Origin of the sequence: Streptomyces sp. NPDC127119, assembly GCF_042677425.1 — a bacterium.
Lineage (GTDB): Bacteria > Actinomycetota > Actinomycetes > Streptomycetales > Streptomycetaceae > Streptomyces.
Genome location: NZ_JBHXTO010000022.1, coordinates 6,095 through 61,921, shown reverse-complemented (window position 1 = coordinate 61,921; position 55,827 = coordinate 6,095). Strand labels below are relative to the sequence as shown.

The following is a 55,827-nucleotide window of genomic DNA, read 5'->3' as shown; positions in this document are numbered from 1 at the left end:
CACCGGGTCGCCCAGCACGAGCCGGCCCGCCGCGTGCAGCGCGTCGCACTCCTCCGTCGGCAGGGCCACGTAACAGCCTCCGAACCCGGAGCCCGCCGTGGCCGCCTGCCAGTATCCGTACCGGCGACGGCCGTTGGCGTGCACGGTCAGGCAGACGGGGACACGCTGCACCGTGATCAGCCGCAGCACCTCGGAACCGCCGGCGCCGAGCGGCGCGGGTGCGGGCGTGCGCGGGACGGGCCGCAGCAGGGTCAGCGGCGCTCCGTCCGAGGCTCGCGGCACGGCACGGAGGCGGGGGGTGGGCGTCATGTGCGGGCGGCCTTTCGACGGACTGGTTCGATCGCGTATCGCCTGGAGCGATGACGTTCTCGCTGCTCGGCATTCTTCCTCAGGGCACTGACATCGCGGGTCGGAGACGCTCGGGGCCACTCCCCCGGGCCGTTCCTCACCGGCGGACGGGCGGCGGGGGCGCATGGTGTGCGCGGCCTTCCAACTCGCCCTGGACGAAGGGATCGTCGGCGCTGTCGTACGCCCCGGCGTGATCGAAGAGCGCTTCGGTGATGCGCTCCCACTCGTCGGCCTCCGCCTGCGCGGTCAATGCGTCCCTGTCGGTGCGCGAACCGTCCTCGGCCGCCTTGCGGGCGGCCTCCCACGCGGTCTTCGCTTCGTGGTGCCGCATTCCCTGTGCGGATCGCCGTACCCGCTCCCAGGCGGCGCGCTCGTCCTGGGACGGCTCCACCACCTCGTCGCTCGTGTCGTCGACGAGACCGGATACTCGGTCCTGCTGCGGGCCCACTGCTTCACCTCGCTGGGTACGGCGCGGAAAACTGCCTTCCGCATTCCCATCTGCCCCCGTCACGGGAGGCAACACCTGTCAGTAATGACGATTGGTTACCTCCATGGGTTCCCGCGGTCGGTCCCGGGTCGATGAGACCCCCGTGCACCACGCGCCACGGACATCACCCTGTACCCGACGCACACCACGGGCGTCACCCTGTGCGTCACCCTCGCTACGCGCTGTTGTCCCGCGAGGTTCGGCTTCGGATGCGGCGCCGTAGCGTGCGTCGTTCGGCCTCGCTCTTGCCGCCCCAGACACCGATGCTCTGGCCCGTGTCGAGTGCCCAGTCCAGACACTCCTGGCGCACGGGGCAGCGTCGGCAGACGGACTTCGCGTCCTCGATCTGCACAAGCGCGGGGCCTGTGCTGCCGATGGGAAAGAAGAGGTCGGGATCGACGGTGCGGCATTCCGCGGACTCGCGCCAGCCCTCCATGGGGCCTCCTTCGGTCGCAGTGATGTTGTTCACGGGGTGGGTCCCCCTTCGGGTCACCACTGACCGCCCCGGTGAAACAAGGAGTCTTGTGGGACAGTGCTGCCCCGACCCCCGAACGACGCCGGCGCTCAGGTGCCGGACCTCGGGAAAGGCCTGGCCCGGCGCGACGCGGACGCCCGGATGGCAGGATGGGCCTTCACGAGGCATACCGGGATGCTTCACGAAAAGAGCAGGTGACACATGTCTGAGGTGCCGGGGGAAGTCTGGGAACAGTTCGCGATCGCCGTGGCGGAGATGGCGCGGGATCTGCTGGCGCAGGACTCCGCCCAGGGCACCCTCGACCGCGTCGTCGAGCATGCGAAGGTCCTGATCGACGGGTGCGACGAGGCCGGCATTCTCACGGTCCGGCAGGGCGAGGTGCATGCGCTGGCGGCCACGAGCGACGTGGTCCGCCGGTCGGACCGGTTCCAGCAGGACCTGCAGGAGGGCCCCTGCTTCGACGCGGTGACCGACCGTCAGCAGATCTACGCCATCGAGGACCTGCGGGAACCGAACAAGAAGTGGCCCCGCTTCGCCCCCGAGCTGAGGAAGCTCGGCATGGGAAGCATGATGGGCTTCCTCCTCTTCACCGAGGAGGACAACCTCGGCGCCCTGAACGTGTACTCGCGCAAGCCGGGCGTCTTCGACGAGACCGCCCGGCGCGCGGGCTGGATCCTCGCCTCCCACGCGGCCGTGGCGTTCTCCGCGGCGCGTACGCATCAGCAGCTGAGCCATGCCATGGAGACGCGGCACGAGATCGGCGAGGCCATGGGCATCCTGATGGAGCGCTACGGGCTGTCCGAGGACTCGGCGTTCAAGGTGCTCAAGAAGACGTCGCAGGACCGCAACGTCAAGCTGCGCGAGATCGCCCGCCAGATCTGCCGGACAGGCGAGAAGCCCGCCTGACGCCGGGCCGAACCGGCGATCCGCCCGCCGCGGCTGCCCACTCCGGTCCGGCTGACCCGTCCGGTCCGGTCACACCGCCCGGTCCGGCTGATCCGGCAGAGCCGTCCGATCGCCCTCCCCGTCCGCCCCGTCCGCCCCGTCCGTCACAGGAAGCGGCGGATGGGGATGACGGCCGCCTCCCGGGCCCGCTGCACGACGGAGCGCCGCGTCCAGCGGCCCTTCTCGATCAGGGTGCTGGCGGTCAGGTCCTCGTCGAAGTGGGCGTCGAGCGTCGACGTGAACTCCTCGTCCAGCACGGCGAGCATGATCTCCTCGTCGTGGTCGAGCGAGCGGCGGTTGAAGTTGGTCGAGCCGACCAGCGAGGCGACCCTGTCCACGGTGATGACCTTGGCGTGCATCATCGTCGGCTGGTACTGGTAGATCTTCACACCGCAGGCGGTGAGGTCCTCGTAGTAGTGCTGGCCGGCCAGCTGGCAGACCCGCTTGTCCGTGTGCGGGCCGGGCAGCAGGATCTCCACCTCCACGCCCCGGCGGGCCGCGGCGCACAGCAACTCGACGAAGAACGCGTCCGGCGAGAAGTAGGCGGTGGCCAGCCGGAAGCGCTCCTCGGCCGACTCCAGCATCACCCGGAGCAGGGTCTGCATGTCCTGCCAGCCGAAGCTGGCCGAGCCGCGCACCACCTGCACCACGGCCCCGCCCTCGCGGGTGTGCGCGACGAACCGGTCGTGGTCGTCGAACAGCTCCTCGTGGCACTCGGCCCAGTTCTGCGCGAACGCGGCGGCGATACCGTCCACGGCCGGCCCGCGGACCTCGGCATGGGTGTCGCGCCACTCGCGCTCGTTGCGCGCGTCGCCGCACCACTCCTCCGCGATGCCCACCCCGCCGGTGAACGCGGTCCGTTCGTCGACGACGAGAACCTTGCGGTGGCAGCGGTGGTTCTGCTTGAGCGGGGAGAGGGCGAGCGGCTTGCGGAACCACGCCACCTGTACCCCGGCCTGTTCCATGGCCGCCAGCAGGTCCTTCTCGATCAGTCTGCTGCCGAACCCGTCCAGCAGCAGGCGGACCCGCACACCGTCCCGGGCCCGTTCCGCGAGTGCCTGCGCGAACTCGCGGGCGATGTCGCCCTTCCAGTACACGAAGGTCATCATGTCGACGGTGTGCTCGGCGGACCGGATGCCCGCCAGCATCGCGGCGAAGATCGCGTCGCCGTTGCGCAGCGCGGTGAGGGAGTTGCCCTCGGTCGCCGCGATGCCGATGAGTCTCTCCAGCCGGCGCCGTATCCGTTCCGCGCGCTGCGCGTACTCCGGCGACGACCAGCTCCCGGACGTGCGGGTCCCGTTCCCGGACTCGCCCTGCGTGTCCGGCTGGTCCCGCGTGTCGGGCTGATTCCGCGTATCCGGCTGGTCCTGCGTACTGGTCATGGCATCACCCGGCCGGCACGGGGAGGAGACAGGAGGGTGCGCGCTGCCCGGTCCGGCACGGGCGCGGCGAGCAGACTGTACTCCGGCCGCCCGGGTGCTCATGGACGGACGTCTTCGTAATTGACCGGGGTTGAGCAGACATGCTCTTGAGAAAGCCGGGCAGGAGACGACCAACTTGCTTTCTAGTTAAGGCGGCACCGTGACTACCTCCGTGAACACCCGCGAGGCATCTGACTGCAGCACGGGCGTGCAGGAGGCCGCGGGCGACCTGCCGTGGATCGAGGACGGGGGCAAGGTCGCTCCCAAGGACGCGCGGGTGCTGTCCCGGCTGTTCCTCGACCGGCTGCAGGAGCTGGAAGAGGGCACCCACGAATACCAGTACGCGCGCAACACCCTGATCGAGATGAACCTGTCCCTGGTCAGCTTCGCGGCCCGCCGGTTCCGCAACCGGGGCAGCGGCGACATGGAGGACGTCATCCAGGTCGGCACGATCGGCCTGATCAAGGCGATCGACCGCTTCGACCTGTCGCGCGAGGTCGAGTTCACCTCCTTCGCGATCCCCTACATCGTCGGTGAGATCAAGCGCTTCTTCCGGGACACCACCTGGGCCGTGCACGTCCCGCGGCGCCTTCAGGAGCTGCGTGTCTCGCTCGCCAAGAGCAAGGAAGCCCTCGCCGCCACGCTGAACCGCCCGCCGACGGTCAAGGAACTCGCCGACCACCTGGACCTCAGCGAGGAGGAGGTCATAGAGGGCCTGGTCGCCGCCAACGGCTACGTGGCCGGGTCCATCGACACCCCCGGTGGCGACGACGACTCCAGCGACGGCGGCCCGAAGTACGCGGACACCCTGGGCGAGGAAGACCCGGCGATGGACCTCTTCGAGGACCTGCACACGCTCGCGCCCCTGCTGCAGCAGCTCGACGACCGGGAGCGGACCATCATCGAGATGCGCTTCGGCCGGGAGATGACCCAGGCGGAGATCGGCCGCGAGCTGAACCTCTCCCAGATGCACATCTCCCGTCTGCTGACGCGCACGCTGAGCCGGCTCCGCGCCGGGCTGCTCGCCGCCTGACGGGAACGGCACATGTGACAGGCTCGGCACATGTGACAAGAACGACATCTGTGATGGATCGAAAGGACACGCGAGGCCGTGAGTGACGAGCAGGACCCGCTCCGGGAATCGGCCGCGCCGATCGTGACCGAGCCCGTGCCGGACCTCCAGCTGCAGATGTTGGTACGGCTGGTCGGTCAGGACCCGCAGGCGGCGCTGCCGGTCACCTTGCTCATCGGGGGTGGTCTCCTCTACGGCGACCTCATCTCGCACAAGGCGTGGAAGACCGACTGGGCGCGCAGCCTGCGCGGGGTCGACGGACCCGGCGCACAGCTGCTCGAGCGGTTCCCCGAGCAGGTGGACGAGGCGGTCTCCGACAAGCAGGGGCGTCCGGTCCCGCAGCGGCTGCCGCAGTGGATCCATCTGCGCGACGCCACCAGTGTCGTCGCGGCGGGCGGCCCGGTCGTGATGCCCCTGTGGCGAGGGCGGCTCACGGACGTCTCCGGCTGGTCCCTGGGCAAGCCCGACAGCTCCCTCGGCGAAGCAGAGGACAGCCGCCTCTGACGTGCGCGGACGTACGAGACGTACGACGGGACGCGCAGGGAACGTACAGGGGACGAACAGGCAGGTCCCCGGTCCTCAGCCGCCGTTTCTTCGCAGGTGCCCCGAGCCCGAGGTGCGCAGCGCGCCGACCGTCTTCAGCAGCCGGTCCGCGGGCTCCCTCAGCCTCTGATGGGCCAGCACCGTGTTCCGCAGGCCGCGCACCGGTCTGCGCCAGAGCCGGTGCGCCGTCGCCACCGGGTGGGGACGCGTCGCGAACCCCTCCCCCACCCGCAGCTCCCGGGTCTTGAGCCAGTCCTTGTACTCCTTGTCGCCACGCCCCAGGTCCAGGACCCGTATGCCCTCCCGGCCCGCGGCCTCCGCCATCCTGAGGTGCATGATCAGGCCGGGTGAGTAGTAGCGCAGTTCGGGGTCGTACGCGGTGAACCAGGCCGCGAACACCGTGCGCGACCTGGGACCGAAGTGCGCCGCCACCGGCCGGTCGCCGGCGTACACCACGGAGAGGACGCCGGTGAAGTGCTCCTCACGGACCTGGAAGAGGTGCTCCACCGCGTTCACGATCCAGGGGCGCGCGAAGCGGTCCATCCGTGAGGTCCTGCGGTACTGGGCGGACTTCCACCCCATGAGCGTGCGCAGCAGCGCGGGGTCGCGCTCGTCGAAGACGAACCGCAGCTCGCCCAGGTCGCGGCCCAGGCGGCGTTCCTTCTTCAGGGTCGTCTTGGCCAGTCCCGGGTACGCGCCGCGCAGCCACTCCGCATAACTGCCGTCACCGACCTTCAGGTCGACCACCGGTGACGCGAACGTCCCCGTGACGTAGCGGGTGAATGGTTTCTGCTCCTCGACGAGGTGGTCGAACTCGAAGACGGACAGCCCACAGGCGCGCAGCAGTTCATGGGTGTCCCAGGTGACTCCGGGCCGGTGCACGAGGGCCTGGCAGTCGGACAGGCCGAGCCCGATGGCCCGCCCCACCCCGAAGGAGTTGCGCTCGTACGGGAAGAAGCCCACGGCCTCTCCGCCCTCGTGCAGGACCGCCACCCGCGCCCCGCCCCGGTAGGTGCCGATGCCGGCCGCGAACTCGGGGGACAGAAAGGGGTTGGCGTAGTCGGGTGACGCGTCCGCCGCCCGGTGCCAGTCCTGGCGCAGCGACTCGCTCAGGGACTCGGGTCTGTGAATTCTGATGTCCACCTCGGTTGACCGCATGGACGACCGCCCCCCATTCCCCCTGGACGCGACCCCCGCGCCCCGACACCTCCTCGGCCGACGGCCGACGCCCGGCCCCGAAGTGTCCGCAAGGCTCAAACGTCGCGAAACAGTACGCAGACTGTCAAGGGTGTCGGTCGTAACGAAAGGTGTGCGAGTCGGGTGCACCGGTCGGTCAGTTCGTAAAGTCACCTTGAAGGTTGAATTCGAGACATGCCTTCGCGTGCGGGGTCAGGTGTCTCCCGCACACCTCGCCGCCTGCGCCTTTGCGGCTCGCGGCAGTGTGTCAGAGGCCGTCGAACGGCGGGGACGGTCCTGACAACTTCGGGATCATGGCCTGATGATGCGAGTAGCATCCGGCCCCAGCACCACACGATGACGAGGAAAGGTAACTGCCATGTCCGAAGTCGAATCGGCCGCCACGGAGCTCAAGACCCAGTACGCCGCCCAGGTGTCTGCGGACCTCGAACGCAACACCAAGGAGCAGGAACGTATCGGCGCCGAAGTGGAGGCGCTGCAGGAGCAGTTGAGCGCTCTGCAGCACGACCAGACCCTGCTCGCCGAGCTGCAGCAGGCGTTGGGTGGTGACAAGGCCGCCGCGAACGCCAAGCGCGCCTCCGTGTCCGCGCCTTCGGTGCCGCGTCAGGCCACGGCCACGGCGGGCGGACGCAAGAAGGCCACCACCGCGAAGTCGGCCGCCACGAAGGCCACTTCGAAGGCCACCACCAAGTCGGCCGCGAAGTCCGCTGTTTCGAAGACGACTGCTTCGAAGACAGCTGGTGCGAAGTCGGCCGCCGCAAAGCCCGCGACCGCGAAGTCGACCGCCTCGAAGACCGCCACTTCGAAGTCGGCCGCTCCGAAGACCGAAGCCAAGTCCGTCGCGGCCGGGCCCGGTGCCGCGAAGGCGGTCGCCGCGAAGCCCACGCTCGTCGAGCTCATCCGTGAACACCTGGGCAGTCAGTCCGAGCCGCGCTCGTCCGCCGAGGTCGCCACGGCGCTGGCGGAGGCCCATCCCGAGCGTGAGATCAAGCCCAAGGTCGTCCGCACCACGGTGGAAGGGCTCGTCGCCAAGGGCCAGGTCCAGCGCAGCAAGCAGGGGTCGTCCGTCTTCTACACGACGTCCAAGGCGGCGTCCGCCGACACCAACACGGAGCAGGCGGCCGCCCCGGAAGTCTCTGCCTGACCACCGCTCGGCGCCCGCCCGGCCGACGGGGCGCGGTGGCCCCGCCGGCCAGTGGCTGCCGCTCGACGGCCGCCGGTCGTCGTCCGACGGTCGTCGACGGACGGTCAGGCGGTGGTGCAGGTGCTGCCGTTGAGGGTGAACGCGGTCGGGGCGGTGTTCGTGGCTCCCTTGTTGGCGGTGAAGCCGACGGCGACCGAACCGCTCGCGGGGATGGTGGCGGTGTACGAGGCATTGGCGACACTCACCGTCGCGCCGCTCTGGGTCGGGGTGCCACCCCACATGTTGGAGACCGTCTGACCGTTGGCGAAGGCGAAGACCAACTTCCAGCCACTGATCGCGGCGGTGCCCGTGTTGCGGATGGTGATCTCGCCCTGGAAGCCGCCCGGCCACTCGTTGCTGACGCGGTAGCCGACGGAGCAGCTCGCGCCGGGCGTGCTGCCACCGTCGGCGGTGGTGACACTCACCGTGGCCGAACGGACCGAGCGGTTCCCGGCCGCGTCACGTGCGTAGACGGCGAAGGTGTACGCCGTGTTGGCGGTGAGCCCGCTCACCGTGGCGGTGTTGGTGGTGGCCGCGGCGACCGTGGTCTCGCTGCTTCCACCGACCCGCACGACGTCGTAGGCGGTGACACCCACATTGTCGGTGGCGGCGGTCCAGGTGAGGGTCACCGAGGTGGCCGCCACGGCGGAGGCGCGCGGGGTGCCGGGAGCGGTCGGGGCCTGGGTGTCACCCGGGGTGCCGCCGCCGTAGATCGTGGCCTCCTTCGAGGTCTGGGCGATGCCGTTGGCGCCGTTGAAGATGCGCTGCCCCCAGGAGCTGAGCTGTGTGGGGTCGAAGCCGATGGTGAGGTCCAGGATCGGATCGGTGTTGCCGCTCCAGGACCAGGCGAGGTAACCGAGGCGCAACTGCTGCGCCGTGGCCATCATGGTGTCCTCGTCCGGGTCGCCGTACTGGTCGGCCGGACCGCCGAACTCGCCGATGAGGATGGGGAGTTCGGCGGCCACGAACGCGTTCAGGTAGTCGGTGATCTCCGCCGCGGTGTCGAAGACGCTGTACATGTGGATCGAGAAGATCAGGTTGCCGGTGGTGTCGGCGTCGTAGACGGCCTGGGCGTTGGCCCGCATGACTCCTTGCCAGTCCTGACCCCAGTTGGGCGCGTCCACCATGATGGTGTGCTCGAACCCGGCGGCCCGCAGCTTCTTGACGGCCGCGACCGTGGGATCGGTCCAGCCCGCGGGGTTGGTGTTGCCCCAGGGCTCGTTGCCGATGTTGACGATGACGTAGTTCTCCTGGCCGGTGAGCACGCTCTTGAGGCCGATCCAGTAGTCGGCCGCGTGGTCGAGCGTGCCGGCCGCGGCGTCCTCGCCGTAACCGGTGGTGTCGTGCACCTCCAGTACGCAGATCAGCCGGTTGGCCTTGCACTGGGCGATGACGGCGGCCACGTCCTCGGGGCTGTTCTTGCTCCAGCGGTGGCCGTCGGAGAGGACGACGCGGACGGAGTTGGCTCCGAGGGCCTTGATGTCGGCCAGTGACTGCGTCTCGCCCGGGTACCAGGTGTGGGCGTGGTTGACGCCGCGCATGACGAAATCGTTGCCGTTGCCTTCGAGCAGGCGGCCGTCGTCGATATGGAGGCCGGTCGCGAGGGCGCCCGGAGACGCGCCGGGCGGGTCACCGGGCAACTGGGCGTGTGCGGCGGTCGGTACGAGCGCGCCGAGAACGACGAGCCCGAGCAGGGCGGCCAGCCCGGCGAGGAACGCGCTGACGAGGTTCTTCCGTGTCGTGCTTCTTGTTCTTCTCACTGCGACTCCAGGGAGTGAGCGCCAAGAAACTTGGGTTGCGGGAAAGTGGGAGCGCTCCCATAGAGTCACCTTGCCAGGGGCACGTCAAGACTTGGCGCATGCTCGGCCGCGTAACGGCTGTGCCGGAGGGGGCCTGCGGGGAGGCCCCCTCCAGGACGTGTCAGGACCCGGCGGCTGCGGGGACCCCGGCGTCGAAGGGCACGGACGTGTGCTGATGGACGATCAGCCAGCGGTCGCCCGTCAGCCGGTAGCCGGTGGTCACCCGTGCCGTGGTGTCCAGCGCGTGGCCGCCGGCCAGCGTGGCGCGCATCCGTACGAGCGCGTGGCTGAAGGCGATGCTCTCGTCGACCCGCACGCGGAATTCGAGCACCTCGCGCTCGACCGGCCCGGACAGCGTCGAGAACCACACCTCCTCGGCCTTGCGGAGCGCCTCGACCCCGCGCTGCTCCAGACCGCTCACCGGGTGGAACACCTCCACGTCCGGTGCGTAACAGGCCATCGCCCGGTCGAAGTCCCGCTCCCGCCCGGCGGCCGTCAGTTCCGCGTCGAGCCGGCGGATCTCCCCCTCGGCGTCCTCGTCGTCCCAGAACGCGCGCACCTCCATGGCCCCGAGGGCCGCCACCGGGTGCTTCGAAGCGGCCTCCACTGCCTCCTCCAGGCTGTCGCACTCAAGGATGTCGTACCCGGCGACGTACTCCTTCGTCTCCGCGAACGGACCGTCGGTGCGCAGCACTTCGCCCTCGCGGACGCGCACGGTCACCGCGTCGGCCGGGGGCCGCAGCCGGTGGCCGTGCAGCCGTACACCGCGGCGCACGCTCAGCTCCTCCACCCATGGTTCGACGGGGGCCATCCCCGAGGCGTCGGCGGTGTCGTCCCCACAGACCAGCAGCATGTACTTCATGGTTCCTCCCGGTGTTCCTGAGACCCTGTACCTCCCCGACGAACCGGGGTGAGCCGAATCGACACCCCCGCAGCATCTCTTGTGGACCGGCGCCGCAGAAGGCGGCACCCGGCAGCGGTGTGGCCTGTTCCGGGAGCCCGCGGGACACCTGCCGTACGTACGCTGGGAACAGGTGGCGGAAGAGGGGTCGTCAGGATGGCGGGACAGTCGTGCACGGGGTGCGCCGGGACCATGCGGTCGCTGCGCGAGGAACTGCGACAGGCCTCGGAGGAACGGTCCTTCGCCGGACTCCCGATGCCCCGGCCGGACAGCGGACGGTCCGCGGACACCCCTGACCTGGCCGGGGACGACCTGGTGGCCTTCGTCGAGCGTCAGGTGGCCGAGCACGAACAGGACCTCGGGCCCGACCATCCGGACACCCTGCGCTCCCGCAACAACCTCGCGGGCGCCTGTCTGCAGGCAGGACACCTCAAGCAGGCAGTCTCACTGTCCGAGCGGAACCTGGCCGACAGCGAGCGCGTCCTGGGCGCCGCCGATCCCCATACGCTGACCTGCCGGAACAACCTCGCGGGCGCGTACGAGGCGGAGGGCGCCCCGGACCGTGCCGTCCCGCTCTACGAGAGCGCGCTGGCGGCCCGCGAGCGCGTCCTGGGACCCACCGACCTGCTCACCCTGCAGTGCCGGGACAATCTCGCCCGCGCCCACGTGCTGACGGGGAACCCCGTGCTCGCCGTCCCGCTCCACGAGCGCACGCTCGCCGACCGTGAACGCGTCCTGGGCGCCGACCACCCCGACACCCTGCTCTCCCGCTGCGAACTCGCCCATGTCCACCACGTGGTGGGAAACCCCGCGCGCAGTGCCGAGCTGTTCACGCGAGCCCTGGCCGACAGCGAGCGCGGCCTCGGCCCCGGCCACCCCGCGACCCGGCGGCTGCGGGAACTCCTGGCCCATGTGCAGGGCGGCTGAACAGGCGCTCCGTTCCCACCGGGAGGACCGGCGCGCGCCGCGTGACCACTCTCACGCCCCCCGAGGGCCGCTTGTCACCACCCCTGTACGCGCACTACTGTCACGACGCCTTGGTGCTCGGGAAATCGGTGTGATGCCGGTGCGGCCCTCGCCACTGTGATCGGGAAGTCCGGCTCCGGCCCTCACGGGCAGCCACTGGGTCCTCGGACCCGGGAAGGCGGAGCACGGGTGGTGTTACCCGTAAGCCAGGAGACCGGCCAAGGCACGTCAACCATCCACGAGGTGCTGGAGAGGGTCTGCTGAGCCATGCACATAGCCGAGGGTTTCCTTCCTCCGGCGCACGCGGTCGCCTGGGGCGTCGCGTCGGCGCCGTTCGTCGTCCACGGAGTCCGGTCGCTCACCCGTGAGGTCAGAGAACATCCCGAGAGCACGCTCCTCATCGGCGCGTCGGGGGCCTTCACCTTCGTTCTCTCCGCACTGAAACTGCCGTCGGTGACCGGCAGCTGTTCGCATCCCACCGGCACCGGCCTCGGCGCCATCCTGTTCCGGCCACCGATCATGGCGGTCCTGGGCACCATCACCCTGCTCTTCCAGGCGCTGCTGCTCGCGCACGGCGGACTGACCACGCTGGGCGCCAACGTCTTCTCGATGGCGATCGTCGGCCCGTGGGCCGGCTACGCGGTGTACCGGCTGTTCCGGCGGTTCGACGCGCCGCTGATGGTCGCGGTGTTCTTCGCCGCGTTCGTCGCCGACCTGTCCACCTACTGCGTCACCAGCGTGCAGCTGGCGCTCGCGTTCCCCGACCCGAGCAGTGGATTCCTGGGCGCGCTCGGCAAGTTCGGCTCGATCTTCGCCGTCACCCAGATCCCGCTCGCGGTCAGCGAGGGCCTGCTCACCGTGCTCGTGATGCGGCTGCTGGTGCAGTCGAGCAAGGGCGAACTGACCCGGCTCGGTGTGTTCCTGACCGGCAGGCGGACCCGGACCGGGAAGTCCGGCCCGAACGAGACTCACGAGACCGACGAGACGCCCGAGACGACCGGGACGGTGGCCCGATGAGCCGTAACGCGAAGATCAACGCCCTGCTGCTGCTCGTGGTGGCCGCGCTCGCCGTCCTGCCGCTGGTCTTCGGCATGGGCGACCACAAGAAGGAGCCGTTCACGGGCGCCGACGCGGAGGCGGAGACCGCGATCACCGAGATCGAGCCGGACTACGAGCCGTGGTTCTCACCCCTGTACGAGCCGCCCTCCGGTGAGATCGAGTCGGCGCTGTTCGCCCTCCAGGCCGCCCTCGGCGCGGGCGTCCTCGCCTACTACTTCGGCCTGCGCCGGGGCAGGCGCCAGGGCGAACTGCGGGTCCTGGCACAGCGGGAGGACGACCAGGGACCGACGGACAAGGCGTCCGACGCTGCCGGTGCGTCCGCGGCCGGGCCGAGCCGACCGACCGAACGGGCCTGAACCTTCGTGCTGCCGATCGACGCGGCGGCGCACAGCAGTCGCTGGCGCCGCCGCCATCCCGTGGACAAGGCCGTGCTCGGTCTCGGCCTGACCGTCCTCGCGATCTCCCTCCCGCCCTGGCCGGGCGCCGCCCTGGTCCTGGTGACCGCCCTCACTGTGCTGCTGGGCCCGGCCGCGGTACCCGCCCGGCGGCTCTGGCGCGCCTACCGGGTGCCGCTGGGCTTCTGCGTGACCGGTGCGCTGCCCCTGCTGCTCCAGGTCGGCGGCCCGGACGGGTTCGTGACCCTGGCGGAGGGTGGTCCGGTACGCGCCGGGGAACTCCTGCTGCGTACCTCGGCCGCCTCCCTCGGCGTGCTCCTGTTCGCGTTCACCACTCCCCTGTCCGACCTGCTGCCACGGCTGGTCAACGCCGGGGTGCCCGCGCCGGTCGTCGACGTGGCCCTGGTGACGTACCGGATGAGCTTCCTGCTCCTCGACTCGGTGCGCCGGATCAGGGAGGCGCAGGCCGCCCGGCTCGGGCACACCACGCGGGCCGCCACCTGGCGTTCGCTGGCCGGGCTCGGTGCCACGGCTTTCGTGCGGGCCTTCGACCGGGCGACCCGGCTGCAGGCCGGACTCGCGGGCCGCGGCTACGACGGCACCCTGCGCGTCCTGGTCCCGGAGGCCCGGATCTCCGCGCGCTTCACCCTCGCCAGTGTCGCGCTGCTCACGGTGGTGGCCGCACTCACCTTCGTACTGGAAAGGCCGCTGCGATGAGCGAGCCCGTGCTGGTCGCCCTGCGGGGCGCGTCCTACGCGTACGAGGACGGTCCCACCGTGCTCAGCGGCCTCGACTTCGAGGTGCGCGCCGGGCGGGCGCTCGCCCTGCTCGGCCGCAACGGCAGTGGCAAGACCACCCTGATGCGGCTGCTCAGCGGCGGACTGCGCCCGCACAGCGGTCAGTTGACCGTGGAGGACCGGCCGGTCCGGTACGACCGCAAGGGCCTGACCCTGCTGCGCACGACCGTCCAGCTGGTGGTCCAGGACCCGGACGACCAGTTGTTCGCCGCGTCCGTCTTCCAGGACGTGTCGTTCGGACCGCTGAACCTCGGCCTGCCCGACACCGAGGTACGGGCCCGGGTGGACGAGGCGCTCGCCGCGCTGGACATCTCGGCCCTGGCAGAGCGGCCGACCCATCTGCTCTCCTACGGTCAGCGCAAGCGGACGGCGATCGCGGGTGCCGTGGCGATGCGGCCGCGTGTCCTGATCCTCGACGAACCGACGGCGGGGCTGGACCCGGACGGCCAGGAGCGGCTGATCGCGACCCTCGACGGGCTGCGGGCGAGCGGCACCACCGTGGTGATGGCGACGCACGACGTGGACCTCGCCCTGCGCTGGGCCGACGACGCAGCACTCCTCACCCCGTCCGGAGCGGTCACCGGCCCCGCGGACGCGACCCTGGCCCGTACGGATCTCCTGGAGCAGGCGGGGCTACGGCTGCCCTGGGGGATCGCGGTGGCCGAACTGCTGCGTACGCAGGGCCTGTTGACCTCGCCGTCCACCGGCCCGCGCACCGCGGAGGAGCTGGCCGCGCTGACCTCGCGGCAGTCCGCTCCCCCGGTGCCGGCCGACACCTGAGCGGCGTCAGTCGGCGGGTGTCACCCTGGTCACCCTGCCGCGGGCGTCGGCCTGCAGATAGCCGCTCCTGTTGTGCTCGTCGGCGAGGTAGACCAACATCTCGGCGGCCCGGTCGAACAGGCTGTTCGGTGACTTGACCACCAGGTAGCGGGTCGTCGCGTCGTCGACGTCCAGCTTCTTCTCCGCCTCGGCGAGCAGGGCGGGGAGCCTGTCCCAGTCGAGGCCGTCCAGGGTCATCGGCTGGGCCCCACCGGCCAGTTGCGCCTTGATCGGGCTCTCCTGGACGCCCCGGCCCACGTAGTAGGTGTACTGCTCGTAACTGGTCCGGCTGCCCTCGACCATCACCTGCGCGGAGACGTAGTCGGGATAGACCGTCAGGGTGCCGTACCGGTCGCGGCCCGTCTCCTTCTCCAGGGCCTCGAACGCGGTACGGATGCCGTCCGGCGTCAGCAGGTCGGTGGGCGTCTTCTGTTCCGTGCGCCGGGGCGTGGGGCTCTTGTCGGCCGTACCGGTCCTGTCCTTCGACGAGGTGCCGGCCGACGGATTCGCCGTCGCTCCGCTCGTGGAATCGCCCGAGGCCGACGATCCCGAGCCCTCTCCGTCGGACAGCAGTGTCCACGCCAGCACGCCCACCAGCACCGTTCCGACGGCGGACAGGGCGACCGCGGCCCGGCGTCCCCGCCGAGCGGGTCGTGCCGGCGCCGGGCCGGTCGGCCGGGGCACGGCGTCCCGCGGAGGGGTGAGCCGGTAGGAAGTGGGTTCCGCACGGTCCTCGGGTACGGCGTCGGCCACGTCCTCGCTCATGGCGGCGGCCACGCCCACGCTCGTACCCGCGCTCACAGCTGTCAGCAGGCGCTCGAACGTCCCGGCGTCCGGGCGTGCCTCCGGGTCCCGCACCAGCACACGCATCAGCGCGTCCGTCAGCGGGCCCGCCCTGCGGGGCGGCGGAACGTCCTCGTACAGGACGGCCGCGAGGGTGGCCATCGTCGTGCCCCTGCGCAGCGGATGGTGGCCCTCGACGGCGGCGTACAGCATCATCGCCAGCGACCACAGGTCCGACGCCGGCCCGCCGTCGTCGCCCGCGATGCGCTCGGGTGCCATGTAGTCGGGCGTGCCGATGATCGAGCCGGTGGCGGTCAGGGCCGTCGACTCACGGATCGCCGCGATCCCGAAGTCCGTGAGGACGGGGCGGCCGTCCGGGCGCAGCAGGACGTTGGCGGGCTTGACGTCCCGGTGCTGGATGCCGGCGTCGTGCGCGGCCCGCAGCGCGGCCAGTACCTCCCGCCCGATCCGCGCCGTCTCCACGGGGTCCGTCGGGCCCCGCTCAAGCCGGTCCGCGAGCGAGCCGCCGCCGACCAGTTCCATCACGATCCACGGATACGTTCCCTCGCCGCCGTCGACGATGTGATGGATCGTCACGACGTTCGGGTGGTCGATCCTCGCGAGTGCCCTGGCCTCGCGCAGCACCCGTTCCCGCAGCAGCCGCGCGCCCTCCGGGTCGTACTCGGCGAGGTCGATGTCCGGGGGCCTGACCTCCTTGACGGCCACGTTCCGGTGCAGGGCCAGGTCCGTGGCCCGCCAGACCGTGCCCATCCCACCACCGCCGAGCCGTGCCTCCAGCCGGAACCGCCCGTCGATGACCCGTCTGCCGGAGTCCCCGTTGCTCATGCGCGGGAGCTTAGAGGACGGGTACGACAGGCCTTCCCCCGGGCGGCCGTGCCCTCACGGAGTGCCCGCGGCCGTCGGCCTGCCGAGGTAGGTGAGGGGGCCGGGGTCGGGTACGGGGATCTCGTGGAAGCCGAGACGGTCGTAGAAGGCGCGCGCGGCGGCATTGGCGGTGACCATGCCCAGATGGACCGCCGGGACGCCACGGTCGTGCAGGGCGGCGAGGAACGTCCTCATCAGTCCCCGCCCGAAGCCCTGCCGCTGCCAGTCCGGCAGGAGGTCTATGTGCAGATGTGCGGGATACGCGGCCAGGTCGGGCAGGATCATCCGCTCGGGAGTGTGCAGGAGAACGATCATCTCCTCGCCGGGTGTCCGAGGTTCCGCGGTGGGCTCGGGATAGCGTCCGGCGACGCGCGGGATCCAGGTCGCGCGGAAGTTCTCGACGAACCGTTCCGTGTCGGCGGTGCCCACGATGTAGCCGGCCGCGCGACCCGATCCGTCGTCCAGGACGAAGGCGAGTTCCGGCTCCAGGTGGCAGTAGGGCGCGGCGAAGAGGGACGGCATCAACTCCTCGTCGGGATAACGCTCCCGCGAATCCCCTCCGTCGAGGGCGGTTCGCACACAGATGTCGGCGACGGCGGCACGGTCGGCGGGTCGGTAGGGGCGGATGCTCGGCTGTGGGCGCATGGCGAGCATCCTGACGCGCGCGGGAGCGCTCCCACAACCGAGTTCCGCCGGTCGGCCTCCCGTCGGCGAGCACCGGCCTCCCGCCCGGTTTCAGGCTCCGGCGGTCGCCGCGATGTCCCGGGCGGCGATGTAGCCGAACGTCATCGCCGGTCCGATCGTCGAGCCCGCGCCCGCGTAACTGTGTCCCATGACCGCCGCGCTGGCGTTCCCGGCGGCGTACAGGCCGGGGACGACGGATCCGTCCGGGCGCAGCACGCGCGCGCGGGCGTCCGTGCGCAGGCCCCCCTTGGTGCCCAGGTCGCCCGGGACGATCTTGAAGGCGTAGTAGGGGGCCAGCCACAGCGGCGCCAGGCAGGAGTTCGGGAGGATCGCGGGGTCGGTGTAGTAGTGGTCGTAGACACTGTCGCCGCGGTGGAAGTCGGGGTCGGTGCCGCTCTGCGCAAGGCTGTTGAAGCGGTTGACGGTGGCCCGCAGCGCGGCGGCCGGCACGCCGATCCCCTGAGCCAGGGCATCCAGCGTCCAGGCCTTGTGGGCGGCGCCGGACTCGTACCACGCGTCGGGGAGGACGAAGGTCGGGGCGATGTCCCTGAAGAGGTAGCGGTTGCGGTAGTTCTGGTCGACGATCAGCCAGGCCGGGATGTGCGGGGCGCTCGCGTTCTTGTCGTACATGGTGTGCACGACATCGCTGTAGGGGGCCGCCTCGTTCACGAAGCGCGCTCCGGCGGCGTTGACGAGGAGTCCGCCGGGCAGGGTGCGTTCGGCGAGGCAGAAGTACGGCTGGCCGGGCAGCGGGATGGCCGGGCCCCACCAGGCGTCGTCCATCAGGTCGAGGGCGCCGCCGGCCTGTTGGCCGGCCCGGATGCCGTCACCCGTGTTCTCCTTCGCGCCGACCGTCCACTCGGTGCCGATGGGCCGGCGCTGGTACTGGGCGCGCATGGCCGCGTTGTGCTCGAAGCCGCCCGAGCCGACGACGACTCCACGGCGTGCCCTGACGAGACCGGGCGCGCCGTTCCTGGTCACCACGGCTCCCGCGGTGGTGCCGTTCTCCGTGTACAGCTCGGTGAGCGGGGTGTTCAGCCACACCGGCACCTGGGCCGCGAGCAGTCCGGCGCGCAGCCCGGCCGCCAGTGACTGGCCCATGGTGAGGGGCTTCTGGCCGAGGAGCGCGGCCCTGGTCCCGCGGGCCAGGCACTCGGTGGCGACGGCGGCGCCCTTCGTGCTGACCGCGGAGAGGGCGAGCCATTTGTAGTCGGCGCTGAAGACGACCATGCCGCTGGGCACCGGGAGGTACGGGGGATTCAGCCGGGCGAGTTCCGCCCCGAGGATGTTCCCGTCGAGCTGGGCGGGTTCGATGGAACGGCCGCCCGGCAGACCGCCGGGCAGTTCCGGGTAGTAGTCGCTGTAGCCCTCCATGAAGCGGAACCGCAACGGACTGTTGGCCATGACGAAGGAGATCATGGCGGGCCCCTGCCCGAGGAAGGCCTGTCTGCGGTCCGCGGAGACGTCGGGGCCGACCACGGCCGCCAGATAGCTCGCCGCCTTCGCCGGGGTGTCGGGGACGCCCGCAGCCAGGATCACCGGGTTGTTCGGAATCCAGATCCCGGCGCCCGAGCGGGCCGCGGAACCGCCGAAGGTGGCTGCCTTCTCCACGACGACGCAGCTCAGGCCCTGTTTCGCGGCCGTCAGCGCGGCGGTCATCCCCGCCGCGCCCGACCCGATCACGACGACGTCGTACGTGCCGAGCAGGGGGAGGTCGGCCGCCCGGGCCGTACCGGGGAGTCCGGCGGCGAGCGCGAGGCCCGTGCCGGTCGCCGCACCGAGCACCCGGCGCCTCGACGGGCCGGAGGGACCGGAGGGAGAGGAGGGGCAAGGGTCGTTCGTGCGTCTTGCGGGGTCCGCGCTTGTGGCCATGACAGGGCGCTCCAACCGGACGACGAAGGAAGGGGATGTGAGGGGATGGGGTGGTGTGAGGCGGGAGAGAGCGTGCTGTGCCCCGGGGGGCCACGGGCGTCCGGCGTCCCCGGTTCTGATGCGGAGTCAGGAATGTGGCGCGGGGGTCTTGGGAAGTCAAGGGTCACGCCTGGCCCCGTGGGACGACACGCCCGGACCGCACGGCCGGCTCCTCCGGACCGCACGGCCGGCTCCTGCGACCGGACCTGCGGGCGCACCCCGCGAGCGGACCTTGCACACCTAATCGTCACCTGTCAGGATGGTGACGTGAATGTGGATCATGTCTTCGTGTGCGGAAACCCGGCCCTGGACTTCGCCGCGACCCTCCGCGCCCGCCGCACCCTGCGCTTCGAGATGTTCACGTCACCGGAGCGGCTGGACGCCTGGTACCTGGAGGCGGGGGTCGTCGACACCGTCTCCCCCGGCGGGGACACCGACCTCGCGCGGGCGGTCGCCGTACGGGAGGCCGTCTACGGGCTGGTCACCGCCCGGCGCCTCGGAGAGCCCTACGACGGCGAGGCGCTCGCCACGGTGAACGGCGCGGCGCGCAGGCCCCCGGCGACACCGCAGCTCACCGCGGCGGGGCGGCGGACGGACGCCACAGCGGAGGAAGCACTGTCCACGGTGGCGCGGCACGCCGTCGAGGTGCTCAGCGGTCCGGACGTACCGCTACTCAAGGAGTGCGGCAATCCCGAGTGCACCCGCGTCTACATCGACCGGTCCCGCGGGATGCGCCGGCAGTGGTGCGGCATGGAGTCCTGCGGGAACAAGCTCAAGGCGGCAGCGTACCGCGCACGCAAGAAGGAGGCGCGGGCGCCTGCCGCGCAGACCGGCACCCACGCCCGCTGAGGCTCACACCCACCGCCGTCCGCGCCCGCGCCCACGGACACCCCGGCGCTCATGGACGCGCGGATCTCAGATGCATGTCCGTACGAGCCACTCGTCGTCGTTGTACGCGTTCCGCGCGGGATCCACGACCGTGGCCGGCTTCTCCTCGACGGTGTCCGCGAGACGGACCCGCTCCGGCAGCGAACCGAAGCGCGCACGGCGTGCCGCCTCGGCGGCATCCGGAACCCGAACCTTCTCGTCCTGCGCCATCCCGGCCTCCCACGTCCCAGAACCGCTCGACGCCACCCATGCGGCGTCACCTGTCTGACTGGTGATGATCCTCCCAGAGGGGTCGTCACCAGTCAAGGGAGTGACGACGGACGGGCGTGGGGTCCAGGAGGCGGGATTCAGGAGGCGGGGCTCAGGGGACGGGGCTCAGGAGGCGGTGGCGGCCCCGCGCTCGTGGTCCGTCAGCGGCGGGCCCGCGAGGTGCGGTTTCTTACGGCCGAGGCAGACCAGGGCGAGCATGTCGGGCATGAGGAGCCGGGAGGGCGGCTTCTCCATGCTCATCACGTCCAGCAGGATGCGCAGGGCTCGAGGGTTTCGCGATCCGGCGTCGACCGCCCTGTCCACGAAGGCGGCCAGGGCCCTTTCGAGCCGGGTGGGTGGCTCGTCGCCGGCCCCCGGGTAGAACACGTCCTGGCCCACGGCCAGACTCCAGGCGTTGTCGACGGGACGCGCCGCGCTCCTCTGGATGCGCCGGGCCGTGCCGGGCGCGCGGAGGTCCTGGCGTTCCAGGATGCGGCGCAGTGCGACGACGCTCTGCGCGGCGGCGCTGAGCCCGTGGCCGTAGACGGGGTTGTAGCCGGCGACCGCCTCACCGAGCACGGCGAAGCCGTCGGGCCAGCGCGCGGCCTTCTCGTAGTAGCGCCGCCGGTTGGCCGTGCTGCGGGTGGTGACGACGTCCGTCTCGGGCTCGGCGTCGGCGAGGAGTTCACCGATGACGGGGTGCGGCAGACCGAGCGCGAAGGGCACGAACTGCTCGTTGTCGGCGCTCGGCCGGCCTCCCCTGGTTCCGGCGAGCGTGACCAGCCAACGGCCGCCCTCGATGGGGGTGATGATGCCGCCCCTGCCGGGGTGTTGGCGGGGGTCGGCCTGGACGTTGACGATCGGGAAGCCGTCGGCGGTCGTGCCGGGGGCACGGTAGATCCGGCTGGCGTACCCGAAACCGGCGTCGACCGTGCGTTCCGGCACCGGCGGGAGCCCCAGGTCCCGCAGCCACTGGGGGGCCCGGCTGCCCCGGCCACTGGCGTCGATCACCAGATCGGCCCGGAGCGTGCTCTCGGTGTCCGCCGAACGTATTCGTACACCGGACACCCGGCGGGTGCCCCCTTCCAGGGAGAGCAGTTCGGTCTCCTGGCGCAGGGTGACGCGGTCGTCCGCCAGCACGCGCTCGCGGATCACCGCGTCCAGCAGATCGCGGCTGCACAGAAGGCTGACGTGGCTGCCGTGGGTGAAGCGGCGGAACCACTGCCCCGAGGGGGCCTTGGACACCAGGTCGGCCATGACGGGTGTCCTGCGGGCGCCACGGTCGACGAGCCGGCCGACGACTCCCGGCAGCAGGTCCTCAAGTGCCTTGACCCCACCGGACCACAGGACGTGTGCGTGCCGGGCCTGTGGCAGGCCCTTGCGTGGCCGTGGGCCGTCCGGCAGGAGGTCCCGTTCGATGATCGTGACGTCCGCGTGGCCGGCGAGCACCGACGCGGCGAGCATGCCCGTCATGCCCCCTCCGACGACGATCGCGCGGCGCCGGGGGGTGGACTTCGTGTCGGACATGGGTGTGGGCCCTCTCTGTTGACCGGCGTCGGCGCATGACTGCGGCACGCGGGGCGCGCGGTGATGGGTGATCGCTGTGCGGAGCGCGGGAACCGGGATCTCCCCCGGTCCGGCCGCCCGTTGATCGAACCATGAGCGGGCCGGCCCACCGCCTCGGACCCGTCAGGCCCTGTCGCGGTCGTGGTCGTGATCGCGGTCACGGTCACGGTCACGGTCACGGTCACCGGCAGGGTCGTGCGCGTGACCGTCGTGGCCGTGGCGTGCCTTGTGCCAAGCCGTCCACTGCCGCGCCGCCCGCAGCCGGGCCTCGGCGACGACGGGCGAGGACGACAGGGCACGGGCCAGCTGCACCATCAGCTGGGGCTGCGCCACGGACCGCAACCGGCCCACGTCCGAGGGAAGTTCGGCGTCGGGGCCCACGGAGACATGCACCCTGGCCGCCGCGAGCATGGCCGCCTCGGCCACGATCTCCGCGTGATCCAGCGCCACCGCCCTGTGGACCTCGTTGTCGAGGTAGGGCGAGCAGACCAGGACTCCGTCCAGGATCGTGATCTCCTGCTGGACCAGGCGTACCACGGGAAGATCCCACCAGTGGGTGTCGGCCACCGGTGCCCGCAGGTCGCGCAGTTCGAGCCAGAGCGGCCTCAGGAGCCGGCACCGCCGCCAGGCACGGAAGTTGTCCGCGGTGGAGGGGCCGACGCGCGGCAGCGCGAAACCGGCGGCGACGGTGACGCCCGCGACCGCCACGAGGGGCGGTGAGAGGCTCGTGGAGAGGAAGTCCCAGTCGAGGCCGCCCCAACGGGCGCCGATGGCAAGGTACTTGGCGATCTGGTACGACAGGTCGAAGAGCACGCCGACGGCGATCAGTGTCAGGCCCTTGCGGGTGAGGTCCCGCACCTTCCGCAGCCAGGCCAGGCACATGCCCGCGAGGGCGGCGGTCGCCGCCGTGTGGGCCACCAGGTACAGCAGGATCATCTCGCGCATGTACGGCGTCCTGGCGTAGTACGTGTCCAGGTCCCGGGTCCGTTCCACGGGTACGTCAGCGAGGGCGAAGAGCGTGACGATCCCGATGATCACCAGCCCGTAGACGCCGACCACGAGGCGGGACGCGCGGGCGACGCGCCCGGGCTCTCCGCCCCTCCAGGCGATCATCAGGACGAGGTAGCAGGCGCTGAGCGCGGACATCCCCGAGTAGACCAGCGGCGCGGAGAAGTTGGCGATGCCGGTGAGGCCGTTGACGACGACGATGGTGGGCGGCGCGGACAGCATGCACACGAGCGCGCCGATGAGCAGGACCGAGATGCTCGCGGCCATCAGGGGGTCGCGCCAGGCCCCCCGCATGGCCGGCAGGTTGAGAACGGCCGTGACGAGAAGGATCACGCCGGGGATGTAGAAGACGACGTCCACGACTTCACCACCCTTCCGCGGCCACTGGGGGCGGTGCGGCGGTGGTTGTCGATCACGGGGTTCGAGTGGTTCGAGAGGTTCATGTGGGGGACTTCTCGCCGTCCGCGGCCGGGACGGCGGTACCGCTCTCCCGGGCCGCCGCGACGATCGGGGACGACCGCAGCGCGACCGACACGCCCACGGGTGCGGTACGCACCTCGCTGATCTCGGAGTGGTCGGGCAGGACACGGGAGCCGGCGGGCAGGCCCCGGACGGCCGCGCGGACCGCGGCGGCGACCATCGCCGCATGACCGATCCGGGCGGCCTCGTCGTCGGTGTGGCCCGCGGCGACCGCCGCGGCCCGCGCGCGCGTACGGACCCCGGTGTCGAACCACGGCGCCACGAGGCTCAGCCCGTCCTGGATGCCCGCCTCGCGCTGGGTGAGGCGGACCTGGGGCGAGGAGTACCACGGGATGGGGCCGGCGAGCGGTGTACGGGGCGAGGCGCGTCCGAGTTCGCGCCACAGGGAGCGGAGCTTGCGGTGGGTCTTCGCCGCCCGCCAGTTGGAGACCGCCCAGGGACCCACGAGGGGCATCAGGAATCCGACGGTGGCGCACGGCGCGGACAGCGCGGAGAGCAGTGGCGCCAGGGTCGTACTGAGGGCTCCCCAGTCCTGACCGGCCCAGCGTGCGGCCACCGCGGCCAGTTTGAGGCCGCTGAAGGCCAGGTTCAGCAGCCAGCCGAGGACGAGGATCCACAGACCGGCCCGCAGCCAGCCGCTCACCTGGAGCGCCCAGCGCCAGCACAGCACCGTCGTGACGAGCGCGGCGGTCATGTGGGCGGCCAGGTAGAGCACGATCATCTCGCGGATGAACGGGGTCGTCGCGTAGTAGGTGTCGAAGTCCGTGTGCCGGTCCACCGGGGCGTCACCGAGGGCGAAGAGGACGACCAGCGTGACGACGACCAGCGCGTACCCGGCCTGCCAGCGCCGCGCGACACTGCGTACGTGCTCGGGCGGGCCCCCGCGCCAGTGGACGATGAGCAGCAGACAGGCGGCGCTGAAGGCGCTGATGATGCAGTACACCAGCGGGCTGGAGAAGTTGGCCGTGCCGGTGGCGTCGTTGACGGCGGTGATCGTGGGAGGCGCGGCGAAGAAGAAGCCCGCGCCGCCGAGAGCGATCACGAGGCAGACGGACCGGACGAGCGGGTCGCGCCAGTCCTTGATCAGGCCCGGCAGTTTGACGGCCAGGCCGAGCAGCGTGGCGACGGCCGGTATGTAGTAGTCCGAGGAGTCCACCGCTCAGACCTGTGGCCGTCGCTGTCCCAGTGACGCACCGATCCGGCCGGCGATCCTGCCCCGGTCCATGGCCGCGCTGTCGGGTCCGCCCTCCAGCCAGACACGGAAGCGGGTGACCGCCAGCAGTCCGAACCGCTCGGCGTCCGCCTCCTCGCGCCGGTCGAACTCGGTGCGGGCGGCCACCTTGCGTACCGGCTCCTGCAGTTCGGGGAGTTCGGCGCCGGTCGAGACCATGTGGGCCGCCACCGCCTTGCCCACGACGTGATTGCCGCAGTCCCCCTTGAGCATGTGCCACACCTCGTGGAAGAAGATCGCCAGCTGGTGCAGCGGCGTCGCCCGCTTGTCCACCACGATGAGGTCGTAGGCGGGGAGGTCGAGCCACAGGCCGCTGGCGGTCTGGTGCGGGAACTCCTCCTTCACGAGCCGGACCTCACGGCCTCTCAGCTCGCTCACGGTCGTGACCAGCGCGGCGAACAGGACGTCGGGATCCGTGGGCACGGGCAGTGTCAGCCCGTCGACCAGCTGACCGATCAGATTCCGCATCTCTCTGGCTTTGCCTGTGCGCACTGCTCTCCCCGCGAACCTCAGCACGGGCTCCAGCGCGCCCAGCTAGGTAGGCAAATATGTCAAACCAAAGCCGAGTCGGCCACACCGAGCGGGAAGAAGTACGCGGAAGGCAGCGATCAGAAATACCGAACAAACCCGACTTGCACTGGTCTGGTCCTGGCGCATCCCTTGCGCTCGCAGCCCCCTCCGGTCCGGCAGCGGAACGCCGGCCGGCCGCCGCGCCCGCCGGGCCGCCCGGCACGGTCGCCGTCCTCGGCCGGCATCGCCCCTGCTCGCAGGGGGTGTTCTTCGGCCGGACGCGATACGTGGCGAGCGCCGTCCCTTCCCCGAACCCGTGAAGTCCACGCTTCTGCGCCCTTCGGGAAGGTCTTGATCCAGTCACTCGTCACCGCGTTGTGCCGCAGCTCACGGAGCGCACGGCTCCGGGCACGGAACAAGCGGGAGCGGTCCGCCGTTCTTCTCTACGTGGCCGCGGAGGGGACAGTGTCCCCGGGCCTCACCCAAAGCCCATGGGGAAGATCGTTCGGCTGAAGCCCCATGGAGCCGTTCGCCGAGAGGCGACCGCCCTCCGCGGACACCGCACACGGCCCCGGTTGGTCTCCCCCGTCCAGCCGGGGCCTCCTGCTGTTCACGGCCCGCACGCGGGAAGGGCGGCCGGGCCTGCCTGCGCAGGTCCGACCGCCCTCCGTGAGGTGTGTACGGCGGTGCCGCTACCTCGACCTGCTGCTGATCCGGCGCAGGAGGACGAAGCCGGCGATCACCAGCAGTCCTCCGGCCGCCGCCGGCCACAGGCTCGTACCGGTTTCCGCGAGTCCGCCCGTCACCGTCTGCGGGGCGGCCACGCCGCCCGCGTCCTCGGGTTCGGGGCCGGGTACGGCACTGCCCGCGTCCGCGCCGCCCGTGGAGCCGGCTGCCTCGCTCTGGGTCGCCGACGGTGACGTGTCCGCCTTGGGCTCGGCGTTCCCCTTGCCCTGATCGCCCTTGACCTGGTCGTCCTTGCCCTTGTCGGCGCCGCCCGCGGCCTCGGTGTTGCCGGCCGAGGGCTTGGCGGTGTTCTTGCCGCCGTTGTCCGCGGGGGTCTCGCTCTGACCGTTGTCCCCGGGCTCGTCGTCGCCGGGCTGCTCGGTACCGGGCTGCTCGTTGCCGGGCTCGTCGTCGCCCGGCTGCTCGTTGCCCTCGGTCGGGTCGGGGGCGGGAGTGGTCGCCGGCGGGTCGGTCGGCTCCTCGCCGCCACCGCCGCCGCCATTACCGCCACCGTTACCGCCGCCGCCGTTACCGCCGCCGCCGTCGTCGGCGCCGTCGCACTTACGGCCCTCGTTGATGCAGTCCACCATGTCCTTCATCAGCGCCTCGTCGAAGACGTTGATGAAGTCGCCGTGGTCGGTGACCGGCTTGTGCAGCTGCTCGGGGAAGGAGTCCACCGCGAAGAACGGCTTCGACTTGCCGCCGTCGGCCACGCTGGGCGCGTCGACGTCGTAGACGATGCGCTGCACCAGCTGCGGAATGGCCTTGAAGTCGTTCGCGCAGCTGCCGTCGGCGGCCGCGAAAGCCACGTGCGTGCGGTGGTTGGCGCTGTCGATGTTCCGGCCGTCCCAGCAGCTCTGGAACCTGAAGGTGCGGACCACGTCACTGCCCTGAGGGCAGAGGGGGTACTTGTCCTTCAGCTGCCGGTCCTCGAAGCCTGTGCAGCTCCACGACGCGTTGGCGTTGGTGGGGCCGTTGACGAACGCCTTGGCGTCGCCGGTGATGATGCGGAGCAGCTTCGGCATGGCCGTGACCTCGCCGCGCGGGCTGCCCTCGAACGACATCGTGGCCGCCTTGGGCCTGACGATCTCGCCTGCGTTGCCCTCGATGCCACCGCCCGGAGAGGCGGCGTCCTTCTCGTCGGCACCGTTCTGCAGACGCAGCACGGGCCAGAAGTACGAGGACTTGTCGCCCTGGTCCTCGCAGGACGTCTCGGCGTTCGCCAGGTCCTCGTCGCTCGCGAAGGCGTCGTTGGACTGGTTGCCGACGTAGTCGTGGAAGTGGTGGGCGCCGTTGCTGACACCGGGAGCCACGATCACGTTGTCGGAGTTGAACAGCCCGTTCTCGTTCGTACCGCACTTGGTGACGAACGAGCCCTTGGAGGCGTTGCCCTGGGCGGCCGGCTTCGACACGTTCGGCTGGACGGTGGAGATGTCCACGAAGTCGGCTGCCACGGGGCCGTTTCCGGCCTGGCCGCCGTTGCCGGGAGGCTGTTCGCCCTGCCCCTGCTCGCCACCCTGTTCCTGGCCCTGGTCCTGACCGTCGCCCTGATTCTGGTCCTGGCCGTCCTGGCCCGCGCCGTCCTCGGCGTTGTCGCCCTGGCCGTCGCCGTTCTCCTGGCCGTCCTGCCCGTTCTCCGGCTTGTCCTGGTTGCCGGAGGCGCGAAGTATGCAGGGCGCGAAGGCGTCCAGCCCCTCGGGGCGGTCGCCCACGGCGTCGATGGCCGCCACGATGCGCTCGATGGTCGCCGCTCGCTTGTCCTTGAGCGGATTCATGATCGAGTTCTGCGCGAAGGCCGCGTCCTGCTTGATCGCGTCGGCGGAGCTCTGCAGCCGCTGATAGGCCTCGGCGATCTGCTTGTCCAGGAGGGCGAGTTGCTTGTCGACCTCCGTCTTGGACCCGTCCGGCACCGCGGCCAGCTCACTGCCCACATCCGGGCAGTCGATCGTGGCGGCACCCGAGGCAAGGACCTGGTCGGTCTGGCCCGAGGTGCTCTCGGAGGCAGTGGCGTAGACGTTCGCCGCTACCAGTCCGCCTCCTCCCAGCATCAGCGCGACCGCCCCGATGGTCGCGCGTCGTGCGCCTGTTGGGCGTCTGCGCGTGTTGCGTCCCAAGGATCTACTCCTACGCTTCGTTGCCGGCGGGCATGGCAATCCCCCGCTTCATACGGAGATGAAGCTCCGAGTGTTCAGACACATCTCGGATTCATAGAAACCTCTCATGAACCAGACGTTTGCGAGACCCGTGTCCGGGCAATCACGTTTTCCTGCGGTCTGGTTGGGGAAGGGCACTCTGATGCGCTCCGCGAGGGCGCGACTGAGGGCGTTTCCACCGGTTTGCTCCGGTCAAGTCGCCGCTCCTGGCCCGCTTTTCCGTCGGCCACGGAAGAAATATGCCATCACCTTGCGCGGCGTACGCCCCTGTTGGCACGGCCGCGCCCGCACCGACCGCCGCGCCCGTCGAACGGGTGTGATCGGGCAGGCGCACGGGCCGCTGCGGGGTGGGCGGTGCCGGCAGGTGCGTAGCAGCGCGGCCGTCGTCCGACGCGGCGATGCCGGGCAGCACGATCGCCGTCCGACACGGCGATGTCGAGCAGCACGATCGCCGTCCCCGACGCGGAACGGCTCGGCGAAGCCTTTCGCCTGCGGCCCGGCGGGGCTGATCGCGCGGTTCCCCGCGCCCCTCAAAGCGAAAGGGGGCGAGCACCCGGGTCGCGGGCGCTCTGCCTGCGGCGGCATCCGGACGCATGATGGAAGTGGACGCATTTACCCGGATCTGCGGCTAGCGCGTGCACGGAGGCCGTCATGCAAACCCCGGACCGCTACCGGCTGACCTTCACCCATGGGCGATCGGGCGGCGAGGCCGTCACGGACGAGGTGGTCGTGGAACGGACCACCTCCCTCGGGCCGGGCGGCAACCCGGTCTACTGCGACCCCACCGGCATCCTGCGCGCCGAGATCAGCCGGACGGGAGAGGTGCGGATGCTCGCCAGCGGCGGCCATCAGTCACCGCTCGCGCCGTCCGCCGAGCCGCTGCCCTGAGTGCCCCGTTTGTGCCAGAGGTCTGGGCCACCTGGGCCGGACCTTCACGCGCCGCACCAGGGGCGCCCCTCGCCTCCTGGCCCCCGGCAGTGTAGACATGAGCATATGGTCCGATTCTTGGGTCGATCCCGGGCCCGGTCGACCTCCCGCCCCAGCGGCCTGCGCGCGCGACGCAGGCGTGACCGCCCCGTCCGAACACACGGGCGGCGGACACCACAGGTGCCCCACCGGCCGGCCGGTCGGCAGGGAGCGCAGGACGGCGGGCACCCGCCCGGGTCCGCGGGCGCGCGGTCGGGGCTGGGCGGACGCAGCGTCGCGAGCCAGGTCTTCCTGCTGCAGGTGGCCATCGTGCTGCTGCTGGTCGTGGCCGCGGCCGGTGCCCTGGTCCTGCAGGTGCGCCACGACAGCACGACTGAGGCGCGGAACCGTTCCCTGGCCGTCGCCGAGACGTTCGCCAACGCTCCGGGCACCCGCGAGGCGCTGAGCGCCCCCGATCCCACGGCCGTGCTCCAGCCGCGCGCCGAGGCGGCCCGCGTGGGGTCCAAGGTCGACTTCGTCGTGGTGATGAACACCGACGGCATCCGCTACACCCACCCCAAGCCGGACCGGATCGGCAAGAAGTTCGTCGGAACCCTCGCTCCCGCGCTGGCGGGCACATCCTTCACCGAGGAGATCACCGGCACCCTCGGGCCGCTGGTGCAGGCCGTGGTGCCGATCAAGGCCGACGACGGCACGGTCGTGGGCCTGGTCTCGGCGGGCATCACGACCGAGAACGTGGGAGGGGTCGGGGACCGCCAGATGCCCCTGCTGCTGACCGCCGCGGCGGCGGCCCTGGCACTGGCGCTGGGCGGCACGGCCCTGGTGAGCAGACGGCTGCTGCGCCAGACCCACGGCCTCGGACCGTTCGAGATGACCCGGATGTACGAGCACCACGACGCGGTGCTGCACGCCGTCCGGGAGGGAGTGCTCATCGTCGGCGGCGAGGGCACGCTGCTGCTCGCCAACGACGAGGCACACCGCCTGCTGGACCTCCCGGAGGACGCCGAGGGCCGTCATGTCCTCGAACTCGGCCTGGACGCCGGCACCGGCGCCCTGCTGGCCTCGGGACACGTCGTCAGCGACGAGGTGCGCCTGGTCGGAGACCGGCTGCTGGCCATCAACCAGCGGCCCACGGACCTCAAGGGCGGCCCCGCGGGCAGTGTCGCCACGCTCCGCGACTCGACCGAGCTGCGCGCCCTGTCCGGCAGGGCCGAGGTGGCCCGGGAACACCTCAAGCTCCTGTACGACGCCGGGGTGGGCATCGGTACGACCCTGGACGTGACCCGGACCGCCGAGGAACTGGCGGAGGTCGCCGTCCCGCGGTTCGCGGACTTCGTCACGGTGGATCTGGCCGCGGCGGTGCTGAGCGGCGAGGAACCGGACGCGGGCACCTCACTGCGCCGTACGGCGCTGAGCGGGATCCGCAAGGACGTTCCCCTGTACGCGGTGGGTGAGCGGATCGGGTTCATCGCCTCCACCCCGCAGGCGCAGAGCCTCGGCACCGGCGAGGCCGTGGTCGCGCCCGCGCTGAAGGAGGCGCACGGCTGGCTCGCCCAGGACCAGGAGCGCACCGCGCAGGTCGTGGAGTACGGGATCCACTCGCTGATCACGGTCCCCCTGCGGGCGGGGAACCTGGTGATGGGGGTGGCGAACTTCTGGCGCTCCGAGAAGCCCGAGCCGTTCGACGAGGAGGAGCTGGCCCTCGCCGAGGAGCTGGTCGCGCGGGCCGCGGTCTCCATCGACAACGCGCGCCGCTACACCCGCGAGCACACCATGGCCGAGACCCTCCAGCGCAGCCTGCTGCCCCGCAATCTGCCCGAGCAGAGTGCCCTGGACATCTCCTACCGCTACCTTCCCGCACAGGCGGGGGTGGGCGGCGACTGGTTCGACGTGCTGCCGCTGTCGGGCGCCCGGGTCGCGCTGGTCGTCGGCGACGTGGTGGGCCACGGCCTGCACGCGGCGGCCACCATGGGGCGGCTGCGCACGGCGGTGCACAACTTCTCCGCGCTCGATCTGCCGCCCGACGAACTGCTGGGGCTTCTCGACGAACTGGTCGGCCGGATCGACCAGGACGAGGCGACGGAGGACGGCAGCGCCGCGATCACCGGTGCCACCTGCCTGTACGCCGTCTACGACCCGACCACCCGGCAGTGCATCGTGGCCCGGGCCGGCCACCCGCCGCCCGCGGTGGTCCGCCCGGACGGCAGTGTCGACTTCCCCGAGGTGCCCGCCGGGCCGCCGCTCGGTCTCGGCGGTCTCCCCTTCGAGACGGCCGAACTGAAGCTGGAGGAGGGCAGCAGGCTCGTCCTCTACACGGACGGGCTCGTCGAGGACCGGGAACGGGACATCGACGTCGGTCTCGAACTCCTGCGGACCGCCCTGACCGGGGCCGACCGCTCCCCGGAGGACACCTGCCAGGCCGCCCTGGACGCCCTGCTGCCGCCCCGCCCCAGCGACGACATCGCTCTGATCGTCGCGGGCACCCGCGCGCTCGGCGCCGACCGCATCGCCGAGTGGCGGGTGCCGTCCGACCCGGCGGCCGTCGGCGAGATACGCGCCTCGGTCACCCGGCAGCTGACGGAGTGGGACCTGGACGACCTGGCGTTCACGACGGAGCTGATCCTCAGCGAGCTGGTCACCAACGCGATCCGGTACGGCAACGGCCCCATCGAGGTCCGTATGCTCCTCGACCGCAGCCTGATCTGCGAGGTCTTCGACGGCAGCAACACCTCACCGCATCTGCGGTACGCGGCCTCGACGGACGAGGGCGGCCGGGGCCTGTTCCTCGTCGCCCAGCTCACCGAGCGCTGGGGCACCCGCTACACCCCCGCGGGCAAGGTCATCTGGACGGAACAGCCGCTCTCCTGAGCCGAGCCGTCTCCCGTGCGGAACGGTCCGCCGAGCGGTGTGCCGAATGGTGTGCCGAACGACCGCTCACGGCTTGCCGTTTCCCTGGAGGCGCTCCAGGTCGTCGGGGCGTACCTGGATGACGAACAGCGCGACCAGGGCCGCGAAGAGGGCGAAGATCGCGGCGATGACGAAGGCGTGCGAGATGCCGGACGTCAGCACCTGGTCGCCCCACGGCGACGGGAGTTCGCCGGTCCTGCGGAACCGCAGGCGCTGGGCGGGGGTCGCCTGGGCCATGAACGCGCGGATCTGGTCGGCGGCCTCGTTGCGACTGGCCGTGCCGAAGACGGTGACCAGTACGGACAGGCCGAGCGAACCGCCCACCTGCTGGGTGGCGTTGAGGATTCCGGAGGCCGCTCCCGCCTCCTGGGGCGCCACGCCCGACACCGCCATCAGCGTCAGCGACACGAAGTTCAGCCCCATGCCGAAGCCGAAGACCAGCATGGGCCCGAGGATGCTGCCCGCGTAGGTGCTGTCGACCTCGGTCAGGGTCAGCCAGGCGAGGCCGACGGCCGACAGGACGGAGCCCACCGTCATGAACGGCTTGGGACCCCATCTGGGCAGCAGCTGCGAGGCGATCGCGGCGCCCACCGCGATGACGGCGCTGACCGGCAGGAAGGCGAGGCCGGCCCGCAGCGGGCTGAAGCCGAGGACGTTCTGCACGAAGAGCGTCAGGAAGAAGAACATGCCGAACATCGCCGCGGCCAGGCTCAGCATGATCGCGTAGACACCGGCGCGGTTGCGGTCGCGGAACATCCACAGCGGCGTGATGGGCTGCCTGGACCGGCTCTCGACGAAGATGAACGCGGCGAGGAACACCACGGCCGCCACGAACGCCCCCACGGTCAGACCGTCGCTCCAGCCCTCCTCCGAGGCGCGGATGAAGCCGTAGACGAGCAGCACCATGCCCACGGTGGAGGTGAGCGCGCCGAGGACGTCGAAGTGGCCCGGCATCCGTTCGGACTCCCGGATGTAGCGGGGCGTCGCGAGCGCGATCAGCAGGCCGATGGGGATGTTGACGAACAGGACCCAGCGCCAGTCCAGCCACTCCACGAGCAGGCCGCCCGCGAGCAGGCCGATCGCGCTGCCGCCGGCCGAGACCGCGGCGAACACTCCGAACGCCCTGTTGCGCTCGGGTCCTTCGCGGAACGTGGTGGTGATCAGCGAGAGGGCCGTCGGGGACGCGATGGCGCCGCCGACACCCTGCAGGGAGCGTGCCGCGAGCAACTGCCAGGACTCCTGGGACAGTCCGCCGAGCAGGGAGGCGAGCACGAAGAGCAGTACGCCGAAGACGAAGACCCTGCGGCGGCCGAGGATGTCGCCGAGCCGGCCGCCGAGCAGGAGCAGGCCGCCGAACGTCAGCGTGTAGGCGTTGACCACCCACGACAGGTTCTCGGTCGAGAAGCCGAGCGAACTCTGGATGTGCGGGAGGGCGATGTTCACGATGGTGATGTCGAGGACCACCATCAACTGGCACGAGGCGATGACGAGGAGTGCGATTCCGCTGCCGTGGCCCCGCTCCGGGGACTTGGCAGTGTCGGAAGGTGTCGCGTGTGAGCCCGTCATGGGATCGGCCTGTGTTCTGGCGGTGTCCGGTTCCGGACGACCGCTGTACCGACGTTAGCCCCGGGCTCCCGACCCCACCAGTCGATCACCGGGCCCCCGGGCGGCGCCCGGGACGGCCGTCTGAACGCGGGCTCTCACGGTGGAGCGTGGTGCCCCGCCCCGCTCGGTCCGGCACTCGCCCCGCTCAGTCCTCGCCCCTGACGATGTTCCCCTCCGGCTCCGCGGAAGTGCGGCGGGTGTCCCGGTCCGCTGTCGCCGGAAGGCAGAAGCGCACGCCTCCCACCCGGCGCCGCCTGGCCTGCGCCCACCCGGTCTCCGGGCGACGGACGATGTCCTGTGTGCTGCCGTACGCGGTCACGACTCCTCACATTCCTGCCGCACACCGGTCCCGCCGAGGGCCGGGTCTGCGTCATGTTGCTGCCGTTTGTCGTCCACCGGTGCCGGGTCCCCAGCAGCGGTGCCCGGAAACCCGGCCGCGTCCGGGCCGTGTCCGAATCGCGTCCCCGCCGCGCCCGCCGGTCCCCCGTACGGGTGGAACCGGGGTCAGTGGCCGGTTCGGGGGTCCTGCTCGTGGGCCGGGTCCACCGGCGGCGACGGGGGCCTCGCGTCGCGCTCCGCGTCGTGCTGGTCCAGCAGCGCCAGGAGATCCGCGACCGACAGGCCGGCGTCGGCCGGGTGGCGCAGGATCGTCCCCGGCTCGATGCGGTATTCGTTGCTGCGCCCCTGCCGGGTGTGGGTGAGATAGCCACCCTGCTCCAGATCGGAAATGATCTTCTGCACGGCACGCTCGGTCAGCCGGCAGCGCGCCGCGATGTCCCGGATGCGGGTGCTCTGGTTCTCGGCGATCGCGGCCAGCACCCGGGCGTGGTTGGTGAGGAACGTCCAGCCGATATGTGTCTCAGGTACTTCACCCATGACCGCCAGCATACGACCTGTCATTCACGCAAACCAAAGGGTGAAAGAATTTTCATGCATCACTTGACGTGTGAAGGTTTGGAGGCGGAATCTGGAGGAGACAGTGACGGTGGATGCCCCGGGAGCGGCTGCCATGTCGGAACCAACGCTTCATGCCCAGGTCGGCGGTTCGTACACGGCCTCCCACGGAGGACCGTCCGGCCACGCGCGCGAGCACACCCCCACAGTTGTGAAGATCGAGACGCGCCGCGCGGGTGAGCGGACGGCCGTCGTTGCGGGCGGCGAGACCGAGAGGGACGCCTGCCCGGCGCTGCGGCACCAAGCACGGCACACGGGAGGAGAGTTCGTTGTCCGGTGACGCCACGGAGACCGTCGACATCATCGACGCCGCCGACGCCGAGCGGAGTCTGCGCGTCGAGGTCCTCCAGCTGAGACGCGCCATGCAGACACGGCCGGTCATCGACCTGGCCCGCGGAGTTCTGATGGCGTCCTTCGGGCTGAATCCCGAGGAAGCGTGGAGCGTACTCGTCATGGTCTCCCAGAACGCCAACACCAAGCTGTCCCACCTCGCCGAGGGAACGGTGGCCGCCGTCACGGGCGAGCCGCTGCCCGAGGCCCTGCGGCAGCAGCTGTCCGCGGCGGTCGCCGAACTCGCCGCACGCCGCTCGGCGACCCGGGAATCGGAGCCGTGAACTCGGGAGACGTCCGGCGGAAGTCGAGCCAGGCGCTTCGAGAGCCGCTTCGACAGGCACCTCACCCGGTGAACGGTCACGTACCCCGTGGCCTCACAGCGCCGCCAGCACCTCCGCGCGGTAGTCGGTGTAGACCGCGCGCAGGGCGGGGGCCGGCCAGTTCGCCGGGAGGAGTTCGCCGGGCAGCACGGGGTCGGTGACCAGATGCCGTACGACCGCGGCGAACGCGGCGAACCGGTCGGCCGGGCGTGCGGTACGGGCCACGTGCGCCAGCAGGGAGTCGGCGGTGTCGGCCCAGCCGTCGAGCGGCCAGAGGCTCTCGGCCAGCGTGAGCGAAGGCCGCTCCGGCCGGGCGGTGAACCGCTCGGTGAGGTTCGTCAGGCCTTCGGGCCACGGTCGCCGCAGGTTGGCCGGGCGCAGCCACACCCCCTCCCGCAGTTCCGCCAGGCGCAGGCCGGACAACTCGGCGCGCAGTTCGGCCCGTTCGGCCGGACCGCGCCCGGTGGCGGTGACGACGACCGTCTCCCACGTACCGTCCCAGTCCCGGGTCCTGGGGTGCACGGCCTCGTCCTGGCGGCGCTGCCGTTCCAGCAGCCGTTCGCTGAGCCGGTAGACGCCGTCGGCGCGCCGCAGGTCGCCCGCCGTCACCATCCGGCTGAGGGTGGCCCGCAGCGTGGAGTCCGCGATGCCGAAGGGCTCCACGCTGCGGATCAGGTCCCGCACCGGAAGCTCGGGAGGGTGGACGCCCAGCAGGAGGCTCAGGACGACCGATCGCGCGGACAGCGGGCGCAGTCCGGGGTCGGCCGGTGACCGGGGCTCGTTCATCCGCATGGACGGCATTGTGCCCGGTCGGGTGAACGGGGTCGCGACGGCGGCCTTGAAGCGAGAGTGTTACGCCATTGCTGCGACCGCAGAAATAGTGCAACACTGCGGACATGGTCCCGATACTCGCGCCGGAACAGTCCGCCACGCACGACGTCACCAACCAGGCCCCCTCCCTGGCTCCGTACGACGCGGCCGACGACGCGGCACTGCTGGAAGGGCTCCGCCGCGAGGGCGCGGGCCGGGCCGAGGAGGACATCCGCAGGCTGGGCCGTATGGCGGGCGGCGAGGAGGCCCAGGAGTGGGGCGAGCAGGCCGACCGCCATGAGCCGGAACTGCGTACGCACGACCGTTTCGGCAACCGGATCGACGAGGTCGAGTTCCATCCCGCCTGGCACCGGCTGCTGGGCACCGCGGTGGCCGAGGGACTGGCCGCCGCGCCCTGGGCCGACGACCGGCCCGGCGCCCATGTGGTCCGCACGGCCGGCGGACTGGCGTGGGGGCACACCGACGCGGGACACGGCTGCCCCACCTCGATGACTTACGCGGCCGTACCCGCCCTGCGCAAGCAGCCCGAACTGGCCGCGGTGTACGAGCCCCTGCTGGTGAGCCGCGTCTACGAACCGGGGCTGCGGGTCCCGGCCGAGAAGCGCGGACTGCTGGCGGGCATGGGCATGACCGAGAAGCAGGGCGGCTCGGACGTCCGCACCAACACGACGGCCGCCGCGCCGACCGCGGAGCCCGGTGTCCACACCCTGCGCGGCCACAAGTGGTTCACGTCCGCCCCGATGTGCGATGTGTTCCTGGTCCTCGCCCAGGCGCCGGGCGGCCTGTCCTGTTTCCTCGTGCCGCGGATCCTGCCCGACGGCAGCCGCAACACCTTCCGTATCCAGCGACTCAAGGACAAGCTGGGCAACCGCTCGAACGCGTCCTCGGAACCGGAGTTCGACAACACCGTCGCCTGGCTCGTCGGCCCCGAGGGACAGGGCGTCAAGACGATCATCGAGATGGTCAACTGCACCCGGCTCGACTGCGTGACGATGAGCGCGACGCTGATGCGCAAGACCCTCGTGGAGGCCGGCCACCACACCAGGCACCGGAGTGCGTTCGGTGCGCCGTTGATCGACCAGCCGCTCATGCGCAACGTACTGGCCGACCTCGCGCTGGAGTCGGAGGCCGCCACGACACTCACGCTGCGGCTCGCCGGCGCCGCCGACCGGGCGATCCGCGGCGACGCCCAGGAGGCGGCCTTCCGCCGGATCGCCACCGCCGTCGGCAAGTACTGGGTGACCAAGCGCGGCCCGGCGTTCACGACCGAGGCGCTGGAGTGCCTGGGCGGCAACGGCTATGTGGAGGAGTCGGGCATGCCCCGCCACTACCGCGAGGCCCCACTGCTCTCCATCTGGGAAGGGTCGGGGAACGTCAACGCCCTCGATGTGCTGCGGGCCCTCGGCCGGGCGCCCGAGACCGGCGAGGCGCTGTTCGCGGAGCTGGCCCTGGCACACGGCGCCGACGCCCGGCTGGACGCGGCCGTCATCCGGCTCAAGGACCGGCTGCGCGACCTGAGCGACCCCGAGACGGGCGCCCGCCGGCTGGTGGAGCTGATGGCGCTGGCACTCCAGGGCTCCCTCCTGGTCCGGCACGCACCGGCGGCGGTCGCCGACGCCTTCTGCGCGACCCGGCTCGGCGGCGACTGGGGACACTCCTTCGGCACCCTTCCCACCGCTTCGGACCTGACCGCGATCCTCGACCGCGCCCTGCCCGACACGGCCGCACGGAGCTAAGGGGTGTTGCTGAACGCCCCTGTCGGCGGGCGCGTATGACTTCCCGGAACCGCTCCCACAGCAGGGGCGGCAGGTGCGTGCGCACCGGGAAGAGACGAGGGATCGATGACCGAACAGCGTTACCACGTCACGGGGATGACCTGCGGCCGCTGCGCCGACAGGCTCGGGTCCGAGGTCGGCGGAGTACTCGGGGTGAACGGCGTGCACGTCGACCTCGACACCGGGTCGGTGACCGTGACGGGTGAGGCGTTCGACGGCTCGAAGGTCTGCGCGGCCATCGCGGGAGCCGGCTTCGAGGTCGCCGCCGTGCTCTGACCCTGCCTGCCGCACGCCCGGCGCGCCCTGTCCAGCCGAAAAGATGCCTTTCATCCTAACGAAGGGCACATCCGGACGGACCGCACGAGCCGGGCCCCGCGTCCACTAACTTCCCTTCCCTGCGCATGCGCCCGCACATCAGGGCGCGTCAGGGACAGAGGAGCGACGTGGCCGGAGTGAGCCTCCCGGAACATCCGTACGACCGCACGGAGGCGACCCGGCTGCTGTGCGCCGGCACGTATCAGGACGCCACCTTCCGACGGCGGGTCATCGACGAACTGGTGGTCCACCAGGAGCGTCCCGTGGCCCCGCCGCTGGGGGTCGACGTGCTTCCCGTGCTGGCGCACGCCGTGCGGATCACACGGCAGGAGTCCCGTACCGCGGGGCTGATGCTGGCCGCCTGGCTGGGGTTCCTGCTGTCCGACGTGGTGATGTTCTGGGACAGCGTCTCCGACCGCTGGGGCATCGGGGCCGAGGTCGGCATCGGTGACGTGTTCACCGCGTTCTACGCGGGCGACGACAGGCTGACCGCCGGAATGCCCATGCCGTGGTCGCAGTTCTACGCGCTCGTCGCCCTCGGCCTCTGGTTCGCCCACTCCGTGCGCGCGCAGGGCGCCGACGGCCGCCAGGCGGGCCTCCCCGCTCCGGTGGCGAAGGCCGCCGCCGGGTTCGGCGTCGCGGTGACCCTGTGCGCCGCGCTGTTCGCCGCCTTCTACTGGTGCTGGTTCGTGGCCGGGGTGCTGGACGGTGACGTACAGACGCCCTACCCGCTGCTCTTCCCGCTGCTCATCGCCCTGATCGCCTGGTGGCACGAGACCACCCAGCGCAGGGCCCTGTGCCGCTGGCTGTCCCGCTGGACCTTCCGGACGACGCCTCAACCGGACCTGCCCGCGGGCCCGTTGTACGAGGACCTGGTCGGCAGCATCCGCCGCGAGCAGACGGCCGCACTGACCCTGTACGAGCCGGACAGCCCCTTCGTCGGCATGGGCGCGCGCCGCCAGGACTGGTCCTTCGCGATGGAACTGCGCAAGCGCTCCGCTCCGCCGAACGGGTCCGACGCCCCGGACACCGGCTCCCCCTCCCCCGACGGCCCGCTCATTCCGCACCAGAACAGCGGCCCGCTCACCGCGGATGGCGCGCTCGCCATGATCGAGCCGCAGCTGGTGCGGCTGCGCGAGTCCGCCGCGCTCACCGGGAAGGACCGGCTGCGCGAGCTGGAGGTCGACCGCTTCGTCTATGTGCCGGGCGGTGTCGGCCGCGACGAACTGCTGCGCCTCGGCGGCAGCGACGACGTGCACGCCGTGCAGGCGGACGGACAGCGCGACGGTGACGGCCGGACCGTCTACGACCCCGCCCAGGTCGCCGCCCATCTCGCGGAGGCCGTGGACGAGGGCGGCGAGGGGCGGCGCGTCTTCCTCCGCGTCCGCATCGGCGCCTGGCACGAGCAGGTCGTGGTGACCGTCCTGGTCCGGGTGCACACCCAGGGCGGCATGCTCGTGATGGAGGTCGTCCCGTACGTGCTCGGGCCGGTCCGCAAGGACTTCAGGAGCGTGGACACCCTCGTGGACCGGCTGCCCGAGACCTGGGCGGCCGGTGCCGTACGCGCCCTCGGACACGGACCCGCGACCGGTGTGAGCACCGCTCTCGGCGCGCTGCGGACCCTCGCCAGGGAGATCGGCACCGGTTGGTCCGACCGGGAGACGGACCCCGACGTGCCGCGTGTCTCGCTGCGCCAACTGGCCAGCACGAACGGCCTCTCGCCGTATCAGGAGATGGACGTCACCCGGTACATCAAGACGGTCCAGGAACGCATCGTGAACGGCATGCGCGAGGCGCTGCAGTCCCACGGCTACCGCACCGACCAGTTCGAGCAGCACGTCTACCAGCTCAGTGGCGGAAGCGTCTTCGTCCAGGACATGTCCGGCGGCGCCGTCGCCACGGGCCGGCACGGCCACGCGACCGCGCACAGCAACACCACCGCAGCGGCGAACGGCACACCGCCGCGCACCGGCGCCTAGCCACCGAAACCAGAACCCGAACCCCGGCCCCGAGGAACCAGCACATGAACGACACAGGACAGCCCACCGGCGGCCGGCCCGCGCAGGACAGCGGATCAGGCAGTGTGAACATCGGCTCCATGAGCGGCGGTTCGATCGCCACCGGCAGCCACGGGCACGCGACGTCCGTCAACCGCACCGCGGCCGAGGCCGCCCTGCCGCACGAGGAACTGCTGCAGGCGGTTCGCGCCCTCCGCGCGGCCCTGCCCGTCCGGGAGCGCAGCGCCGAGGACACGTCCCTCGACGGCGAACTGGCGGACGCGGAGAGCGAGATCGTCCGCACCGGAGCGGCTCCCCCGGAGCGCCTCACCCGGCTGCTGGTGAGCGTACGGGGCTGGCTCGGATCGCAGGCCGCGGCCGCGGGGGCGGTCGCCTCGGCCACCGCCGTCGTCCAGGGCATCGCCCAGCTGCTCGGATGACGGGCCCGACGGTGACAGGAAGGACCCGCGGCATGCGGGTGTTCGACACCGAACGGCAGGAGTGGGGCGGGTCCCGGCGCGAACGCCTCTTCCACCCCGACCAGTACCTCGACGTACGGCGGCAGAAGGTCGTCCGGCAGAAGACGGCGATCGTCCTCGCGGTCGCCGGTCTCACGTTCGGCGTCTGGGCCCTGGCCTGGAAGGACGAGCCGGAGCCCTACCGGAACTTCACCGCCGCCCGGTCGGACACCGAGAAGGGGTCCTCGGACGGGTCCGGCGACGGCTCCGGGGGCGGCTCGCCGTCGGCAGAGCCCTCCGCCGCCCTGCCCGCGGGCTACGAGCCCTGGCAGGACGACGAGGGGTTCCGCGTGGCGCTCCCGACGGGCTGGGAGCGCGACAGCAGGTCCTCGCAGTTCGGCATCGACGTGGTCGACTACCGCAGCCCGGACGGCACCCGGCGGCTCCAGGTGTTCCAGCTGATGGAGACCTCCCCGTACGAGTCCTTGCAGGTCGCGCAGGTGGAGGCGCAGAAGCTCGACGGGTACGAGGCGGTCTCCCTCCAAGAGGTACCCGGCGGGGAGGGGCAGGCCGCCGAGCACGAGTACCGGGCGGACGAGATCGCGGGCGAGCAGGGCGGCGGGACCCGGCACGTGATCGACCACCGCTTCGAGGCCGCGGACGGCGAACGGTACGCGTTGGTCGCGTACGGCTCGGACGCCGACGGGCCGGACGACGAGCGGGAGCTCGTGGACACGGCGCTGCGCTGGTTCTGCCCGCCGGGCACGCAGTGCGACACACCTGCCGGCTGACGACCCACCGCTCGTCACCCCGGCGGGTCGGCACGGACCTCAGGAGGGCGCCGCGGTCGTGCCCCGCACTTCGAGGACGGGCGGGCTGAGGACGACCTGGCCCGGGCGGGCCGGGTCGGCGATCCGGTCGAGCAGGCACTGCGCGGCGCGGCGGCCGACGTCGTGGCCCGCGCTGTCCACGGTGGTGAGCCAGAGGTGGCGCAGCCGGGCGAGGTAGGTGTTGTCGTAGCCCACGAGCGAGAGGTCGCGGGGCACCTGGAGGCCCAGTTCCTCAGCGGCGGACAGCGCGCCGACGCAGGCGATGTCGTTGAAGGCGAACACGGCGGTCGGCCGCCGTTGCGCGCTGAGCAGCCGGACCGTGGCCCGGTAACCGCCCTCCTCGGTGGGATCGCCCTGTGCCACGACGGCCGTGTCGCCCAGCCCGTGTTCGCGCATGACGGCTTCGAAGCTGCGGCGGCGCAGTTCACCGACCATCCCCTGCCCGGCGATGTGGGCGATGTGCCGGTGGCCGAGCCCGATGAGGTGTTCGGTGGCGAGGCGGGCGCCGTACTCGTCGTCGTTGGCGACGATGTCCGCGCGGGGCAGCACCGGCTCACGGGCGCCCGCGACGACGGTCGGCAGCCGCCCGGCCGCCGCCCGCAGCATCTCCGGGCCGGGCAGTGTGCCGACGGCGATGAGTCCGTCGACCCGCAGGTCGGTGAACATCCGGGTGAGGTCCTCGCCCAGCCGCCGGTTCAGATGGCCGTCGGCCAGCAGCATGTGCAGGCCGTGGGCGTCCAGCAGGGAGTTGAGGCCGTCCAGCAGTTCCACGAACCAGGGGTTGCGCATGTCGTTCAGGAGCACGCCCACCATGGGGGTGCCGCCTGACCTGGCGTGGTCGAGGGCCTGCGGATGGGCGCGCCGCTCGCTGAGGCTGCGCGCGGCGGCGTTGGGCCGGTAGCCGAGCTCCTCCACGGCGGCCAGGACGGCCGTCCGCTTCTCGGGGCGCACGCGGTCGGAGCCGCGCAGCACGAGGGAGACCAGGGACTTCGACACTCCGGCCCGTTCGGCCACATCACGGATCGTCGGCGGTCTCATGAATTGGACCGTTCCACAGGCAGCGCCGGAAAGTCAAAGGGGTTGACACCTGCTGTGACGAACTCCAGTGTGATCGGAAACGGTCCTGGACCGATCCAAAAGCAGTGCACAACCGATCCGAAGAGGGACAGTCATGGGGAGTACGCTCGGCGTCGCCGTCGTGGGGTTCGGCTGGATGGGGCGGGTGCACACCCAGGCGTACGCGCGCGTGCCGCACCACTTCCCGGGGCTGTCCGTACGACCGGAACTGATCGCGGTCGCCGACGAGGTGCCCGGCCGGGCCGAGGAGGCCGCCGCGCAGTACGGCTTCGCCACGGCGGCCCGGGACTGGCGTGAGATCGCCGCCGATCCCCGGGTCCAGGCGGTGAGCGTCGCCGCGCCGAACTTCCTGCACCGCGAGATCGGCGTCGCCATGGCCGAGGCGGGCAAACACCTCTGGATCGAGAAGCCGGTCGGTCTCACCGCCGACGACGCGCGGGCCGTCGCGGGCGCCGTCGCCAAGACGGGCGTCCAGGGCACGGTCGGCTTCAACTACCGCAACGCGCCCGCCGTCGCCGCCGCCCGCGAACTCGTCGCCGCCGGGGAGATCGGCACCGTCACGCACGTCCGCATCCGCCTCTTCAGCGACTACGCGGCCCATCCCGAGGGCGCCCTGACCTGGCGTTACGAACGTGAGCGCGGCGGCAGCGGAGTACTCGGCGACCTCGCTTCGCACGGCGTGGACCTGGCCCGCTTCCTGCTGGGCGAGATCGTGTCGCTGACCGCCGACACGGCCGTCTTCGTCCCCGAGCGGGCCCGCCCCACCGGCGCCACCGCCGGCCACACCCGGTCCACCGGCGGCGAGTTGGGGCCGGTGGAGAACGAGGACTACGTGTCCTGTCTGCTGCGCTTCGCCTCCGGCGCCCGCGGTGTCCTGGAGGCCTGCCGGGTCTCGGTCGGCGAGCAGAACAACTACGGCTTCGAGATCCACGGCACCAAGGGCGCGGTCTCGTGGGACTTCCGTCGTATGGGTGAACTGGGTGTCAGCCGCGGCACGTCGTTCCAGGACCAGCCGGTCAGCACGCTGTACGTCGGCCCGGGACACGGCGAGTACGCGGCGTTCCAGCCGGGGTCCGCCAACAGCATGGGCTACGACGACCTGAAGGTCATCGAGGCGCACAACTTCCTGCGCTCCATCACCGAGGGCACGCCGTACGGGGCCACGCTGGAGGACGCCGTCCACAGCGCAACCGCCCTGGACGCCATGGCCCGTTCCGCCGAGCACGGCACCTGGGTGAGTCCGGGGAACTGAGTCTGGCATAGTCCCGCGGTACGTGCCGACACGCGCCGTGGGCCCACCGGATCATCAGTAGGATTGCCTGCTCATGGACACACGCCAGGTGAACGAGATGATCGCTGTCCCGCCGGGACAGGTCACGCTGTCGGACCGGCGGACACGGCGCAGTTGGTCGGTCGAGCTCGCGCCCTACCGGCTCGGGGCCTTCCCGGTCACGCAGGCGCTGTACGCGCGGGTCGCGGGCATGTGGCCGAGCAGCGCCGACGGGGACCAGTTACCCGTCGAGGGGGTCTCGTGGTGGGACGCGGTCCGCTTCTGCAACGCCCTGTCGCTGCGGGAGGGACTGACACCGGCCTACGCCATCCGTGCGGACGGCGGGGGCGTCGAGTCGGAGATCGACTGGGACAGGGCCGCGGACGGCTACCGGCTGCCCACGGAGGCGGAGTGGGAGCACGGCTGCCGTGCGGGTACGCCGGGGCCGCGGTACGGGCCGCTCGACGAGATCGCCTGGTACCGCGACAACTCCCAGGAGCGCGTCCACGACGTGGGCGGCAAACGGCCCAACCAGTGGGGTCTGCACGACATGCTGGGCAACGTGTGGGACTGGTGCTGGGACGTGTACGACGCCGAGGTGTACGGCGGGTACCGGGTGCTGCGCGGGGGCGGATGGTTCGACGAACACTGGAGTGTCCGCGCCGGGGCGCGGCGCCGCAGCCATCCGGGCTACCAGGTCGACGACGTGGGCTTCCGGGTCGCCCGATCCGTACGCTGAGCCGTCCGGCGGGTGGGGGCCGTGTGTCGGGTGCGCGTCCGTGGGGGCTGGCCGCGCCGTTCCCCGCGCCCCTGCCCCGCTGGGGGCGCGGGGAACTGCGCGGATCACCCCCACCGGCCCGCAGCGCACACCCCACCGCACCACCCTGCCCCTTCAGGGGCGCGGGGAACTGCGCGGCCGACCCCCACCGACCCCCACCGGCCCGCACCCCACCACACAACCGCACCCCCACCCCCTAAGGGGCGCGGGGAACGGCGCGAGCAACCCCCACCGGCCCGCGGTACAAACCACAACCGCACCCCCCTCCCCCGGCCCGGAGGGCAACTCACCCTTTCGGGGGACAGCCGCGGCTGACAGACTCTGGTGGTGCGCGACTTCGACTTCCTCGTCATCGGATCCGGCCCGGGCGGCCAGAAGGCCGCCATCGCCGCGGCAAAGCTCGGCCGCCGGGTCGCCGTCGTAGACCGCCCCGACATGGTCGGAGGGGTCTCCATCCACACCGGAACCATCCCCTCGAAGACCCTGCGCGAGGCGGTCCTCTATCTCACCGGTCTCACCCAACGCGACCTGTACGGCCAGAGCTATCGACTGAAGGAGGACATCACCGTCGCCGACCTGACCGCGCGCACCCAGCACGTGGTGGGCCGCGAGGTCGACGTCATCCGCAGCCAGCTGTCCCGCAACCACGTCTCCCTGTTCGCCGGCACCGGCCGCTTCGTGGACGACCACACCGTCGCCCTGCGCGAAGTGAACGGCAACGAGAAGCTGCTGACCGCGGACAACATCGTCATCGCGACCGGCACCAGGCCGGCCAGGCCCGCGACCGTCGAGTTCGACGAGTTGACCGTCCTGGACTCCGACAACGTTCTCAACCTGGAGCGGGTACCCCGTTCCATGGTCATCGTCGGGGCCGGCGTGATCGGCATGGAGTACGCCTCCATGTTCGCCGCCCTCGGCAGCAAGATCACCGTGGTCGAACAGCGCCCCGGGATGCTCGACTTCTGCGACGTCGAGGTGATCGAGTCGCTGAAGTACCACCTCAGGGACCTGGCCGTCACCTTCCGCTTCGGCGAGACGGTCGCCGCGGTCGAGCGCCACGCGCGGGGCACGCTCACCGTCCTGGAGAGCGGCAAGAAGATCCCCGCGGACGCGGTGATGTACTCCGCGGGCCGGCAGGGCCTCACCGACGACCTCGACCTCGACAAGGCCGGCCTGTCGGCCGACAAGCGCGGCCGGATCAAGGTGGACGAGCACTACCGCACCGAGGTGCCGCACATCTACGCGGTCGGTGACGTCATCGGCTTCCCGGCTCTGGCGGCGACCTCGATGGAACAAGGGCGTACGGCGGCGTACCACGCGTGCGGCGAGCCGGTGGCCCGGATGCACGACCTCCAGCCGATCGGCATCTACACGATCCCGGAGATCAGCTTCATCGGGAAGACCGAGGACCAGCTCACCGAGGAACGCGTGCCGTTCGAGGTCGGCATCTCCCGCTACCGCGAACTGGCCCGGGGCCAGATCATCGGCGACTCGCACGGCATGCTCAAGCTGCTCGTCTCCCCCGACGACCGGAAACTGCTGGGCGTGCACTGCTTCGGTACGGGTGCGACGGAGCTGATCCACATCGGGCAGTCGGTGATGGGGTGCGGCGGGACGGTCGACTATCTGGTCGACGCGGTCTTCAACTATCCGACGCTCGCGGAGTCCTACAAGGTCGCTGCGCTCGACGCGACGAACAAGATCCGGCAGCTCGACCGGCTGCGGGACTGAGCAGGCGCCCCTCGCCGGCGCCGGGTGCGGTTCGATGCCCGGTGCCGGCCCGGTGGGGGTCACCCGCGCCCCGCGGCGCAGCCGCACGTGTCGCAGCCCCGCGCCCCTGAAAAGCGGGCCTCCGTCGTCGGCGACGGCCGGGGGCATAAGCTCACAGCGTGGCAAAGTACTTCGATGTTCATCCCGAGAATCCTCAGGCGCGCACCATCACCCAGGTCGCCGACTCCATTCGTGCGGGTGCGCTCGTCGTCTATCCCACGGACTCCTGCTTCGCGCTGGGGTGCCAGCTGGGCAGTCGTGACGGGATCGACCGGATCCGCTCCATCCGCCGGCTCGACGACCGTCACCACTTCACGCTGGTGTGCCAGAACTTCGCGCAGCTCGGCCAGTTCGTGCAGGTCGACAACGACGTGTTCCGTGCCATCAAGGCTTCGACGCCGGGCAGTTACACCTTCATCCTCCCCGCGACCAGGGAGGTCCCGCGCAAGCTGCTGCACCCGAAGAAGAAGACCGTCGGGGTCCGCATCCCCGACCACGTGGTGGCTCAGGCGCTGCTCGCCGAGCTCGGTGAGCCGCTGCTGTCCAGCACCCTCCTCCTGCCCGACGAGGAGGAGCCGATGACCCAGGGCTGGGAGATCAAGGAGCGCCTCGACCACTCCGTCGACGCGGTGATCGACTCCGGCGACTGCGGTACCGAGCCGACCACGGTCATCGACTTCTCCAGCGGCGAGGCCGAGATCGTCCGCAAGGGAGCCGGCGACGTCTCGCGGTTCGAGTGACCCGCTCCCCGGCAGCACCGCGGCGCCGCCGACCATGGTGCGGCGCCCGCCGAACCGTCGGCCGTCTACCGTCGGCTTCATGACCATCAGTGAGTGGCGGGACGTCGCGTGACGCCGTGGGAGGCCGTCGCGGTGTTCGCGGCGGGCGTGGCTGCGGGCGGGGTCAACACGGTGGTCGGTTCCGGGACCCTGATCACCTTTCCCGTGCTGCTCGCCACCGGTCTGCCGCCTGTCACCGCGACCGTCTCGAACGCGCTCGGTCTGGTCCCCGGCGCGATCAGCGGAGCGTTCGGCTACCGCAAGGAGCTGCGCGGTCAGCGGCGGCGCATCCTGCGGCTGAGCGTCGGTGCGCTGCTGGGCGGCTTCACGGGGGCCGTGCTGCTGCTGGCCCTGCCCGCGACGGCGTTCGAGAAGATCGTGCCGGTCGTGGTGGGTCTTGCCCTCGTCCTGGTCGCCTTTCAACCGCTGATCACCAAGCGGCTGCGCCGCCGCGCGAGGGATCGTTCGTCGTCCGCGGGTCCGCCGGGGCCGGACGCGCGGTTCCCCGCGACCCTCAAGGACGGGCCGGTCCACCGTGACGGCGGGCCGCTGCTGTTCGTCGGGCTGACTCTCGCGAGCGTCTACGGCGGCTATTTCGCGGCGGCGCAGGGGATCATCTACATGTCTCTGATGGGGGTGCTCCTGGACGAGACGATGCAACGCCTCACCGCCGTCAAGAACGTCCTCGTCGCCGTCGTCAACACCGTCGCCGCGACCTTCTTCCTCTTCGTCGCGGACTTCGACTGGACGGCCGTCGCGCTGATCGCCGTCGGCTCGGCGATCGGCGGCCAGTTCGGCGCCGCGGTCGGCCGCCGCTTCAGCCCGTTGGTCCTGCGCGTCCTCATCGTGACGATCGGCACGGTCGCCCTCGTCCAACTGCTGCTGCGCTGACCGCCGCGTGCGCCTGCGGTACGGCGGGATTCACTTGCTGAACGGTCCCTCCAGCGCCGCCCACTGCAACAGCATGATGGTCTTGGCGTCGGCGATCCCGCCCGTACGGATCATGCCCAGGGCCTCCCTGAAGGGCAGTTCGACGGTCTCGATGTCCTCGCCCTCCTCGTCCAGTCCGCCGCCCTCGTGGGTGCGGGTGGACGGTCCGTAGGAGGCGGCGTAGAAGGTGACGCGTTCGGTGACCGAGCCCGGGCTCATGTAGACGTCGAAGACCCGCTCGACCTCGCCGACCGTGTGTCCGGTCTCCTCGATGACCTCGCGTCGTACGGCGACCTCGGGGTGCTCGTCGTCATCGTCGAGCAGACCGCCCGGTGTCTCGACGAGCATGCCGTCGGGGTGTCCGTTGACGTAGACGGGATAGCGGAACTGCCGGGTCAGCAGCACGGTCTCGCGTTCCGTGTCGTACAGCAGGATCGTGGCGCCGTTGCCGCGGTCGTGCGTCTCGCGTTCCTGGGTGGACCAGGTGCCGTCGGCGAGCTGGAGGTCGAACGTCGTGGTGCGTTCCACGTACCAGTGGCAGGACAGCAGGGTCACGTCCCGCACCTTGACCCGGGGGTTGCCCGTCAGGCCGAGGCCGACCCGGTCGAGTCCGGTACGGCCCCTGCGGTCCGGGGTGTCGATGCCCGCGGTCATCGCGCACCGGCCGGGGAAGTTGTGCGGAGGGAGGAAGTACGGGTGGAACAAGTGGTCATGTCCTGCTTCTACCATCCCGCTCCCGCCCCTGTCAGGCGTGTCAATGATCGGCGGAGGCGCCGGTGGTCAGCCGGACCACGTTCGACGGCGCGCCGAGCGTGAACGCCCGGACCCGGTAGGACCCCTGTTTCTCGCTGGGCAGGGTGATCAGTCCCGCGGAATTGACGTCGGGTTCGAAGACGGCGACGGGCGCGAACCCGGAGTGCCCGCCGGAGTCCTCGTCGGAGTCCCCGCCGGGGCTCCTGGGGATACGGGACTCCAGCAGGAACCCCTCCTCGTCCGACGCGTTGTCCATCCATGTGAACAGAATGCCGTTCGCGTGCTTGACCACGGCCTTGAACCCGGTGGGCGCTCCGGCGCCCGTGGACCGTAGTGGCCGACCCGGGGCAGTGCGCTCCGGGTCCTTGCGGGCGGGCAGCCAGTCATGGCCGGAATCCTCGTCCGCCGCCGTCAGCCCGCCCGGGGGCAGGGTGACGTCGACCGGCTTCGAGGCGGGGCCGGCGAAGGCCCGCAGCCGGTAGTGGAAGGTGGTGCGGGGCATCAGATCGGGGTGCCGGTAGCTCGTCACCCGGGACGGCAGGTACTGCAGCACGGTGTACGGGCCTGCCGCGTCCGTCGCGAATTCGAGGAGGTGGCCCGACGTACCCGGACCGCCGCCCCGCCAGTGCAGGTCGATGTCCGTGGGTGAGGTGCGTTCGGCGCGGAGCACGACGTCCGGGCCGGCGGCCGCCGTGCGGGGTGTGCGGGGCGTGTCGCAGGCCGACAGCGCCGGGCCGAGGGCAAGGGCGAGGCCCAGGACCAGGGCTGCCGGCGCCGCGCCGCGTACGGGAACTCTCATGTGCTCGCTGCTACTTGCGCCAGAAGTGGACGTTGCTCCACACGACGGTGGCCGGGCCGTTGCCGCTGCTGGTGCGGTAGGCGCCGAACTTGTCGTAGAAGCTGCCACCGGGGCTCGCGTAGGTGTGCTTGAGCGAGCCGTTGATGTAGGTGCGGTGCGAAGTGCCCACCTGGTGGACGGTGTTGACCCGGACGGTGGCGCCGACCGTGCCGGCGTTGGAGAGGGTGTCGCCGCCGTGGACCGCGTACAGGCGTCCGCCGCGTTCGGCGGCGAGCATGAAGTACGGGCCTGCCGCCGACTCGTTGAAGGTCTGCTTGAGGCTGATGCGGGTGCCGCTGAGGCTGCTGATCCGGAAGTAGCCCTCGAACTGGCGGGTGCCGCCTGTGTAGGTGGCGTACCGCCGCTCGGCCCGCTGGTCTCCGCCGGCCGTGGAGCAGGTGAGCTGGAAGGTCAGGCCGTCGACCTGTCCGCAGCCGCGTTCCTGGACGGTGTAGGTGGGAGAGACGGATGTCCAGCCGCCCGGCTCCACTTCGGCGAAGGCGGTGGGGGTGGCGGCCAGGAGGGAGGCGCATACCGCGCCTGTCATGGTGAGCGCTCTGATGCGCGTGAGCATGTCGGCTCCTTGGGTGGGGGGTTCACCAGCCGCTCACATTCACTTACATGAACAATGGGCATGTTTTTGAACGGCTGATTGGGAAGGTAGGACTAGACCAAGGAGTCGTCAAGAGGTCCGTACGTGCGGGTCGGCGGGGGCCGGCCGCGCCGTTCCCCGCGCCCCTTTCGGGGCGCCGCCCGGACAGCGGTTCACCTCGGGGGCCGCCCTGCCGTCCATCAGGTCAAGCGTCCCGGACCCTTGACTCTCCTCGGCGCAGTCGGGATTCTCGTCCCACGCGTTTGCAGGAGTCATGACAAGCAGCGTGCCGTCGACCGAAGACGTGGGTGATGTTCATGACCCGACAGCCTCTCCACCGGCGCCGGCCTCTCACGGTCCTGTCGCTGCTGTTCGTCGTGATGGCCATGGCGCTCGGGCCCACGCCCAGTTCCGCCGCCGGGACGGACTGGTGGAACCCGACCGCGCGGCCCGCGCCCGACTCGCAGATCAACGTCACCGGGGAGCCCTTCAAGGGCACGAACTCCCAGGGCGAGGTACGCGGATTCGTCGACGCGCACAACCACATCATGGCCAACGAGGCCTTCGGCGGGCGGCTCATCTGCGGCAAGCCCTTCTCGAAGGCAGGGGTCGCCGACGCCCTCAAGGACTGCCCCGAGCACTACCCCGACGGCTCGCTGGCCATCTTCGACTTCATCACCAACGGCGGTGACGGCAAGCACGACCCGGACGGCTGGCCCACGTTCAAGGACTGGCCCGCCCATGACTCGCTGACCCACCAGCAGAACTACTACGCCTGGGTCGAGCGGGCCTGGCGCGGCGGCCAGCGCGTACTCGTCAACGACCTCGTCACCAACGGCGTGATCTGCTCGGTCTACCCCTTCAAGGACCGCAGCTGCGACGAGATGACCTCGATCCGGCTGCAGGCGAAGCTGACGTACGACATGCAGGACCACATCGACGCCATGTACGGCGGCCCGGGCAAGGGCTGGTTCAGGATCGTCACCGACAGCGCGCAGGCCCGTGAGGTCGCCCAGCAGGGCAAACTCGCCGTCGTCCTGGGGGTGGAGACGTCCGAGCCGTTCGGCTGCAAGCAGATCCTGGACATCGCGCAGTGCGACAAGGCCGACATCGACGCCGGCCTGGACGAGCTGTACGACCTCGGCGTGCGCAGCATGTTCCTGTGCCACAAGTTCGACAACGCCCTGTGCGGAGTCAGGTTCGACGAGGGCGGCCTCGGTACGGCGATCAACGTCGGCCAGTTCCTGTCGACGGGCACCTTCTGGCAGACGGAGAAGTGCACGGGCCCGCAGCACGACAACCCCATCGGGGGCGCGGCGGCGCCGGGCGCCGAGAAGGAACTGCCCGCGGGCGTCGACGTACCGTCGTACGACGAGGACGCCCAGTGCAACAAGCGGGGGCTCACGGATCTCGGCGAGTACGCCGTGCGCGGGCTGATGAAGCGCAAGATGATGCTGGAGATCGACCACATGGGCGTCAAGGCCACCGGCCGGGCGCTCGACATCTTCGAAGCCGAGTCGTACCCCGGTGTGATCTCCTCGCACAGCTGGATGGACCTGAACTGGACCGAGCGGGTCTACCGGCTCGGCGGGTTCATCGCCCAGTACATGCACGGCTCCGAGCAGTTCGGCGCGGAGGCCGCGCGGACGAAGGCCCTGCGCGACAAGTACGACGTGGGCTACGGCTACGGCACCGACATGAACGGTGTCGGCGGCTGGCCCGCCCCGCGCGGCGCGGGCACCCCGAACCCCGTCACGTACCCGTTCCGCAGCACCGACGGCACCGCCGTGATCGACCGGCAGACCACCGGGCAGCGCACCTGGGACATCAACACCGACGGGGCCGCCCACTACGGTCTCGTCCCGGACTGGATCGAGGACATCCGGCTGGTCGCGGGGCAGGGCGTCGTGGACGATCTGTTCCGGGGCGCGGAGTCCTACCTCGACACCTGGGGCGCGGCGGAGCAGCACAAGGCGGGGGTGAACCTCGCCAAGGGCGCGCCCGCGTCGGCCAGTTCGTCGGAGTCGAGCGTCTTCACCAGTTACGCGCCGGGCCGGGCCGTGGACGGCGACACGGGCACCCGCTGGGCCAGCGACTGGAGCGACGACCAGTGGCTGCGCATCGACCTGGGATCGACCAGCACGGTCAAGCGCGTCACCCTCGAATGGGAGCGCGCCTACGCGAAGTCGTACCGCGTGGAGGTCTCCACCAACGGCACCGACTGGCAGTCCGTGTGGTCCACCACGGCCGGGGACGGCGGCCTGGACACGGCCAGGTTCTCCGGCGTACCGGCCCGCTATGTGCGGATCCACGGGCTGGACCGCGGCACGGACTGGGGTTACTCCCTGTACGAGGTGGGCGTACACAGCAGCTGACGCCCGCCGGTGACCCACCTGGAACGAGCAGGCGTGGAAGGAACTCCATGGCACGGATGCCGTCGGCCGAGCGGCGCCGGCAGCTCACCGAGGCGGCCATCCGCGCGATGACCCGGGACGGCGTCCCCAGGACGACGACCCGGTCCATCGCGGCCGAGGCGGGCGTGTCACTGAGCGTCTTCCACTACTGCTTCGACTCCAAGCAGGCGCTGATCGAGTCCGTCATCGAGACGATCACCGGTCACTCCGTCGCGGTGGTGCGCGAGGCGATCCGGCCTCGGGCGACCCTGCGGGAGACCGTCGCGGCCGGCTTCCAGGCCTACTGGGACCATGTGTCCGCGCACCCGGGCGAGCACATGCTCACGTACGAGCTGACGCAGTACGCCCTGCGCCAGCCGGGGTTCGAGCATCTGGCGCGGCGGCAGTACGAGCTGTACTCCGACACCTATGCGGAGCTGGTCGAGCAGCTCAGCCGTGACATGGACTTCGTGCTGCGCGTGCCCGTGCCGGTGCTGGCCCGCTATCTGGCGGCCATGACCGACGGGCTGACGCTCAACTTCCTGGTGCTCGGGGACGACTCGGCGTGGGCGGACATCCTCGACACGATCACCGACCACGTGGCGGGGCTTGTCCGCGACACGGACGAGGTCCGGACCTCGAATGGTCCGTAGCGGGTGGTGATGAGCCTGCGGGCCCGGTGGGGGCTGGGCGCGCAGTTCCCCGCGCCCCTTACGGGGCTCAGCGGCCGCGGGGCTTGCCCCGCTTGGCGCCCTTCGTGTTCTTCGTGGTCTTGGCACCCTTGGTCCTGCCCGCCGCAGGCTTGCGTCGGGGGGTGGCCTTGGCCGGGGGGCGAGCCGCCTTCGGCTCGGCTGCGGGCTGCGTGCGGCCCCGGGAGCTGTTGACGGTGCGGCCCCGGACGATGCCGATGAAGTCCTCGACCAGGTCGGTGGTCCGGTCCTCCGGCCACGACAGGGCGACCCGTGACTCCGGGGCGTCCGTCACCGGCCGGTACGTGAGGTCCTTGCGGTGGTGGAGGCGGGCGATCGACTGCGGGACGACGAGGAGCCCCACTCCCGCGGCCACCAGGTCGACCGCGTCGGCCGTCGTGGCGGGGCGCTCGATCGCGGGGCGGCCCGGCAGGCGCTCCCAGTCGAGGGTGTCGTCGAGGGGGTGCAGCACGATGTCGTCCGCCAGGTCCTCGGCGCTCACCTCGTCCACCGCGGCCACGACGTGGTCCTTGGGGACGACGACCACGGTCGTCTCGGCGTAGAGGGGGATCGCGCTGAGGTCCGTACCGTCGACCGGCAGCCGGACCAGGCCCGCGTCGGCGGCGCCGCCGCGCAGCGCGTCGAAGGCCTCGCCGACGGACATCGCGTGGAGTGTCAGGGGGACGTCGGGCAGCCGCTCGTTCCAGATCCGCACCCACTTGCTGGGCGTCACTCCCGGGACATACGCGAGCCGGAACGAAGGGGATTCTTCCGAGCGTGTCACCTGGCCAGGTTACCCGTCGTGGTCGGCGCTGGTTCACATGCTCGATACCCTTGCGGTTATGACGTCGCACGAGAACACCCAGACGATGAAGCCCGCGACCGCGGCGAAGAAGCTGGGTGTGTACCTAGAGGCCACACCCGCCGAGTTCCAGGAAGGTGTCGTCTCGCGCTCCGAGCTCACCGCGCTCCAGGCCGATCCGCCCGAGTGGCTGCAGGAGCTGCGCCGCACCGGGCCGCACCCCCGGCCGGTGGTCGCCGCCAAGCTCGGCGTCTCCATCTCCGGGCTCGCCCGCGGCGGGGTGACGGACGCCCTCACCACGGACGAGATCGAGGCGTTGAAGGCGGACTCCCCGGAGTGGCTCCGGAAGGAGCGCGCCACGCAGGCCGAGGTCCGCAAGGAGACGGCACGCATCAAGGACCTCAAGGACAAGAAGGCCGAGGGGTAGCGGCCGGGCCGTAGCAGTGCAGTACCCGTAGAACTCGTGCCGGACGCCGGAGGAGCCCCGTGCCGCTGCCCACACAACCGTTGCGGAAGCTGGGCTTCCTGACCATCGGCCTGTTCGACGGGGCCGATCCCCGCGCGGGCCACGAGTCCACGCTGGAGATCATCGAACTGGGTGAGCGGCTGGGCTTCGACAGCGCGTGGCTGCGCCACCGGCATCTCCAGTACGGGATCTCCTCCCCCGTCGCCGTCCTCGCGGCGGCCTCGCAGCGCACCAGCCGGATCGAGCTGGGCACCGCGGTCATCCCGCTGGGCTGGGAGAACCCGCTGCGGCTCGCCGAGGACCTGGCCACGGTCGACCTCCTGTCCGGGGGCCGCCTCAATCCGGGGGTCAGCGTCGGCCCGCCGATGCACTTCGACCAGGTCAAGGACGCGCTGTATCCGGACACGGCCGGCACCGAGGACTTCGGCTACGAGCGGGTGTCCCGGCTGCTGGACTTCGTACGCGGCAAACCGGCCACCGACTTCAGCGGCGCCGAGGGGTTCGAGGTGTTCTCGGACCGCGTCCAGCCGCAGGCCGCCGGGCTGGGCGGCCGGCTCTGGTACGGCGGCGGCAGCCTGCGGTCGGCGCAGTGGGCGGGTGAGCACGGCATGAACTTCCTGACCAGCAGTGTCGTGAAGGCGGAGGAGTCCGAGGACTTCGCCGAGATCCAGCTGTCCCACGTACGGGCCTTCCGCGCCCGTCACCCCGACGGCGAGCGCGCCCGCGTCTCCCAGGGGCTCGTCGTCATCCCCACCGACAGTGCCACCGCCGAGCAGCGCGCGAAGTACGAGGCGTACGTCGAGAAGCGGACCCCGCGCACGGCGACGACCCACGGTCCCGCGCGCCTGATGTTCGCGCCCGACCTCGTCGGGACCTCCGCGGAGATCGCCGAACGGCTGTACGCCCAGGCCGCGTTCAGGGAGATCGACGAGGTCGCGTTCGCGCTGCCGTTCACCTTCGAGCACGCGGACTACGTACAGATCCTCACCGACATCGCCACCGGCCTCGGTCCGGCACTGGGCTGGCAGCCGTCGGCCCAGGGGTAGCGGGCCCTCACCTCGGCCCGCGTCAGTCGCTGACCTTGCTGCGCGCCTGGTACAGCAGGTCGCCGTACTCGGGGTGGCGGGCGATCCAGCCGGCGTAGAACGGGCAGGTGGCCAGCACCCGCAGGCCTGCGGCGCGGGCCTCGTCCAGGGAGACCCGGACCAGCGCGGAGCCGACGCCCTTGCCCTCGCACTCCGGGCTCACCTCGGTGTGCACGAACGCGATCAGCTCCGTCGTGCGGATGTACTCCGCGTGTCCCACGACCTCGGGCGCTCCGTCGAGCCGGGCCTCGTAGCGCCGCGTGCCGGGCGCGTCCCTCACGTCCACCGTCATGTTGTTCTCCCTGCGTGCGTGCCGTCGATCAAGGTCACGACCCTAACCCGCCCACGTTTGGTGGATGAACGCTCGCGGACGGCACGTGCGGCCCTGAGCATGGGCCTAAGAGCGGCGAGGGTACGCGATCGCGTGGCCGGATCTCCCGCTCGTCCGTCCATCACTTCTCCATCAGGGAGCAACCATGCGTGTGCGTACCATCCTTGCCGCCGGCGTCTTCGCCGCCACCGCGATCCTGGGCAGTGCCGGCGCGGCGATCGCCGACGACCACGACGAGCGCCACAACGATGGCCGCAACGACAGCCGCTACGAGGGCGACTTCCGCGCGTGCGGCGTGTTCTCCGGCGCCGGTGACGGCCACGCCTACTACGGCAACGGCTGCGCGGCGTCCCACTGGGAGGGTGAGAACCACGGCTCCCAGTACGGTGGCCGTCACCACTTCGGGCGCTGACGCGCCGTAGTGCCGTCGTTCGGGGAACGGTCGTCACGAGCGGTGCCCCCCCCGGGTTGGGGTGGGCCCGGCCCACGCCGCGGCGAACCTGGGGTCGGGGGGCCAGTGTAGTATAAAAAAAATAAGGTG

The 55,827-nt window shown here is 71.1% G+C and carries 53 protein-coding genes and 1 riboswitch (1 of these 54 running past the window's edge); of the genes, 28 read left to right on the top strand and 25 right to left on the bottom strand.

Translation table 11 applies throughout. From position 1 onward, the window contains the following. The 3 genes from ACFVH5_RS13285 to ACFVH5_RS13275 all read right to left on the bottom strand — a co-directional run. Positions 1–309 carry the 5' portion of a hypothetical protein gene (locus ACFVH5_RS13285; RefSeq protein WP_385833678.1) on the bottom strand. Its footprint begins 153 nt before the window's first position, so only the first 309 of its 462 coding nucleotides appear in the window; it begins with the start codon at positions 307–309; its stop codon lies beyond the left edge, outside the window. 136 nt (positions 310–445) lie between these two features. After that, positions 446–796 (bottom strand): hypothetical protein, encoded by a 351-nt coding sequence (locus ACFVH5_RS13280; RefSeq protein ID WP_385833676.1) that lies wholly within the window; start codon positions 794–796, stop codon positions 446–448. Positions 797–1,010: 214 nt separating this feature from the next. Then, positions 1,011–1,271, bottom strand: a complete 261-nt coding sequence (locus tag ACFVH5_RS13275) for a WhiB family transcriptional regulator (RefSeq protein WP_385833718.1) — start codon at positions 1,269–1,271, stop codon at positions 1,011–1,013. Positions 1,272–1,511: 240 nt separating this feature from the next. Between ACFVH5_RS13275 and ACFVH5_RS13270 the strand changes: the two genes are divergently transcribed. Beyond that, positions 1,512–2,216: a GAF and ANTAR domain-containing protein gene (locus ACFVH5_RS13270; RefSeq protein WP_385833675.1), complete on the top strand. Its 705-nt coding sequence runs from the start codon at positions 1,512–1,514 to the stop codon at positions 2,214–2,216. A gap of 143 nt (positions 2,217–2,359) precedes the next feature. Here the strand turns inward: ACFVH5_RS13270 and ACFVH5_RS13265 are convergent, their stop codons facing one another. Beyond that, positions 2,360–3,637: a phosphatidylserine/phosphatidylglycerophosphate/cardiolipin synthase family protein gene (locus tag ACFVH5_RS13265; RefSeq protein WP_385833673.1), complete on the bottom strand. Its 1,278-nt coding sequence runs from the start codon at positions 3,635–3,637 to the stop codon at positions 2,360–2,362. A gap of 199 nt (positions 3,638–3,836) precedes the next feature. Between ACFVH5_RS13265 and ACFVH5_RS13260 the strand changes: the two genes are divergently transcribed. After that, positions 3,837–4,709 (top strand): SigB/SigF/SigG family RNA polymerase sigma factor, encoded by an 873-nt coding sequence (locus tag ACFVH5_RS13260; RefSeq protein WP_385833671.1) that lies wholly within the window; start codon positions 3,837–3,839, stop codon positions 4,707–4,709. 78 nt (positions 4,710–4,787) lie between these two features. Next, positions 4,788–5,252 carry a hypothetical protein gene (locus ACFVH5_RS13255; protein ID WP_385833669.1) on the top strand — a complete coding sequence of 155 codons (465 nt, stop codon included), beginning with the start codon at positions 4,788–4,790 and terminating at the stop codon, positions 5,250–5,252. Between the two features lie 75 nt (positions 5,253–5,327). Here ACFVH5_RS13255 and ACFVH5_RS13250 read toward each other — a convergent pair whose 3' ends face one another. Continuing rightward, positions 5,328–6,449 carry a GNAT family N-acetyltransferase gene (locus ACFVH5_RS13250; RefSeq protein ID WP_385833668.1) on the bottom strand — a complete coding sequence of 374 codons (1,122 nt, stop codon included), beginning with the start codon at positions 6,447–6,449 and terminating at the stop codon, positions 5,328–5,330. Positions 6,450–6,846: 397 nt separating this feature from the next. Here ACFVH5_RS13250 and ACFVH5_RS13245 point away from each other — a divergent pair, with 397 nt between their 5' ends. Beyond that, positions 6,847–7,632, top strand: coding sequence for a hypothetical protein (locus tag ACFVH5_RS13245; protein WP_385833667.1), 786 nt, complete (start codon positions 6,847–6,849; stop codon positions 7,630–7,632). A gap of 104 nt (positions 7,633–7,736) precedes the next feature. Here the strand turns inward: ACFVH5_RS13245 and ACFVH5_RS13240 are convergent, their stop codons facing one another. Together ACFVH5_RS13240 and ACFVH5_RS13235 are read right to left on the bottom strand one after the other, a co-directional pair. Further along, a complete protein-coding gene (locus tag ACFVH5_RS13240) occupies positions 7,737–9,431 on the bottom strand; it encodes a cellulase family glycosylhydrolase (RefSeq protein ID WP_385833666.1) in 1,695 nt (564 codons plus the stop codon). A 160-nt stretch (positions 9,432–9,591) separates the two neighbouring features. Further along, on the bottom strand, positions 9,592–10,332 hold the full coding sequence (locus ACFVH5_RS13235) for a nuclear transport factor 2 family protein (protein ID WP_384802935.1): 741 nt from the start codon (positions 10,330–10,332) through the stop codon (positions 9,592–9,594). A gap of 231 nt (positions 10,333–10,563) precedes the next feature. Between ACFVH5_RS13235 and ACFVH5_RS13230 the strand changes: the two genes are divergently transcribed. The 5 genes from ACFVH5_RS13230 to ACFVH5_RS13210 all read left to right on the top strand — a co-directional run bounded on the left by ACFVH5_RS13230 (position 10,564) and on the right by ACFVH5_RS13210 (position 14,368). Beyond that, a complete protein-coding gene (locus ACFVH5_RS13230; RefSeq protein ID WP_385833664.1) occupies positions 10,564–11,298 on the top strand; it encodes a tetratricopeptide repeat protein in 735 nt (244 codons plus the stop codon). A 94-nt stretch (positions 11,299–11,392) separates the two neighbouring features. Continuing rightward, a riboswitch (cobalamin riboswitch) is annotated at positions 11,393–11,575 on the top strand. 29 nt (positions 11,576–11,604) lie between these two features. Continuing rightward, complete coding sequence (locus ACFVH5_RS13225; RefSeq protein WP_385833662.1) at positions 11,605–12,354, top strand: energy-coupling factor ABC transporter permease; 750 nt, start codon at positions 11,605–11,607, stop codon at positions 12,352–12,354. Beyond that, positions 12,351–12,752 (top strand): energy-coupling factor ABC transporter substrate-binding protein, encoded by a 402-nt coding sequence (locus ACFVH5_RS13220; RefSeq protein WP_385833661.1) that lies wholly within the window; start codon positions 12,351–12,353, stop codon positions 12,750–12,752. The genes ACFVH5_RS13225 and ACFVH5_RS13220 overlap by 4 nt, the downstream gene beginning before the upstream one ends. Positions 12,753–12,758: 6 nt before the next feature. Next, the gene (cbiQ, locus tag ACFVH5_RS13215) at positions 12,759–13,508 is read left to right on the top strand and encodes a cobalt ECF transporter T component CbiQ (RefSeq protein WP_385833659.1); all 750 of its coding nucleotides are present in this window, start codon (positions 12,759–12,761) and stop codon (positions 13,506–13,508) included. Next, entirely contained in the window at positions 13,505–14,368 is an 864-nt protein-coding gene (locus ACFVH5_RS13210; protein ID WP_385833658.1) for an energy-coupling factor ABC transporter ATP-binding protein, read from the top strand. Before cbiQ ends, ACFVH5_RS13210 begins: the two co-directional genes overlap by 4 nt. Positions 14,369–14,374: 6 nt before the next feature. On the opposite strand, the gene ACFVH5_RS13205 is transcribed toward ACFVH5_RS13210, so the two are convergent. The 3 genes from ACFVH5_RS13205 to kstD form a co-directional block, all read right to left on the bottom strand. Further along, entirely contained in the window at positions 14,375–16,036 is a 1,662-nt protein-coding gene (locus tag ACFVH5_RS13205; RefSeq protein ID WP_385833656.1) for a serine/threonine-protein kinase, read from the bottom strand. A 54-nt stretch (positions 16,037–16,090) separates the two neighbouring features. After that, a complete protein-coding gene (locus ACFVH5_RS13200) occupies positions 16,091–16,720 on the bottom strand; it encodes a GNAT family N-acetyltransferase (protein WP_385833655.1) in 630 nt (209 codons plus the stop codon). A gap of 90 nt (positions 16,721–16,810) precedes the next feature. After that, a complete protein-coding gene (kstD, locus tag ACFVH5_RS13195; protein ID WP_385833654.1) occupies positions 16,811–18,631 on the bottom strand; it encodes a 3-oxosteroid 1-dehydrogenase in 1,821 nt (606 codons plus the stop codon). A gap of 306 nt (positions 18,632–18,937) precedes the next feature. On the opposite strand from kstD, the gene ACFVH5_RS13190 reads away from it, so the two are divergent. Continuing rightward, complete coding sequence (locus tag ACFVH5_RS13190) at positions 18,938–19,519, top strand: CGNR zinc finger domain-containing protein (protein WP_385833653.1); 582 nt, start codon at positions 18,938–18,940, stop codon at positions 19,517–19,519. Between the two features lie 66 nt (positions 19,520–19,585). Here ACFVH5_RS13190 and ACFVH5_RS13185 read toward each other — a convergent pair whose 3' ends face one another. From ACFVH5_RS13185 to ACFVH5_RS13160, 6 genes are all read right to left on the bottom strand, one after another. Next, positions 19,586–19,768, bottom strand: coding sequence for a hypothetical protein (locus ACFVH5_RS13185; RefSeq protein WP_385833652.1), 183 nt, complete (start codon positions 19,766–19,768; stop codon positions 19,586–19,588). Positions 19,769–19,933: 165 nt separating this feature from the next. Then, positions 19,934–21,334 (bottom strand): FAD-dependent oxidoreductase, encoded by a 1,401-nt coding sequence (locus ACFVH5_RS13180; protein ID WP_385833650.1) that lies wholly within the window; start codon positions 21,332–21,334, stop codon positions 19,934–19,936. Positions 21,335–21,496: 162 nt separating this feature from the next. Beyond that, a complete protein-coding gene (locus tag ACFVH5_RS13175; protein WP_385833648.1) occupies positions 21,497–22,741 on the bottom strand; it encodes a DUF6545 domain-containing protein in 1,245 nt (414 codons plus the stop codon). A 79-nt stretch (positions 22,742–22,820) separates the two neighbouring features. After that, positions 22,821–24,017 (bottom strand): MAB_1171c family putative transporter, encoded by a 1,197-nt coding sequence (locus ACFVH5_RS13170; protein ID WP_385833647.1) that lies wholly within the window; start codon positions 24,015–24,017, stop codon positions 22,821–22,823. A gap of 3 nt (positions 24,018–24,020) precedes the next feature. Further along, entirely contained in the window at positions 24,021–24,560 is a 540-nt protein-coding gene (locus tag ACFVH5_RS13165; protein ID WP_385833646.1) for a toxin-antitoxin system, toxin component, read from the bottom strand. A gap of 734 nt (positions 24,561–25,294) precedes the next feature. Then, a complete protein-coding gene (locus ACFVH5_RS13160) occupies positions 25,295–27,376 on the bottom strand; it encodes a DUF1996 domain-containing protein (RefSeq protein ID WP_385833717.1) in 2,082 nt (693 codons plus the stop codon). Positions 27,377–28,132: 756 nt separating this feature from the next. On the opposite strand from ACFVH5_RS13160, the gene ACFVH5_RS13155 reads away from it, so the two are divergent. Beyond that, on the top strand, positions 28,133–28,369 hold the full coding sequence (locus ACFVH5_RS13155; protein ID WP_385833645.1) for a DUF6296 family protein: 237 nt from the start codon (positions 28,133–28,135) through the stop codon (positions 28,367–28,369). Between the two features lie 105 nt (positions 28,370–28,474). Continuing rightward, positions 28,475–31,276 carry a SpoIIE family protein phosphatase gene (locus tag ACFVH5_RS13150; protein WP_385833644.1) on the top strand — a complete coding sequence of 934 codons (2,802 nt, stop codon included), beginning with the start codon at positions 28,475–28,477 and terminating at the stop codon, positions 31,274–31,276. A gap of 66 nt (positions 31,277–31,342) precedes the next feature. Here ACFVH5_RS13150 and ACFVH5_RS13145 read toward each other — a convergent pair whose 3' ends face one another. Next, positions 31,343–32,881 carry an MFS transporter gene (locus ACFVH5_RS13145; RefSeq protein ID WP_385833643.1) on the bottom strand — a complete coding sequence of 513 codons (1,539 nt, stop codon included), beginning with the start codon at positions 32,879–32,881 and terminating at the stop codon, positions 31,343–31,345. A gap of 543 nt (positions 32,882–33,424) precedes the next feature. Beyond that, positions 33,425–33,796 carry a helix-turn-helix transcriptional regulator gene (locus ACFVH5_RS13140; protein WP_385833642.1) on the bottom strand — a complete coding sequence of 124 codons (372 nt, stop codon included), beginning with the start codon at positions 33,794–33,796 and terminating at the stop codon, positions 33,425–33,427. Between the two features lie 347 nt (positions 33,797–34,143). Between ACFVH5_RS13140 and ACFVH5_RS13135 the strand changes: the two genes are divergently transcribed. Further along, positions 34,144–34,488 carry an ANTAR domain-containing protein gene (locus ACFVH5_RS13135; RefSeq protein ID WP_385833641.1) on the top strand — a complete coding sequence of 115 codons (345 nt, stop codon included), beginning with the start codon at positions 34,144–34,146 and terminating at the stop codon, positions 34,486–34,488. Between the two features lie 93 nt (positions 34,489–34,581). Here ACFVH5_RS13135 and ACFVH5_RS13130 read toward each other — a convergent pair whose 3' ends face one another. Continuing rightward, positions 34,582–35,319, bottom strand: a complete 738-nt coding sequence (locus ACFVH5_RS13130; protein WP_385833640.1) for a PaaX family transcriptional regulator C-terminal domain-containing protein — start codon at positions 35,317–35,319, stop codon at positions 34,582–34,584. A gap of 104 nt (positions 35,320–35,423) precedes the next feature. Between ACFVH5_RS13130 and ACFVH5_RS13125 the strand changes: the two genes are divergently transcribed. The 5 genes from ACFVH5_RS13125 to ACFVH5_RS13105 all read left to right on the top strand — a co-directional run bounded on the left by ACFVH5_RS13125 (position 35,424) and on the right by ACFVH5_RS13105 (position 40,694). Further along, a complete protein-coding gene (locus ACFVH5_RS13125) occupies positions 35,424–37,094 on the top strand; it encodes an acyl-CoA dehydrogenase family protein (RefSeq protein WP_385833639.1) in 1,671 nt (556 codons plus the stop codon). A gap of 105 nt (positions 37,095–37,199) precedes the next feature. Beyond that, positions 37,200–37,409: a heavy-metal-associated domain-containing protein gene (locus ACFVH5_RS13120; protein ID WP_385833638.1), complete on the top strand. Its 210-nt coding sequence runs from the start codon at positions 37,200–37,202 to the stop codon at positions 37,407–37,409. A gap of 167 nt (positions 37,410–37,576) precedes the next feature. Continuing rightward, positions 37,577–39,427 (top strand): hypothetical protein, encoded by a 1,851-nt coding sequence (locus tag ACFVH5_RS13115; protein ID WP_385833637.1) that lies wholly within the window; start codon positions 37,577–37,579, stop codon positions 39,425–39,427. 44 nt (positions 39,428–39,471) lie between these two features. Continuing rightward, the gene (locus tag ACFVH5_RS13110; RefSeq protein WP_385833636.1) at positions 39,472–39,885 is read left to right on the top strand and encodes a hypothetical protein; all 414 of its coding nucleotides are present in this window, start codon (positions 39,472–39,474) and stop codon (positions 39,883–39,885) included. A 32-nt stretch (positions 39,886–39,917) separates the two neighbouring features. Next, on the top strand, positions 39,918–40,694 hold the full coding sequence (locus tag ACFVH5_RS13105; RefSeq protein WP_385833635.1) for a hypothetical protein: 777 nt from the start codon (positions 39,918–39,920) through the stop codon (positions 40,692–40,694). A gap of 39 nt (positions 40,695–40,733) precedes the next feature. Here the strand turns inward: ACFVH5_RS13105 and ACFVH5_RS13100 are convergent, their stop codons facing one another. Next, positions 40,734–41,771 (bottom strand): LacI family DNA-binding transcriptional regulator, encoded by a 1,038-nt coding sequence (locus ACFVH5_RS13100; RefSeq protein ID WP_385833634.1) that lies wholly within the window; start codon positions 41,769–41,771, stop codon positions 40,734–40,736. Positions 41,772–41,904: 133 nt separating this feature from the next. Between ACFVH5_RS13100 and ACFVH5_RS13095 the strand changes: the two genes are divergently transcribed. The 5 genes from ACFVH5_RS13095 to ACFVH5_RS13075 all read left to right on the top strand — a co-directional run bounded on the left by ACFVH5_RS13095 (position 41,905) and on the right by ACFVH5_RS13075 (position 47,298). Beyond that, positions 41,905–43,062: a Gfo/Idh/MocA family protein gene (locus ACFVH5_RS13095; protein WP_385833632.1), complete on the top strand. Its 1,158-nt coding sequence runs from the start codon at positions 41,905–41,907 to the stop codon at positions 43,060–43,062. A gap of 73 nt (positions 43,063–43,135) precedes the next feature. Then, positions 43,136–43,819 (top strand): formylglycine-generating enzyme family protein, encoded by a 684-nt coding sequence (locus tag ACFVH5_RS13090; protein WP_385833631.1) that lies wholly within the window; start codon positions 43,136–43,138, stop codon positions 43,817–43,819. Between the two features lie 366 nt (positions 43,820–44,185). Continuing rightward, the gene (gene sthA, locus ACFVH5_RS13085) at positions 44,186–45,589 is read left to right on the top strand and encodes a Si-specific NAD(P)(+) transhydrogenase (protein ID WP_384803022.1); all 1,404 of its coding nucleotides are present in this window, start codon (positions 44,186–44,188) and stop codon (positions 45,587–45,589) included. Positions 45,590–45,747: 158 nt separating this feature from the next. After that, positions 45,748–46,368, top strand: a complete 621-nt coding sequence (locus ACFVH5_RS13080) for an L-threonylcarbamoyladenylate synthase (RefSeq protein ID WP_189768828.1) — start codon at positions 45,748–45,750, stop codon at positions 46,366–46,368. 108 nt (positions 46,369–46,476) lie between these two features. After that, the gene (locus tag ACFVH5_RS13075; protein ID WP_385833716.1) at positions 46,477–47,298 is read left to right on the top strand and encodes a sulfite exporter TauE/SafE family protein; all 822 of its coding nucleotides are present in this window, start codon (positions 46,477–46,479) and stop codon (positions 47,296–47,298) included. Positions 47,299–47,328: 30 nt separating this feature from the next. On the opposite strand, the gene ACFVH5_RS13070 is transcribed toward ACFVH5_RS13075, so the two are convergent. The 3 genes from ACFVH5_RS13070 to ACFVH5_RS13060 all read right to left on the bottom strand — a co-directional run bounded on the left by ACFVH5_RS13070 (position 47,329) and on the right by ACFVH5_RS13060 (position 49,502). Beyond that, a complete protein-coding gene (locus ACFVH5_RS13070) occupies positions 47,329–47,991 on the bottom strand; it encodes an NUDIX domain-containing protein (protein WP_384803029.1) in 663 nt (220 codons plus the stop codon). A 100-nt stretch (positions 47,992–48,091) separates the two neighbouring features. Beyond that, the gene (locus ACFVH5_RS13065) at positions 48,092–48,889 is read right to left on the bottom strand and encodes a fibronectin type III domain-containing protein (protein WP_385833630.1); all 798 of its coding nucleotides are present in this window, start codon (positions 48,887–48,889) and stop codon (positions 48,092–48,094) included. 10 nt (positions 48,890–48,899) lie between these two features. Further along, complete coding sequence (locus ACFVH5_RS13060) at positions 48,900–49,502, bottom strand: hypothetical protein (RefSeq protein WP_385833629.1); 603 nt, start codon at positions 49,500–49,502, stop codon at positions 48,900–48,902. A 335-nt stretch (positions 49,503–49,837) separates the two neighbouring features. Between ACFVH5_RS13060 and ACFVH5_RS13055 the strand changes: the two genes are divergently transcribed. Together ACFVH5_RS13055 and ACFVH5_RS13050 are read left to right on the top strand one after the other, a co-directional pair. Continuing rightward, complete coding sequence (locus tag ACFVH5_RS13055; protein ID WP_385833628.1) at positions 49,838–51,895, top strand: discoidin domain-containing protein; 2,058 nt, start codon at positions 49,838–49,840, stop codon at positions 51,893–51,895. 47 nt (positions 51,896–51,942) lie between these two features. Then, complete coding sequence (locus ACFVH5_RS13050) at positions 51,943–52,566, top strand: TetR/AcrR family transcriptional regulator (protein ID WP_385833627.1); 624 nt, start codon at positions 51,943–51,945, stop codon at positions 52,564–52,566. Between the two features lie 67 nt (positions 52,567–52,633). On the opposite strand, the gene ACFVH5_RS13045 is transcribed toward ACFVH5_RS13050, so the two are convergent. Then, positions 52,634–53,386 carry a LysR substrate-binding domain-containing protein gene (locus ACFVH5_RS13045; RefSeq protein WP_385833625.1) on the bottom strand — a complete coding sequence of 251 codons (753 nt, stop codon included), beginning with the start codon at positions 53,384–53,386 and terminating at the stop codon, positions 52,634–52,636. A gap of 37 nt (positions 53,387–53,423) precedes the next feature. On the opposite strand from ACFVH5_RS13045, the gene ACFVH5_RS13040 reads away from it, so the two are divergent. Together ACFVH5_RS13040 and ACFVH5_RS13035 are read left to right on the top strand one after the other, a co-directional pair. Further along, positions 53,424–53,831, top strand: a complete 408-nt coding sequence (locus ACFVH5_RS13040; protein WP_385833624.1) for a DUF5997 family protein — start codon at positions 53,424–53,426, stop codon at positions 53,829–53,831. A gap of 59 nt (positions 53,832–53,890) precedes the next feature. Further along, complete coding sequence (locus ACFVH5_RS13035) at positions 53,891–54,916, top strand: LLM class flavin-dependent oxidoreductase (protein ID WP_385833622.1); 1,026 nt, start codon at positions 53,891–53,893, stop codon at positions 54,914–54,916. Between the two features lie 22 nt (positions 54,917–54,938). On the opposite strand, the gene ACFVH5_RS13030 is transcribed toward ACFVH5_RS13035, so the two are convergent. After that, positions 54,939–55,247, bottom strand: a complete 309-nt coding sequence (locus ACFVH5_RS13030; RefSeq protein ID WP_385833620.1) for a GNAT family N-acetyltransferase — start codon at positions 55,245–55,247, stop codon at positions 54,939–54,941. A 184-nt stretch (positions 55,248–55,431) separates the two neighbouring features. Here ACFVH5_RS13030 and ACFVH5_RS13025 point away from each other — a divergent pair, with 184 nt between their 5' ends. Then, a complete protein-coding gene (locus tag ACFVH5_RS13025; RefSeq protein WP_210886501.1) occupies positions 55,432–55,698 on the top strand; it encodes a hypothetical protein in 267 nt (88 codons plus the stop codon). Positions 55,699–55,827 lie beyond the last annotated feature (129 nt).

Coding starts and splice junctions, on each gene's coding strand:
- ACFVH5_RS13275 (WP_385833718.1), bottom strand. CDS start 1,271: ATGGAGGGCTGGCGCGAGTCCGCGGAATGCCGCACCGTCGATCCCGAC.
- ACFVH5_RS13270 (WP_385833675.1), top strand. CDS start 1,512: ATGTCTGAGGTGCCGGGGGAAGTCTGGGAACAGTTCGCGATCGCCGTG.
- ACFVH5_RS13265 (WP_385833673.1), bottom strand. CDS start 3,637: ATGACCAGTACGCAGGACCAGCCGGATACGCGGAATCAGCCCGACACG.
- ACFVH5_RS13250 (WP_385833668.1), bottom strand. CDS start 6,449: ATGCGGTCAACCGAGGTGGACATCAGAATTCACAGACCCGAGTCCCTG.
- ACFVH5_RS13245 (WP_385833667.1), top strand. CDS start 6,847: ATGTCCGAAGTCGAATCGGCCGCCACGGAGCTCAAGACCCAGTACGCC.
- ACFVH5_RS13235 (WP_384802935.1), bottom strand. CDS start 10,332: ATGAAGTACATGCTGCTGGTCTGTGGGGACGACACCGCCGACGCCTCG.
- ACFVH5_RS13230 (WP_385833664.1), top strand. CDS start 10,564: ATGCGGTCGCTGCGCGAGGAACTGCGACAGGCCTCGGAGGAACGGTCC.
- ACFVH5_RS13225 (WP_385833662.1), top strand. CDS start 11,605: ATGCACATAGCCGAGGGTTTCCTTCCTCCGGCGCACGCGGTCGCCTGG.
- ACFVH5_RS13220 (WP_385833661.1), top strand. CDS start 12,351: ATGAGCCGTAACGCGAAGATCAACGCCCTGCTGCTGCTCGTGGTGGCC.
- ACFVH5_RS13210 (WP_385833658.1), top strand. CDS start 13,505: ATGAGCGAGCCCGTGCTGGTCGCCCTGCGGGGCGCGTCCTACGCGTAC.
- ACFVH5_RS13205 (WP_385833656.1), bottom strand. CDS start 16,036: ATGAGCAACGGGGACTCCGGCAGACGGGTCATCGACGGGCGGTTCCGG.
- ACFVH5_RS13200 (WP_385833655.1), bottom strand. CDS start 16,720: ATGCGCCCACAGCCGAGCATCCGCCCCTACCGACCCGCCGACCGTGCC.
- kstD (WP_385833654.1), bottom strand. CDS start 18,631: ATGGCCACAAGCGCGGACCCCGCAAGACGCACGAACGACCCTTGCCCC.
- ACFVH5_RS13185 (WP_385833652.1), bottom strand. CDS start 19,768: ATGGCGCAGGACGAGAAGGTTCGGGTTCCGGATGCCGCCGAGGCGGCA.
- ACFVH5_RS13180 (WP_385833650.1), bottom strand. CDS start 21,334: ATGTCCGACACGAAGTCCACCCCCCGGCGCCGCGCGATCGTCGTCGGA.
- ACFVH5_RS13165 (WP_385833646.1), bottom strand. CDS start 24,560: ATGCGGAATCTGATCGGTCAGCTGGTCGACGGGCTGACACTGCCCGTG.
- ACFVH5_RS13160 (WP_385833717.1), bottom strand. CDS start 27,376: ATGCTGGGAGGAGGCGGACTGGTAGCGGCGAACGTCTACGCCACTGCC.
- ACFVH5_RS13155 (WP_385833645.1), top strand. CDS start 28,133: ATGCAAACCCCGGACCGCTACCGGCTGACCTTCACCCATGGGCGATCG.
- ACFVH5_RS13150 (WP_385833644.1), top strand. CDS start 28,475: ATGGTCCGATTCTTGGGTCGATCCCGGGCCCGGTCGACCTCCCGCCCC.
- ACFVH5_RS13145 (WP_385833643.1), bottom strand. CDS start 32,881: ATGACGGGCTCACACGCGACACCTTCCGACACTGCCAAGTCCCCGGAG.
- ACFVH5_RS13140 (WP_385833642.1), bottom strand. CDS start 33,796: ATGGGTGAAGTACCTGAGACACATATCGGCTGGACGTTCCTCACCAAC.
- ACFVH5_RS13130 (WP_385833640.1), bottom strand. CDS start 35,319: ATGCGGATGAACGAGCCCCGGTCACCGGCCGACCCCGGACTGCGCCCG.
- ACFVH5_RS13125 (WP_385833639.1), top strand. CDS start 35,424: ATGGTCCCGATACTCGCGCCGGAACAGTCCGCCACGCACGACGTCACC.
- ACFVH5_RS13120 (WP_385833638.1), top strand. CDS start 37,200: ATGACCGAACAGCGTTACCACGTCACGGGGATGACCTGCGGCCGCTGC.
- ACFVH5_RS13110 (WP_385833636.1), top strand. CDS start 39,472: ATGAACGACACAGGACAGCCCACCGGCGGCCGGCCCGCGCAGGACAGC.
- ACFVH5_RS13105 (WP_385833635.1), top strand. CDS start 39,918: ATGCGGGTGTTCGACACCGAACGGCAGGAGTGGGGCGGGTCCCGGCGC.
- ACFVH5_RS13100 (WP_385833634.1), bottom strand. CDS start 41,771: ATGAGACCGCCGACGATCCGTGATGTGGCCGAACGGGCCGGAGTGTCG.
- ACFVH5_RS13095 (WP_385833632.1), top strand. CDS start 41,905: ATGGGGAGTACGCTCGGCGTCGCCGTCGTGGGGTTCGGCTGGATGGGG.
- ACFVH5_RS13090 (WP_385833631.1), top strand. CDS start 43,136: ATGGACACACGCCAGGTGAACGAGATGATCGCTGTCCCGCCGGGACAG.
- ACFVH5_RS13070 (WP_384803029.1), bottom strand. CDS start 47,991: ATGACCGCGGGCATCGACACCCCGGACCGCAGGGGCCGTACCGGACTC.
- ACFVH5_RS13065 (WP_385833630.1), bottom strand. CDS start 48,889: ATGAGAGTTCCCGTACGCGGCGCGGCGCCGGCAGCCCTGGTCCTGGGC.
- ACFVH5_RS13060 (WP_385833629.1), bottom strand. CDS start 49,502: ATGCTCACGCGCATCAGAGCGCTCACCATGACAGGCGCGGTATGCGCC.
- ACFVH5_RS13055 (WP_385833628.1), top strand. CDS start 49,838: ATGACCCGACAGCCTCTCCACCGGCGCCGGCCTCTCACGGTCCTGTCG.
- ACFVH5_RS13050 (WP_385833627.1), top strand. CDS start 51,943: ATGGCACGGATGCCGTCGGCCGAGCGGCGCCGGCAGCTCACCGAGGCG.
- ACFVH5_RS13040 (WP_385833624.1), top strand. CDS start 53,424: ATGCTCGATACCCTTGCGGTTATGACGTCGCACGAGAACACCCAGACG.
- ACFVH5_RS13030 (WP_385833620.1), bottom strand. CDS start 55,247: ATGACGGTGGACGTGAGGGACGCGCCCGGCACGCGGCGCTACGAGGCC.
- ACFVH5_RS13025 (WP_210886501.1), top strand. CDS start 55,432: ATGCGTGTGCGTACCATCCTTGCCGCCGGCGTCTTCGCCGCCACCGCG.